67 protein-coding genes, 8 tRNA genes and 1 riboswitch (1 of these 76 running past the window's edge) are annotated in these 54,896 nt (G+C 53.0%); of the genes, 16 read left to right on the top strand and 59 right to left on the bottom strand.

Annotated features, from left to right (window positions below; all coding sequences use genetic code 11):
* Positions 1–1,103: the 3' portion of an aldehyde dehydrogenase family protein gene (locus KNP95_RS12550; RefSeq protein ID WP_029594491.1), read on the top strand. Its footprint begins 355 nt before the window's first position; the window shows 1,103 of its 1,458 coding nt (coding positions 356–1,458); its start codon lies off the left edge, out of view; its stop codon occupies positions 1,101–1,103.
* A 44-nt stretch (positions 1,104–1,147) separates the two neighbouring features.
* On the opposite strand, the gene KNP95_RS12545 is transcribed toward KNP95_RS12550, so the two are convergent.
* From KNP95_RS12545 to KNP95_RS12530, 4 genes are all read right to left on the bottom strand, one after another.
* Positions 1,148–1,486 (bottom strand): zinc ribbon domain-containing protein YjdM, encoded by a 339-nt coding sequence (locus tag KNP95_RS12545; protein ID WP_214837490.1) that lies wholly within the window; start codon positions 1,484–1,486, stop codon positions 1,148–1,150.
* Positions 1,487–1,552: 66 nt separating this feature from the next.
* Positions 1,553–2,065: a GNAT family N-acetyltransferase gene (locus tag KNP95_RS12540; protein WP_029594490.1), complete on the bottom strand. Its 513-nt coding sequence runs from the start codon at positions 2,063–2,065 to the stop codon at positions 1,553–1,555.
* 110 nt (positions 2,066–2,175) lie between these two features.
* Positions 2,176–2,502, bottom strand: coding sequence for a four-helix bundle copper-binding protein (locus KNP95_RS12535; protein WP_021065908.1), 327 nt, complete (start codon positions 2,500–2,502; stop codon positions 2,176–2,178).
* Between the two features lie 81 nt (positions 2,503–2,583).
* Positions 2,584–3,195, bottom strand: a complete 612-nt coding sequence (locus tag KNP95_RS12530; RefSeq protein ID WP_029594488.1) for a serine/threonine protein kinase — start codon at positions 3,193–3,195, stop codon at positions 2,584–2,586.
* A gap of 153 nt (positions 3,196–3,348) precedes the next feature.
* Here KNP95_RS12530 and KNP95_RS12525 point away from each other — a divergent pair, with 153 nt between their 5' ends.
* From KNP95_RS12525 to KNP95_RS12515, 3 genes are all read left to right on the top strand, one after another.
* Positions 3,349–4,245 carry an aldo/keto reductase gene (locus KNP95_RS12525; protein ID WP_021065906.1) on the top strand — a complete coding sequence of 299 codons (897 nt, stop codon included), beginning with the start codon at positions 3,349–3,351 and terminating at the stop codon, positions 4,243–4,245.
* A 286-nt stretch (positions 4,246–4,531) separates the two neighbouring features.
* Positions 4,532–5,806, top strand: coding sequence for a hypothetical protein (locus KNP95_RS12520; RefSeq protein ID WP_029594487.1), 1,275 nt, complete (start codon positions 4,532–4,534; stop codon positions 5,804–5,806).
* A 122-nt stretch (positions 5,807–5,928) separates the two neighbouring features.
* The gene (locus KNP95_RS12515; protein WP_021065904.1) at positions 5,929–6,786 is read left to right on the top strand and encodes a pirin family protein; all 858 of its coding nucleotides are present in this window, start codon (positions 5,929–5,931) and stop codon (positions 6,784–6,786) included.
* Between the two features lie 24 nt (positions 6,787–6,810).
* Here the strand turns inward: KNP95_RS12515 and KNP95_RS12510 are convergent, their stop codons facing one another.
* The 4 genes from KNP95_RS12510 to KNP95_RS12495 all read right to left on the bottom strand — a co-directional run bounded on the left by KNP95_RS12510 (position 6,811) and on the right by KNP95_RS12495 (position 8,544).
* A complete protein-coding gene (locus tag KNP95_RS12510; RefSeq protein WP_029594486.1) occupies positions 6,811–7,113 on the bottom strand; it encodes a hypothetical protein in 303 nt (100 codons plus the stop codon).
* 68 nt (positions 7,114–7,181) lie between these two features.
* Positions 7,182–7,643, bottom strand: a complete 462-nt coding sequence (locus KNP95_RS12505) for a GNAT family N-acetyltransferase (protein WP_165569441.1) — start codon at positions 7,641–7,643, stop codon at positions 7,182–7,184.
* Complete coding sequence (locus KNP95_RS12500; protein WP_029594483.1) at positions 7,643–7,963, bottom strand: hypothetical protein; 321 nt, start codon at positions 7,961–7,963, stop codon at positions 7,643–7,645. The genes KNP95_RS12505 and KNP95_RS12500 overlap by 1 nt, the downstream gene beginning before the upstream one ends.
* Before the next feature lie 56 nt (positions 7,964–8,019).
* Complete coding sequence (locus tag KNP95_RS12495; protein WP_021065900.1) at positions 8,020–8,544, bottom strand: GrpB family protein; 525 nt, start codon at positions 8,542–8,544, stop codon at positions 8,020–8,022.
* A gap of 154 nt (positions 8,545–8,698) precedes the next feature.
* On the opposite strand from KNP95_RS12495, the gene KNP95_RS12490 reads away from it, so the two are divergent.
* Positions 8,699–9,241 (top strand): TraR/DksA C4-type zinc finger protein, encoded by a 543-nt coding sequence (locus KNP95_RS12490; RefSeq protein WP_021065899.1) that lies wholly within the window; start codon positions 8,699–8,701, stop codon positions 9,239–9,241.
* A 140-nt stretch (positions 9,242–9,381) separates the two neighbouring features.
* Positions 9,382–9,861, top strand: a complete 480-nt coding sequence (locus KNP95_RS12485; protein ID WP_029594482.1) for a helix-turn-helix transcriptional regulator — start codon at positions 9,382–9,384, stop codon at positions 9,859–9,861.
* Positions 9,862–9,878: 17 nt separating this feature from the next.
* Here KNP95_RS12485 and KNP95_RS12480 read toward each other — a convergent pair whose 3' ends face one another.
* The 3 genes from KNP95_RS12480 to KNP95_RS12470 all read right to left on the bottom strand — a co-directional run bounded on the left by KNP95_RS12480 (position 9,879) and on the right by KNP95_RS12470 (position 12,016).
* Positions 9,879–10,871: a M23 family metallopeptidase gene (locus KNP95_RS12480; protein ID WP_214837485.1), complete on the bottom strand. Its 993-nt coding sequence runs from the start codon at positions 10,869–10,871 to the stop codon at positions 9,879–9,881.
* Between the two features lie 168 nt (positions 10,872–11,039).
* A complete protein-coding gene (locus KNP95_RS12475) occupies positions 11,040–11,219 on the bottom strand; it encodes a hypothetical protein (RefSeq protein WP_214837482.1) in 180 nt (59 codons plus the stop codon).
* The gene (locus KNP95_RS12470) at positions 11,219–12,016 is read right to left on the bottom strand and encodes a GNAT family N-acetyltransferase (RefSeq protein ID WP_214837479.1); all 798 of its coding nucleotides are present in this window, start codon (positions 12,014–12,016) and stop codon (positions 11,219–11,221) included. Before KNP95_RS12470 ends, KNP95_RS12475 begins: the two co-directional genes overlap by 1 nt.
* A 71-nt stretch (positions 12,017–12,087) precedes the next feature.
* On the opposite strand from KNP95_RS12470, the gene KNP95_RS12465 reads away from it, so the two are divergent.
* On the top strand, positions 12,088–12,552 hold the full coding sequence (locus KNP95_RS12465; RefSeq protein WP_214837475.1) for a GNAT family N-acetyltransferase: 465 nt from the start codon (positions 12,088–12,090) through the stop codon (positions 12,550–12,552).
* On the opposite strand, the gene KNP95_RS12460 is transcribed toward KNP95_RS12465, so the two are convergent.
* The 4 genes from KNP95_RS12460 to KNP95_RS12445 form a co-directional block, all read right to left on the bottom strand.
* Positions 12,533–13,120, bottom strand: a complete 588-nt coding sequence (locus KNP95_RS12460; RefSeq protein ID WP_214837472.1) for a GNAT family N-acetyltransferase — start codon at positions 13,118–13,120, stop codon at positions 12,533–12,535. The genes KNP95_RS12465 and KNP95_RS12460 overlap by 20 nt on opposite strands.
* 91 nt (positions 13,121–13,211) lie before the next feature.
* Complete coding sequence (locus tag KNP95_RS12455) at positions 13,212–13,805, bottom strand: NUDIX hydrolase (protein WP_214837469.1); 594 nt, start codon at positions 13,803–13,805, stop codon at positions 13,212–13,214.
* Positions 13,802–14,815 carry a S66 family peptidase gene (locus tag KNP95_RS12450; RefSeq protein ID WP_353048994.1) on the bottom strand — a complete coding sequence of 338 codons (1,014 nt, stop codon included), beginning with the start codon at positions 14,813–14,815 and terminating at the stop codon, positions 13,802–13,804. Before KNP95_RS12450 ends, KNP95_RS12455 begins: the two co-directional genes overlap by 4 nt.
* A gap of 66 nt (positions 14,816–14,881) precedes the next feature.
* Positions 14,882–15,187 (bottom strand): hypothetical protein, encoded by a 306-nt coding sequence (locus KNP95_RS12445; protein ID WP_214837463.1) that lies wholly within the window; start codon positions 15,185–15,187, stop codon positions 14,882–14,884.
* Positions 15,188–15,334: 147 nt separating this feature from the next.
* On the opposite strand from KNP95_RS12445, the gene KNP95_RS12440 reads away from it, so the two are divergent.
* Entirely contained in the window at positions 15,335–15,649 is a 315-nt protein-coding gene (locus KNP95_RS12440; RefSeq protein ID WP_214718927.1) for a hypothetical protein, read from the top strand.
* Between the two features lie 85 nt (positions 15,650–15,734).
* Positions 15,735–16,520: an SDR family oxidoreductase gene (locus tag KNP95_RS12435; RefSeq protein ID WP_021065888.1), complete on the top strand. Its 786-nt coding sequence runs from the start codon at positions 15,735–15,737 to the stop codon at positions 16,518–16,520.
* 32 nt (positions 16,521–16,552) lie between these two features.
* Here the strand turns inward: KNP95_RS12435 and KNP95_RS12430 are convergent, their stop codons facing one another.
* The 12 genes from KNP95_RS12430 to KNP95_RS12375 all read right to left on the bottom strand — a co-directional run bounded on the left by KNP95_RS12430 (position 16,553) and on the right by KNP95_RS12375 (position 26,027).
* Entirely contained in the window at positions 16,553–17,347 is a 795-nt protein-coding gene (locus tag KNP95_RS12430; protein WP_021065887.1) for a GNAT family N-acetyltransferase, read from the bottom strand.
* Between the two features lie 67 nt (positions 17,348–17,414).
* Positions 17,415–17,915, bottom strand: a complete 501-nt coding sequence (locus KNP95_RS12425) for an NUDIX hydrolase (RefSeq protein ID WP_035385626.1) — start codon at positions 17,913–17,915, stop codon at positions 17,415–17,417.
* Positions 17,912–18,979: a saccharopine dehydrogenase family protein gene (locus KNP95_RS12420; RefSeq protein WP_214837460.1), complete on the bottom strand. Its 1,068-nt coding sequence runs from the start codon at positions 18,977–18,979 to the stop codon at positions 17,912–17,914. The genes KNP95_RS12425 and KNP95_RS12420 overlap by 4 nt, the downstream gene beginning before the upstream one ends.
* Before the next feature lie 66 nt (positions 18,980–19,045).
* The gene (locus KNP95_RS12415; RefSeq protein ID WP_131472161.1) at positions 19,046–19,516 is read right to left on the bottom strand and encodes a hypothetical protein; all 471 of its coding nucleotides are present in this window, start codon (positions 19,514–19,516) and stop codon (positions 19,046–19,048) included.
* A gap of 88 nt (positions 19,517–19,604) precedes the next feature.
* A complete protein-coding gene (locus KNP95_RS12410; protein WP_214837457.1) occupies positions 19,605–20,234 on the bottom strand; it encodes an NADPH-dependent FMN reductase in 630 nt (209 codons plus the stop codon).
* Positions 20,231–21,223, bottom strand: coding sequence for a ring-cleaving dioxygenase (locus KNP95_RS12405; RefSeq protein WP_214837453.1), 993 nt, complete (start codon positions 21,221–21,223; stop codon positions 20,231–20,233). The genes KNP95_RS12410 and KNP95_RS12405 overlap by 4 nt, the downstream gene beginning before the upstream one ends.
* Before the next feature lie 35 nt (positions 21,224–21,258).
* Positions 21,259–21,693, bottom strand: a complete 435-nt coding sequence (locus tag KNP95_RS12400; protein ID WP_029594465.1) for a MarR family winged helix-turn-helix transcriptional regulator — start codon at positions 21,691–21,693, stop codon at positions 21,259–21,261.
* 131 nt (positions 21,694–21,824) lie between these two features.
* The gene (locus tag KNP95_RS12395; protein ID WP_131472155.1) at positions 21,825–22,259 is read right to left on the bottom strand and encodes a GNAT family N-acetyltransferase; all 435 of its coding nucleotides are present in this window, start codon (positions 22,257–22,259) and stop codon (positions 21,825–21,827) included.
* Positions 22,260–22,269: 10 nt separating this feature from the next.
* Entirely contained in the window at positions 22,270–23,397 is a 1,128-nt protein-coding gene (locus KNP95_RS12390) for a tetratricopeptide repeat protein (RefSeq protein ID WP_214837450.1), read from the bottom strand.
* A gap of 49 nt (positions 23,398–23,446) precedes the next feature.
* Complete coding sequence (locus tag KNP95_RS12385) at positions 23,447–23,986, bottom strand: ribonuclease FAU-1 family protein (protein ID WP_029594462.1); 540 nt, start codon at positions 23,984–23,986, stop codon at positions 23,447–23,449.
* A 64-nt stretch (positions 23,987–24,050) separates the two neighbouring features.
* Positions 24,051–25,103 (bottom strand): DUF58 domain-containing protein, encoded by a 1,053-nt coding sequence (locus tag KNP95_RS12380; RefSeq protein ID WP_214837447.1) that lies wholly within the window; start codon positions 25,101–25,103, stop codon positions 24,051–24,053.
* 3 nt (positions 25,104–25,106) lie between these two features.
* On the bottom strand, positions 25,107–26,027 hold the full coding sequence (locus KNP95_RS12375; protein ID WP_214837444.1) for an AAA family ATPase: 921 nt from the start codon (positions 26,025–26,027) through the stop codon (positions 25,107–25,109).
* Positions 26,028–26,125: 98 nt separating this feature from the next.
* Here KNP95_RS12375 and KNP95_RS12370 point away from each other — a divergent pair, with 98 nt between their 5' ends.
* Positions 26,126–26,818, top strand: a complete 693-nt coding sequence (locus tag KNP95_RS12370) for a hypothetical protein (RefSeq protein WP_214837441.1) — start codon at positions 26,126–26,128, stop codon at positions 26,816–26,818.
* 92 nt (positions 26,819–26,910) lie between these two features.
* Positions 26,911–27,657 (top strand): hypothetical protein, encoded by a 747-nt coding sequence (locus KNP95_RS12365; RefSeq protein ID WP_214837438.1) that lies wholly within the window; start codon positions 26,911–26,913, stop codon positions 27,655–27,657.
* A gap of 1 nt (position 27,658) precedes the next feature.
* Here KNP95_RS12365 and KNP95_RS12360 read toward each other — a convergent pair whose 3' ends face one another.
* A complete protein-coding gene (locus KNP95_RS12360; protein WP_214837435.1) occupies positions 27,659–28,627 on the bottom strand; it encodes an aminoglycoside phosphotransferase family protein in 969 nt (322 codons plus the stop codon).
* A 42-nt stretch (positions 28,628–28,669) separates the two neighbouring features.
* Here KNP95_RS12360 and KNP95_RS12355 point away from each other — a divergent pair, with 42 nt between their 5' ends.
* From KNP95_RS12355 to KNP95_RS12345, 3 genes are all read left to right on the top strand, one after another.
* Positions 28,670–28,990, top strand: coding sequence for a hypothetical protein (locus KNP95_RS12355; protein ID WP_214837432.1), 321 nt, complete (start codon positions 28,670–28,672; stop codon positions 28,988–28,990).
* A gap of 24 nt (positions 28,991–29,014) precedes the next feature.
* Positions 29,015–29,113, top strand: a riboswitch (TPP riboswitch).
* A gap of 65 nt (positions 29,114–29,178) precedes the next feature.
* Complete coding sequence (gene thiW / locus KNP95_RS12350) at positions 29,179–29,667, top strand: energy coupling factor transporter S component ThiW (protein ID WP_214718902.1); 489 nt, start codon at positions 29,179–29,181, stop codon at positions 29,665–29,667.
* A gap of 63 nt (positions 29,668–29,730) precedes the next feature.
* Positions 29,731–29,997 (top strand): hypothetical protein, encoded by a 267-nt coding sequence (locus KNP95_RS12345; protein ID WP_214718900.1) that lies wholly within the window; start codon positions 29,731–29,733, stop codon positions 29,995–29,997.
* Here the strand turns inward: KNP95_RS12345 and KNP95_RS12340 are convergent.
* Complete coding sequence (locus tag KNP95_RS12340; protein WP_214837430.1) at positions 29,992–30,471, bottom strand: GNAT family N-acetyltransferase; 480 nt, start codon at positions 30,469–30,471, stop codon at positions 29,992–29,994. The two genes, KNP95_RS12345 and KNP95_RS12340, sit on opposite strands and share 6 nt — an antisense overlap.
* Positions 30,453–30,953 carry a YcxB family protein gene (locus KNP95_RS12335; RefSeq protein ID WP_165569440.1) on the bottom strand — a complete coding sequence of 167 codons (501 nt, stop codon included), beginning with the start codon at positions 30,951–30,953 and terminating at the stop codon, positions 30,453–30,455. Before KNP95_RS12335 ends, KNP95_RS12340 begins: the two co-directional genes overlap by 19 nt.
* A 93-nt stretch (positions 30,954–31,046) precedes the next feature.
* Here KNP95_RS12335 and KNP95_RS12330 point away from each other — a divergent pair, with 93 nt between their 5' ends.
* Positions 31,047–31,445, top strand: coding sequence for a VOC family protein (locus KNP95_RS12330; RefSeq protein WP_214793647.1), 399 nt, complete (start codon positions 31,047–31,049; stop codon positions 31,443–31,445).
* 113 nt (positions 31,446–31,558) lie between these two features.
* Positions 31,559–33,388, top strand: a complete 1,830-nt coding sequence (locus tag KNP95_RS12325; RefSeq protein ID WP_214837428.1) for an LTA synthase family protein — start codon at positions 31,559–31,561, stop codon at positions 33,386–33,388.
* Positions 33,389–33,408: 20 nt separating this feature from the next.
* Here KNP95_RS12325 and KNP95_RS12320 read toward each other — a convergent pair whose 3' ends face one another.
* From KNP95_RS12320 to KNP95_RS12180, 29 genes are all read right to left on the bottom strand, one after another.
* Positions 33,409–34,293 carry a VOC family protein gene (locus KNP95_RS12320; protein ID WP_214837426.1) on the bottom strand — a complete coding sequence of 295 codons (885 nt, stop codon included), beginning with the start codon at positions 34,291–34,293 and terminating at the stop codon, positions 33,409–33,411.
* A gap of 14 nt (positions 34,294–34,307) precedes the next feature.
* A complete protein-coding gene (locus tag KNP95_RS12315) occupies positions 34,308–34,592 on the bottom strand; it encodes a putative quinol monooxygenase (RefSeq protein WP_029594448.1) in 285 nt (94 codons plus the stop codon).
* 102 nt (positions 34,593–34,694) lie between these two features.
* Positions 34,695–36,053 carry a methyl-accepting chemotaxis protein gene (locus tag KNP95_RS12310; protein ID WP_214837424.1) on the bottom strand — a complete coding sequence of 453 codons (1,359 nt, stop codon included), beginning with the start codon at positions 36,051–36,053 and terminating at the stop codon, positions 34,695–34,697.
* 246 nt (positions 36,054–36,299) lie between these two features.
* The gene (locus KNP95_RS12305) at positions 36,300–38,960 is read right to left on the bottom strand and encodes an MMPL family transporter (RefSeq protein WP_214837422.1); all 2,661 of its coding nucleotides are present in this window, start codon (positions 38,958–38,960) and stop codon (positions 36,300–36,302) included.
* A 3-nt stretch (positions 38,961–38,963) separates the two neighbouring features.
* Entirely contained in the window at positions 38,964–39,407 is a 444-nt protein-coding gene (locus tag KNP95_RS12300) for a MarR family winged helix-turn-helix transcriptional regulator (RefSeq protein WP_214837420.1), read from the bottom strand.
* 85 nt (positions 39,408–39,492) lie between these two features.
* The gene (locus KNP95_RS12295; RefSeq protein ID WP_214837418.1) at positions 39,493–39,996 is read right to left on the bottom strand and encodes a GNAT family N-acetyltransferase; all 504 of its coding nucleotides are present in this window, start codon (positions 39,994–39,996) and stop codon (positions 39,493–39,495) included.
* The gene (locus KNP95_RS12290; protein WP_214715837.1) at positions 39,984–40,457 is read right to left on the bottom strand and encodes a YfbM family protein; all 474 of its coding nucleotides are present in this window, start codon (positions 40,455–40,457) and stop codon (positions 39,984–39,986) included. The genes KNP95_RS12295 and KNP95_RS12290 overlap by 13 nt, the downstream gene beginning before the upstream one ends.
* 72 nt (positions 40,458–40,529) lie before the next feature.
* Positions 40,530–41,462 (bottom strand): NAD(P)/FAD-dependent oxidoreductase, encoded by a 933-nt coding sequence (locus KNP95_RS12285; RefSeq protein ID WP_251138553.1) that lies wholly within the window; start codon positions 41,460–41,462, stop codon positions 40,530–40,532.
* A 67-nt stretch (positions 41,463–41,529) separates the two neighbouring features.
* Entirely contained in the window at positions 41,530–42,216 is a 687-nt protein-coding gene (locus KNP95_RS12280) for a DUF975 family protein (protein ID WP_214803294.1), read from the bottom strand.
* 96 nt (positions 42,217–42,312) lie between these two features.
* Positions 42,313–42,519: a helix-turn-helix domain-containing protein gene (locus KNP95_RS12275; RefSeq protein WP_029594441.1), complete on the bottom strand. Its 207-nt coding sequence runs from the start codon at positions 42,517–42,519 to the stop codon at positions 42,313–42,315.
* Between the two features lie 10 nt (positions 42,520–42,529).
* Positions 42,530–43,009 (bottom strand): DUF2975 domain-containing protein, encoded by a 480-nt coding sequence (locus KNP95_RS12270; protein WP_029594440.1) that lies wholly within the window; start codon positions 43,007–43,009, stop codon positions 42,530–42,532.
* Between the two features lie 113 nt (positions 43,010–43,122).
* Positions 43,123–43,683: a YdhK family protein gene (locus KNP95_RS12265; protein WP_214837412.1), complete on the bottom strand. Its 561-nt coding sequence runs from the start codon at positions 43,681–43,683 to the stop codon at positions 43,123–43,125.
* A 131-nt stretch (positions 43,684–43,814) separates the two neighbouring features.
* Positions 43,815–44,375, bottom strand: coding sequence for a hypothetical protein (locus KNP95_RS12260; RefSeq protein ID WP_214837409.1), 561 nt, complete (start codon positions 44,373–44,375; stop codon positions 43,815–43,817).
* A 153-nt stretch (positions 44,376–44,528) separates the two neighbouring features.
* Positions 44,529–45,710 (bottom strand): MFS transporter, encoded by a 1,182-nt coding sequence (locus KNP95_RS12255; RefSeq protein ID WP_214837406.1) that lies wholly within the window; start codon positions 45,708–45,710, stop codon positions 44,529–44,531.
* Positions 45,711–45,927: 217 nt separating this feature from the next.
* Positions 45,928–47,724, bottom strand: a complete 1,797-nt coding sequence (gene glmS / locus KNP95_RS12250) for a glutamine--fructose-6-phosphate transaminase (isomerizing) (RefSeq protein WP_214803303.1) — start codon at positions 47,722–47,724, stop codon at positions 45,928–45,930.
* Between the two features lie 359 nt (positions 47,725–48,083).
* The gene (gene glmM / locus KNP95_RS12245) at positions 48,084–49,442 is read right to left on the bottom strand and encodes a phosphoglucosamine mutase (RefSeq protein WP_021065183.1); all 1,359 of its coding nucleotides are present in this window, start codon (positions 49,440–49,442) and stop codon (positions 48,084–48,086) included.
* 35 nt (positions 49,443–49,477) lie between these two features.
* Positions 49,478–50,758 (bottom strand): CdaR family protein, encoded by a 1,281-nt coding sequence (locus tag KNP95_RS12240; protein WP_058765073.1) that lies wholly within the window; start codon positions 50,756–50,758, stop codon positions 49,478–49,480.
* Positions 50,759–51,619: a diadenylate cyclase CdaA gene (gene cdaA, locus KNP95_RS12235; protein WP_021065185.1), complete on the bottom strand. Its 861-nt coding sequence runs from the start codon at positions 51,617–51,619 to the stop codon at positions 50,759–50,761.
* A gap of 135 nt (positions 51,620–51,754) precedes the next feature.
* The gene (locus KNP95_RS12230) at positions 51,755–52,390 is read right to left on the bottom strand and encodes a polymer-forming cytoskeletal protein (protein ID WP_029594435.1); all 636 of its coding nucleotides are present in this window, start codon (positions 52,388–52,390) and stop codon (positions 51,755–51,757) included.
* Positions 52,387–52,962 (bottom strand): RNA polymerase sigma factor SigW, encoded by a 576-nt coding sequence (sigW, locus tag KNP95_RS12225; protein ID WP_021065187.1) that lies wholly within the window; start codon positions 52,960–52,962, stop codon positions 52,387–52,389. Before sigW ends, KNP95_RS12230 begins: the two co-directional genes overlap by 4 nt.
* Positions 52,963–53,103: 141 nt before the next feature.
* Positions 53,104–54,006: an arginase gene (gene rocF / locus KNP95_RS12220; protein ID WP_214837403.1), complete on the bottom strand. Its 903-nt coding sequence runs from the start codon at positions 54,004–54,006 to the stop codon at positions 53,104–53,106.
* A gap of 199 nt (positions 54,007–54,205) precedes the next feature.
* Positions 54,206–54,281, bottom strand: a tRNA-Ala gene (locus KNP95_RS12215).
* Positions 54,282–54,296: 15 nt separating this feature from the next.
* Positions 54,297–54,371, bottom strand: a tRNA-Gly gene (locus tag KNP95_RS12210).
* A gap of 7 nt (positions 54,372–54,378) precedes the next feature.
* Positions 54,379–54,451: transfer RNA gene (locus tag KNP95_RS12205), tRNA-Lys, on the bottom strand.
* Positions 54,452–54,456: 5 nt separating this feature from the next.
* Positions 54,457–54,540, bottom strand: a tRNA-Tyr gene (locus tag KNP95_RS12200).
* A gap of 6 nt (positions 54,541–54,546) precedes the next feature.
* A tRNA-Thr gene (locus KNP95_RS12195) sits at positions 54,547–54,619 on the bottom strand.
* A 29-nt stretch (positions 54,620–54,648) separates the two neighbouring features.
* Positions 54,649–54,724, bottom strand: a tRNA-Val gene (locus KNP95_RS12190).
* A gap of 3 nt (positions 54,725–54,727) precedes the next feature.
* Positions 54,728–54,802 (bottom strand) — tRNA-Glu (locus KNP95_RS12185).
* A gap of 5 nt (positions 54,803–54,807) precedes the next feature.
* Positions 54,808–54,882: transfer RNA gene (locus tag KNP95_RS12180), tRNA-Asn, on the bottom strand.
* Between the last annotated feature and the right edge of the window lie 14 nt (positions 54,883–54,896).

Here is a 54,896-nt window from a genome sequence, read left to right as displayed (position 1 = left end):
TCCGCATGGACGGACTCATCAAGCCGTCAATCGTCCCGAACAAAGAGAATCGGGTTTACCGGAAACCGCTCGGTGTCATCGGCGTCATCAGCCCATGGAACTTCCCGTTCCACCTCGCGGTCCGCTCAATCGTCTCCGCGCTCGCGACGGGCAATACCGTCGTCGTCAAACCGGCGACAGCGACACCGGTCACAGGTGGTCTCCTGTTCGCCTCGTTATTTGAAGAGGCGGGTCTTCCGAAAGGCGTCTTGAACGTCGTCGTCGGTCGCGGTTCGGAGATCGGGGACGCCATCGTCGAGCATCCGGTGCCAAAACTCATTTCGTTCACTGGTTCGACCGAGGTCGGCAAAGGCATCGCCGAGAAGGCCGGACGCCTGTTGAAGAAAACAGCGCTCGAACTCGGCGGGAATAACGTCTTCGTCGTGTTAGACGACGCCGACATCGACCGTGCCGTCGAATCGGCCGTCTACTCGAAGTTCTATCATCAAGGGCAAATCTGTATGTCGACGAACCGGATTCTCGTCGCCGAGTCGATTCACGATGCGTTCCTTGAAAAATTTGTGGAGCGGGTTCGCGCCTTGAAGTTCGGCAACCCGAACGAATCGGATACACAAGTCGGGCCGCTCATCGATCACGATCAAGTCGACCGCATCCTCGATCAAATCAAGCAGACGGTCGACGCCGGTGCGACGCTCCAGGTCGGCGGCAACGCTGACGGGAACGTGCTCGAGCCGACCGTCGTGAGCGGTGTCACGAATGACATGCCACTCGCAAAAAATGAGATTTTCGGACCGGTCGCCGTCATTCTGTCGTTCAAAGATGACGCCGAGGCGCTGAAACTCTCGAACGAGTTGCCATACGGACTGAGCGGTGCCGTCCACGGTTCAATCTATCGCGCGACCGAATTCGCACGCCAAGTCGAGACGGGGATGATTCACGTCAACGACCAATCGGTGAACGATGAGCCGCACTTGCCGTTCGGTGGTGAGAAAGATTCTGGTCTTGGCCGTTTCAACGGCGAATGGGTGCTTGAGGAGTTCACGACGCTCCAATGGGTATCCGTCATGCACGAACGCCGCGAATACAAACCATTCTTTTCATAAACAGCAAAAAGCGTGTTGGTCCGCGAACGGATCAACACGCTTTTTTAGATTTTTTTCACGAACTCCGATTTGAGCTTCATCGCACCGAAGCCGTCAATCTTGCAGTCGATGTCATGGTCCCCGTCGACGAGACGGATGCCTTTCACTTTCGTGCCTTGTTTGACGACGAGCGACGTCCCTTTCACCTTTAAATCTTTGATGACCGTGACCGTGTCCCCGTCTTGGAGCACGTTTCCGTTCGCGTCTTTGATTTGCGCGTCCGCTTCTGCTTCAGCCGCCTCACTCGGTGACCACTCGTACGCACATTCTGGACAGACGAGCAAGCTCCCGTCCTCATACACATAAGACGATTGACACTTCGGACAATTCGGTAGTTCTGTCATGCTGATTCCTCCATTCGATTCACTGTCCCCAGTATACCGTATTTTCGGAACGTCGACAGCTAGCGGTCAGCCTTCTTGCGGAGCCTCGGGGCCTTTCAAATCGAGTTGATAAAACGATAAGTCGAGCCACTTCCCGAACTTGTAGCCGGCTTTTTTAATCGTACCGGAATGGACGAACCCTAACTTTTCATGTGCTTTGACGCTCGCGATATTGGCTGCATCGATGCCACCAATCATCGTCTTCACATCCCGCTCTTCACCGATCCGGATAATTTCTCGGAGCAACTTGTTGCCGATGCCTTTGCTGCGGTATCCAGGATGGACGTACACCGAGTGTTCGACCGTATAATGATAGGCCGGCCAAGGACGAAACGGTCCAAACGTGGCAAAGCCCATCACGACGTCCCCTTCCTCCCATACGATGATGGGAAGTCCGGCCGCTTTTTTCTCCTCGTACCAAGCGATTCGATTTTGAAGCGTCACCGGTTCGTAGTGATAGACGGCGGTACTGTTGACGATGGCATCGTTATAAATATGTAAAACAGCTTGAAGATCATCTCGACGACAATTGCGAATCATGAGAACACCACTTTCATACGTTTTCTTCATTATACTTATCTCGATTTCAAAATACACCTGGCGATTCGCTCCCACATAAAAAAGTCAGCCGTTTTGACTGACTTTTCACATTATGCTGCCAAACGATCGCACATCGAGGCGCACTCGACGCAGACGCGCGCACATTCTTGGCAATGGGCATGCTTATGTTTCTCGCATTCCTGGGCACACGCCTTACAGACGACCGCACAAGCCCGGGCGAGTTCGGGCACGAACGCCGAATCTCGCGTCATCGCCTCGGCGAGAAACGAACAGATGGCGGCGCACTCCCGGTCGAGCCGGATGCAGTCAACCATCATCTTGACGTCATGTTCTTCCAGGCACGACTCGAGACAGTAATTACACGTCTCCACACAGTCACGTAACGTCTCCAGTTCATTTGCATAAATCCGATGCATACAATCAGCCTCCTTTTCCAAAACGAAGTGACAGTCACATCCTCTTTGTTCCCTAATCTTCAAAAGAAAAACGACCGTCGACTAGTGTCTCGGATCGTTCACAAACGTGCGGTATAAATAGGCGACTCCGTTCAACAAACGCTCTGAATAGCGCTTCGGCATGAAACGGAGCCGATAAAACCGATACATCCGCTTCAAATCTTCCCATTGGTGATCGACGTGCTGTCCTTGGCGGAAGCGGGCCAAGTCGATTAAATAAATACGGCCTTCCGGCGTCAAAATCAAATTGCGCAAATGAACGTCCGACGGCGTCAGCCCGAGGTTTCGTGCCGCGATGAGCGCTGCATCGACTTGCTGAATGTACGACGCATCAATCCAAATCCCTTCCGTCAAACATTCGAATAGCGTCTTGCCCTCGATGTAGTCGATGACGATATAATTCACACCTGCTTCATACAAGCGTGGGAATTGAGGTAACCCTTCGAGCGTTCGATAAATCACAGCCTCTTCAGCTGCGATATGCGTATAATCCGGAAAGAACACTTTGATGACGAGTCGCGTGTCTTTTATGCGAAACACGGCGGCACTGCGCCCAATCCCGTGCAGTTCGAGATCGGCATGAGCGGCGGTCACGTATGTTTCCTGACCTTGTTGCTCAAACGTGACGTTCGCATATTGTTCGTAATGATTCATAAGTCACTCCTCTTTTTCTAATCATCTCTGTCTCATCATAACTGAAATCGCTTTAGTTTGACTCGGTTCATGTCCTTCCAATACGCCCCAAAAGTGACGCCCTCCTGTTTTATCCTTATAATGAAAGCGACAAACAATGAGGAGGAACTTACCATGCAACGCATCGAACTGACAGAAGACTTATCATTCTCACGAATCATTCACGGCATGTGGCGTTTGGCCGAATGGGACATGAGCCCGCAGGAACGCCTCACTTTCATCGAACAATGTATCGAACTCGGCATCACGACGTTCGATCACGCTGATATATACGGTGGCTATACGTGTGAAGGATTGTTCGGCGAAGCGCTTCGTCTCAAGCCATCACTCCGCGATCAAATCGAGATTGTGACGAAGACCGGCATCAAGCTGACAGGCTCTTTCAACCCTGGCCAATCCATCAACCATTATGATACGACGAAAGAACATATCATCCGTCAAGCCGAGCGCTCGCTACAGGAGCTCGCCATCGATCAGATTGACACGCTTTTGATTCACCGTCCCGACCCGCTCATGGACCCGGACGAAGTCGCCGAGGCGTTCATCACGTTGCAACGAAGCGGAAAAGTGCGTACGTTCGGCGTCTCGAACCATGTGCCGGCAACCCAACAGTTGTTACAGTCACGTTTACCGTTCCAACTCGTGACGAACCAGCTTGAGCTCTCACCGATGCAACTGAAGCATTTTGAAGATGGTACTGTCGACCTATGCCACGAGAAACGGATGCCACTCATGGCGTGGAGCCCTCTCGCCGGCGGACAACTGTTCACCGAGGCCGCTTACGCACCGCTTCGTGAAAAATTGGAGGAAATCAGCGATCGACATCAAGCGGGCGGCATCGACGCCGTCGTCTACGCGTGGCTCTTGAAGCACCCGGCCAAGATCATGCCGATCGTCGGATCTGGGAAAATTGAACGAGTTCGGACCGCCGTCGATGCGCTTCAGATTGACCTGACGCGAGAAGAATGGTTCGAAATTTTGAAGGCGGCCCGTGGTCGCGACGTGGATTGAAGGTAAAAATAAACAAATAACCCCTTTTTAATTCCATTTTGTTATTTTCGACGATTTTCGTCATTTTCAAGAACGTCTACATCACAACGTTCATTCGTCAAAAATCGACACGTGTCAAATGGAGAAATTCCATTTCATATCCATAAGTGTAAAACAAGCCCGTTCAGTTCAAGTGGAGCGGGTTTTTTGATTTTTTTAAAAAAAATCGCATTAATTTTCCTAAGACTATAGTCACAAAAAAATGGTGCTAAAATGATGAAAGTTAATCATTAAAGGAGTGCACCCTGTGAAAAAGTACCTGATTCTTTGTACGCTCGCCATGTTGTTCGTCCTGTTCGGATGCGAAGAAGAACATGCATTTCGTTTACATACGGCTCCAGAGTACTATCAAGGTCGCGCCTCTCTGCCTTCTGGTCAACAAATCGAGATGACCGAGTCCGACCGGACGAACGTCCTTGATGCCTGTTACCCAGAGGACGCCATCACCCGTGCGCCTGATGGAGAGCGTCTCTTGATTGGCACGGTCAAATTGAGCCAACCGCTTACGACCACGGCCTCGACCGAAGTCTTTCCGACCGCCACATTTTTTGAAGTGGAAAATCAAACCTACGTCCAATGCCAAGCCGACACCATCACCTATATGAAACAAATCGATGCGTTGCCGGATAGTCTCACTCCGTACCGCGACCAAGCCGTCTCATCATCCGCGACGTCGAAGCTTCGAGTTGCGCAACCGCACGAGCAAGTCCATTTCACCGAAGAGATGAAAAAACCGGTCGGCAATGAGCCTTATCCAAAACGTCACGGTTTCGAACAGACGCTCGTCCACGTGACGATGCCGTTCAACGGTTCGTTCGAATTCACGTTCGAGTCACCCGAATCGCGTGAGACCATCACGTTGCCCATCAACGAATCGTCACGTCAACCGTTCCTGTCCCTCGGCTTAGGGACCGAAGTGTCTCAAGACACGCAACAGTACGGGCTCCATCTGTCATCCGATCAGACGTTATATGAGGACGTCCTGCGACCGCAGGATGCCACCTACGATCGAATGCTCGGGGCACGGCAGGCGAGCACGCTCCCGACCAAACTCGTTCCGAACGAGCGCTATCCACTGTTCAGTTTCTCCTTCATCCGCGATGGCAAACCTTATAAACAAGTCGTTTCTATCACCTATAAAGAAGAGACGTTGTTGCACGGCGACCGCTTGAAAACAAAAATGCGGCAACAATTCGCCAATCGACGTCACGTCGTCGCCCATGAACTGGCTCTAATCGGCACAGAATCAAAAGATGCACCGTTCTTGCATCATGCCAACGCCGAGACCGTCCAGTTCGTGTTTCAAGCCATCGATCGCTCAAAAGCCGTGGCCACGGCCGGAACCCCAGCGCCGACCCCTTATTTGACGGTGTTCGAGGGCATTTGTGCTCAAACGTTCGATCTCAGTTACACGGAAGACGATGTAATTTTGACAAACACGAAGACAGGCTCACATTTCAAATTGCTCCGCGCCGATGCCGAACGGTGGCGCGACCTTTCCATCGGACAAGCAAACAACTGACGACACTTTTCAAGCCAGACTGGCTCACCGGTCTGGCTTTACACGTTATATAGGCAAAATCGGAAAGCCTCCTTGGCTCGCTATGCGACAATGACAACAAACAGTGCAAAGGAGAGAGTGTGATGACGAAACGATTCGAGCGCGACGTCGCCAGCCATTGGCCGGTCGCCTATAAACAAAACGGATATCCGCACGTGCAGCAGGGTTGGGTCTTGCCTCCGGAACGAAAAGACGAGTTCGACCCGTTCATCTTGATGGCCGAGGACTGGTTCAAGCGGGGAACGTTCTCTGACCATCCTCACCGCGGCTTCCAGACCATTACCTACGTGATTGACGGACGACTTGAACATATCGACAACCATGGCGGACATTCGATTTTAGATGCGGGTGACGTTCAATATATGAATGCGGGCTGGGCGGCACGTCATGCCGAGGAGGCCGTCGACGACGACTTGATTCATACGCTTCAACTATGGCTCAACTTGCCGAAAACACTTAAAACGACGACGACATCTTACCAAAACGTATATGTCGAAGAGGCACCGCTCGTGCCGATTGACGGAGGACACGTGCGTGTCTATTCGGGTGACATCGCCGGAGTGACCGGACCGATGGACAGTCTCGTCCCCATCACGATGAGCGAAGTGAGCTTACAGAGTGGGGCCGCCTATGAGCACATCATCCCGACGAATCATAACGCTTTCGTCTACGTTCTCGCGGGTTCCCTCGAACTCGGAACATCAGCGACACCGCTTGCGAAGACGCACGCGGCGACGCTCACGTACGATGAGACGAGTGACGGTGAGAGCGTGGTCCGCCTCAAAGCGACGTCACGTGCGAAACTGCTCATCTACTCAGGTAAGCCGATTCGGGAAGACTATATCGCCCACGGTCCGTTCGTCATGAACACCGAAGAGGAGATTCGTCAGGCGTTCCGCGACTACCATGCCGGTGGTTTCGGTCCCCCGGCCGTCAAATAAAATAAGCCGCGCCTAGGGCGTGGCTTATTTTTTATCTGGCATGAGCACGGTCTGCTGCGTCGGGACGCGACCGATCGGGACGGTCCGTTCGACGAGGACATAGCGCTTACCGTCTACTTCAAACTTCCGGTCGCCGAGATAATGGGCCGACTTCCCGTCTTCATACAGCTTCGTCAAAATCGCCGGCACATATTCATTCAAGTTCGTGTAATGCTCATCGAGCGTCATGACGATATTGCCTTTGCCATAGCCCAACCATTGGTTCGACATGAATAACATGAGCGAAATGGTGCCGATGACACCGATGACTAAAATGACTGTCTCCATCAAATCCTCCCCGATCTCGTATGTGTTTAAATGGCGTGATTATCGTACGCCAAGACTAATCTTCTACTTTAGAGATGCTTCACGACGAACTGTCGCTTCGGTTGAAAGCCAATTTCGCTATAGAACGCGGCCGCCGCTTCGTTCACCGACCAATAATCCAGTTCGATTGACGGAAATCCGTGTGCGATGGCATAGCGTTCCACTTCTTCCATGACCAAGCGTCCATACCCTCGCCGCTTCGCCTCCGGGTTAATGCTGATTTGATGCACGTAGAGTGTCCGGACAGCTTTCCGAAACGCGTTCGCCTCACTCACTCGCTCTTGAAAACAGACGTAGCCGACTGTGTCTCCGTCGACCTCTGCCGTGAAGAAATGATAATCGTCTCGCGCCATCATCTCCGAAAACGCCGCTTCCATCGAGGCGTGATTGTAAGGCGCAAAGAACGCCGGCGCCAACTGAAGATGATGTTCATGGATTGGACAGTTCAACGTCGCAATCAACGCCGCATCGTCGGTTCGTATCAACTGCATCATAACGGCCACGAACCTTCATTTTTATAGTCCCGCGTCTCCGTGACCCCGTGCGGCTTTTCATCCCCACGCAACGTATGGTTTGTCGTTTCCTGCTCTTTGCCGTGCAAACGGTGTTGAATCGGACGGGCCAGGAAGTAGCCGCCGAACAAGGAGACCGGGAAAATGATAAAGGCGGTTCCTAGAAACAGGTAGGCGTATGCACGCATCTCGTCTGTTCCGACGAAGTGATTGACGCCATAGCGCAATCCAAAAAATAAGCCGACAAATAACAGTGCGACAAACGCGTACTCGATACATTTCCCGAGAAATCGTTTCATCTCATGACCCCCCTCAACTGATTAGTTTTCTGTACGAGATGAAACGGTAAAATGTTTCAAATTTGTTGGCGAGACATATACCACAACGTCGCCTCCTGCTCGGTCGCGGATACCCAGTCTTGTTTTCCTTGGATATAGCTCTCGATATCTTCCGGATGCTGGCTCGCCAATTGTTGTTTAAGCGCCGCATACTCGTCCCGTACGTCTGGGAACGTCATCAAATAATCGCGGAACGCGAGATGGCGGGTCACGCCTTCATCCCCTTCCTCGAACATATGGACGTGAATCGTCCGGACGTCTTCTCCTTTAGCGAAGAAGCGCCGTCTCGGAATCCCATGCTCGCCGAAACTTCGATACCCGAGTGCCTCCATGTGCCCGACCCATTCATCAATCCGCTCGATTTCTCGTACGACCGGCATGATGTCGATAATCGGTTTCGCATCGAGTCCCGGCACCGACGTGCTTCCGATGTGATGAATGGCGACGATTTCCCCTTCAAACAAGCGTTCGAGTTTGGACGCCTCTTCCTTGAATTTCGTCTCCCATATCGGATCATACGGGACGACCTCTACTTTTCTCATGGTCCATTCCCTCCTTCACAATAATCGTTCCGTCTCTTTAATCATACCCGTTTTTCAAATCGTTTAGAAATCACCTTCGCCAATCGAAAGGTTTGTACCGTCGCAAAATGGGAAATGCTAATATTAATGAAATCAGAACTGGAGAGTGGACCGCATGTTGACACAACAGCAGATTGATACGTTCAAAGAACGTCTATTAAAAGAGAAAGCGAAGACCGAAGGATATATGGAAAATCGGGAAGAAGTATATGACGAAGGGGAACTGTCCCACTACGATAACCATCCGGCAGACTCAGGAGAAGAATTATTCTTGCGCGAACGCGACCAAGCGCTAACTGAGCTCGATGAAGAGTTCTTGAGTGACGTCGACAAGGCGTTGCTCGCCATCGAGAATGGGACGTATGGAAAATGTGAGGTGTGCGGCGAAGACATCGAGTTGGACCGTCTTGAAATCATCCCTGAGGCGACGCTCTGCATCCAGCACGCGCGCGAGCAAGAAGAGAACGAGCACTTGACCGACCGCGAACGTCCGGTCGAAGAGGACGTGCTCAATCCATCTGAGACGGCTGCCCGGAAACAACTCGATGGGACCGACGAACCAGGCCAAAGCACGGATGCGTTCAGCCAAGTCGAAGATTTCGGGAGTTCGGACACGATTGCCGATAGCGAGGGCAATCATGACCCGACACGTGAATAACATCAGTCAGTGACCGAGCGAAAGGAGTCCCTCTCCTTTCGCTTTTTTGATGGCTCGAGGAAACGCCCTTCTTCATCCGATATCTTCCATCTTTCTATACCGCGTGATACACTGTGTAAAAATACACTTTAGGAGCAGGTATGCATACAAAAGAAACGTTTTCCGAACTGATTTCAAGCAAGCTCAAACTGATTCGTACCGAGCAAGGATTATCGCAAGAAGAACTATGTACGCTCGTCGGCATCTCGAAAAAAACGTTGATTCAAATCGAGAAGCGACGTCTGAACGCGAACTGGACGACGACGGTCGCCATCTGCGCTCTATTCAATCAAAGCCCATATCTCCATTCGTTGATTGGGGATCAACCAATCGAGTTCATTCGTCTCGTCGCCCATACCGACCCGAGCCTGGCGACGAAAACGTTGGGCGGACACGTCTGGTGGACGACGATTGAGCATCAAGGGAAATACCGGATTCAACAGAATATGGTCAGTCAACATTACCGGATTCTCGACCACGACGACTTCCGCTGGTTCAGTACGTTCGACCGTGACGAGGCGTTCCGGAAATTAATCGAACTGCGCGCGACCCATGATGAGAAGGGAGACACAAAAAAATGACGCAACGAATCGTTGCGTCAATACGTCGCTTTGATGGGCGACGCGCCACCGAGCACTTCGGCGACATCCATCGGGTTGACCGTGTTGCCGGCCGAACTTGATGAATAAGCATATTCTCCTTGATGCACTTCGAAATGGAGGTGCGGACCTGACGAGTTGCCCGTGTTGCCGATTTGGCCAATGCCTTCGCCTTGGAGCAACGTCTGGCCTGTCTTCACTTCGATTTTATGCATATGGGCGTAGACCGTCGTCCACTTTTGACCATCGATTTCATGCTCGATGAAGACGTGTTTCCCATACAGGCCGCCTGATTTGACGTCCGTGACCGTCCCAGCCGCCGCCGCATAAATCGGTGTGCCGACGTTCGCCGCGATATCGAGCCCGTTATGGAACGTATATCCGAACTGGCCGCTTGCCGGTCCGTAACCTTGTGACAGACGTCCGGTCGCTGGCATCATAAACTTGTCAGGCGCAAGCGCCGCCGTTTGTTGCTTCAAGTCTTTCAATTGGGCCGCTTGCCCTTTCAACTGCTTATAGGCAGCCACGTGAGCCGAGCGGGCTTGTTGTCGCTCTGCTTTCACGTCCGCCCGTTTGCTCTCAAGCGCTTTTAATGATTGTTTCGTCTCAGCTTGTTTGGCTTGCAAATCACGCTTCGTCTCTTCAGACTCCGCCGCCTCTGCCTTGGCGCTCGGGAGCACGGTTGACAACACTTGTTTGAATAGAGACTTGTCAGCTGTCTCCGGATTCAATGCCGTCTCGAATGACGCGAGTTTCGATTTGGTCTGCTCAATCTTCTGATCGATTGCTTTCGCGCTCTGATCGATCGTTTCGACGTGACGTTTGGCTTTGGCGACCGATTGTTTCGACGTTTGAATCCGTTGTTCGGTCTGTTGAAGCGATTTCGTCGTCTTGACGAGGTCTTGCGGGGTAATTTGATCCGCGGATACGGCTGAAGTCCCTGATAGAATCAGGACGCCTGTACCGAAGGTGACGAGTAGTTGTTTCCACATATATTGATAAAACCTCCAGATTGGATGATTCGCTAGCTTGATTAAAAAGCTACAAGTGCGAATATAGCATCCACGTCTGAAAAGTTCAATATATGAAGCATTTCATTTGTATGTCGAACATATCAAAACAGTGAACTCGCCATCCATAAACTTCATTGAAATTTCACATCATCGCCTTCGTTGTAGGACGATGACGATGATACTGACGGCAGCGAGGATGGTCAGCGCCGGTCCGCCGAACAAAAAGAGTCGATTCAGGCCCGATGGTAGATTCGTTGTCAGGCCGAGAATCGTGAACAAGTTCCCGACAATCAGACCGAGCATGAGGACAGGCAACAGGACGCGCATTACGTCTCTATCCCGGGCTTGATCATCTCGAATTGAGCAATCTCGTCCTGGACGAACCCGAGCTGTCGCGCTGCCGAGAGCAACGCCGGGCGATCCGACGTCAACGTGAGTCGAATCGGCCCTTCGGCCGCGGCCGCACGCAATAACCACGCGGCGTCCTCGTCGCGACCGAACACATCCAGCAACAGACTGCCCCGGAAGAGCAGTGCTCCGCTCGTCTCCCCTTCCCTCACTCGCACGAGCTCGGTCTGTTGTTGCGTTGTGCGGACATCGACTTGCCAAATCGGTGTGTGCCCCGCTGCCGGATAATACGTATCGAACAGTTCAAGGATCGGTGCCGGTTCCCGTGTCGCGTTCGTCTCGGTCGGTACGGATTGAAAGTACATAATCTCTCGGACGACACGGTACCCGAGTCGGTCATAGAGGGCGAGCGCGGGATCGTTCCCTTGAATGACCTCGAGCAGACGCTTCCCAGTCGCCTGTTCATCGAACTGTCGCATCAATTCGTGTGCGATGCCGAGATGTCGATAATCAGGGGCGACGGCCAAGCCGCCGCAACGAGTGACCCATCCCGTATCGAGGTGCGCCACGCCGCTCAACATGACGGCAACAGGCCGACCGTCCGCATAGGCGACGACGGAACGCGTCGGCTGGTTTTGATCGCGGACGAGGAAAACGGCCTCGAACTGGGCCTCATTCATGTCAAAGCGAATCATGTAATCGGAAAAGCCGTCCATGAAGGCTCGATACAAATCTTGGAGCGGTGGATGTTGGACATAAGAAATCACTGGATGCATCACGTGTTCGTTCCCTTCACTTATATTTCGGTATACTGGTGGAGACAGCTAATCATGGAGGAGGATTCATCATGACGACGAGACTCGAACCACTTCGAGAGGCCCATTGGCCCATCTTGAACACATTCACGTTACCGCTCGATCAAGAAAAATATACGACACTCCCGATCGACCTCGATTCCCCCCTCTTAGACGGGATTCATCCTATCGTCATCGTGGCCGAGGAGCCCGTCGGCTTCTTTTTGCTCCATGATACGGAACGGGTCGCCTCGTATACAGAGGCAGACGACGCATTGTTGCTCTCGATGTTCTCGATTAACCGTTCGGCGCAAGGGAACGGCCATGCCAAAGCGGCACTCCACCAGTTGCCGAACTATGTACGAGCCCACTTCCCTCATAAACACGAGGTCGTGCTATCGGTCAATCTGAAAAACGAAGCCGCCTTTTCCCTTTATCAGACGGTCGGCTTCATCGACACGAAGCGCCGAATCGACGGCCCCATCGGCCCGCAGCGCATCATGTCGCTAGCGGTCTAAGTTCGCCTGGCAACAGGCCATACACGGCCGTGTCCGTCAGTCGTATCCCATCAGCGGACAAGTCTTCGTTCCGGAGCATGCCTTCTAGCTGAAAGCCGAGCCGTTCCGGAATCAAGCGACTGCCTTCGTTTGTCGACTCGCAGCGAATCTCGATCCGTTTGAAATCGAACTGGGCGCAACCGAAACGGACGACCGCCTCGACCGCTTCCGTCATATAGCCACGACCGGTATGCGTCGAATCGAGCCAATACCCGATTTCCGCTTTCGGGACGTCCCAATCAATCCCGAACAGGCTGACCGTCCCCACGAACGTCCCCGTCTCCCGTAAAAAGATGAGATACCGGAAACTTTCGCCTGTTCCGTACAATTCTTGCGCCCGTTGTAAATTCGCTTCCGTCTCAGACAACGTCGGTACGTCTTGCGCGAACGGGAGCCATCGCTTCAACTCTTCATGCGATCTCCGAATCGACTCGTTAACGACACGCGCATCCGTATCGGCGAGCGGTGCCCGTAAATACAGACGCGCCGTCTCCAAGCCGAGCGGGATTGTGTCTGGTCCTGTTTTCATCTTTCTTCCCCCTCTTTACTTACGAAAACACCAAATGAGCAAGCCGCCCATCCCGACCACCAGCACGACGTGAAGCAGTTGCCATAGGACTTCAATCATGGCGTTCCTCTTGAGCGGTTTTTACACCCGCCAGCACTTGCTCCCAGTAGTTGGTCGGGTGTGGTACGAGATCGCGTTTCGTCACGACCCGTGTCTCTCCCGAGATGACCGATGTTGTCTCCACCTCGGATTGCGTCCCGTCAATAAGTGCGTGCAGCGCCGTGATCTCGACCGAGACGACATCGGCCACTTCCGCTTCGTCCAACGTGAACGCTTCGCCATCATACGCATAGACATACGTATGGGCGAACTCGCGGTCTAAAAACGTATCCGTCTCGATGACGTCTTCGAAGACGCCGAGCGGGGTCAGTTGATCGAACGTCAATTCGAGTCCTAACTCTTCTTGAATCTCGCGCACCCCGTCACGAACGGTCTCCCCGGCGGTCAAGTGCCCGGCGGCCGTGATATCGAACAACGCGGGGAAGTCCGCCTTCGTATCGCTGCGAAGCTGTAACAAGAGGCGGTCGTGATCCATCATCCAGCAGTGGAACGTCTCATGCCAATCCCCGTCCCGATGAACGTCTGCCCGTGATTTCAATCCGATTTTCTTCCGACGGTGGTCGACGATTGTAATGAACTCGATCATGACGTCACCCCGTTCTCTAAAAATGTGATCGTTCCCGCCGTCGCGTCAAGTTCAACCTCGATGCCAATCGGAAACACATGGGACGGGAACGTATGCCCGATATCGACGTTCGTCAAAATCGGGAAGTCGACGTCTCCGAGCACTTCGAGCAACAAGTCCTCAAATGAAAACGGCGCGCCGGCCGCATCGAAATGTTCATGCTTTCCGATGACGAGACCGCTGATGACGTCGAACACCCCGGCGAGCTTGAGCATGCTGAGGGAACGCTCCTCGTCCGCCATCGTCTTGAACGAGTCTTCTAAAAAGAGAATCGCACCGGTCACATCAGGGAAATAATCAGACTTCAAAAAGCCGGTCATCGTGTTCATGTTCCCACCAATCAGCTTGCCGCGGGCCTGTCCGTCTCGAAGGGTTAGCCATCCGTCATTTGGACGGAACGTCTTCTCCCGGTCCTGGGTCGACCAATCGATCATCTCCTCGGTCCACTCTCGGGGCACATCGAGCGTATACGGTGCCGTCCGTTCTAAACCGAGCACCTCTCGCACATACCGTTCTCCGTCGGCAAACATCGTCTCGTATTCTCCGAACGACGGCACGATGGCCGGACCGTAAAACGTCGTCACTCCCGTCTGCGTATAACAAGCGAGGAGAAGTGCTGTCACATCGCTATAGCCCATAATGATTTTCGGCTGACGTCGCAACGCCTCATAGTCGATATACGGCAATAGCGAGTTCGAATTCGTGCCGCCAATCGTGCTGATGATCGCTTTGACGTCCGGGTCACGCAATAGCACGTTGACCTCTTCGGCCCGCTCTTGAATCGAGGCCGAGCGATATCCTTCCGAACGATGCGTGCATGAGCCTTCACGAACGATGAACCCCATCCGTTTCAGTTGTTCGATTCCGCGCGTGTATCGTTCCGGGAACCGTGCCGGTGCCGGGAACGACGGTGTGATGATTCCAATCGTGTCTCCCGGTCGTAGCGCCGGGGGGTGCTTCTTCGTTAACACAGTCATCCCTCCATCAAGTGCGATGCCTTCACTGTACGAGTTTCAAGAGTCGGATGACAACCTAGTTCAAAACAAATCAGGGTCTTCCGAAAGGGTCCGTGCTTTTCGGATTTTCTGCGGCCGTCCGGTCCAACCAAGTGTGAGAAAGAAGAAACCGCCTCCGATGACACAGGACAACCCGACCAATCCGGCGACTATGCCATCAAATCCGAAGCGTTCCCCGCTCACGACGAGCAACAGTGGCGAAAAGACAAAGGCAATGCCGAGCAATAACGCGCCACCCCACATCCGTCGCCGTGGAAACCCGATTGTCCACCAGCCGAATGCCACCAATCCTAAAACGATTAATCCAATCATTCCGATTAGAACCATCCTCAGCGCCTCCACTCTTCAAATTGTCTTGTTTTATTCCGCGTCAACAATTGAAAATCCTGTCAAAAAGACACTATAGAATTCCTGCAAACCGGGTAAATAACTATTGAAAACCATCGTACCGGAATCGCACAGAGGAGGAACACCATGAGAACCCGACTCATCTTTGCTCTGGCATTTATCGGTCTTTTTTTAGTTGCTGTTTATTGGATCAGCACACGGGACGACCATCAAATCGAAGGACGAATCGAACAGATTGACATCCCACAGCTGATGATTGGACCACATGACTTGTCAGACGACGAGTTAACGCTGCAGACGATATTAATCAACGAACGAACGAAAGTGACAGGAGAAGCGAACGATGTGCAACAACTCCGGGTCGGACAAGTCGTCACGGTCGAACTCGATCGCGACGCCAAGTTGAAAATCGCGGTATCGATTCACGTTCAACCCGATTGAGTCGTTTCACCTTTTTTCAGAAAACGGGCTTAGGTTTTATAGAACGGTGGAATATGAGAACAGGAAGCTGAAAGGAGCGAATTGAATGATTTCAAATACATTGTTATCGGGGAAGGTCGCCTTCATCACAGGCGCGGCATCTGGAATCGGACGTGCCACTGTCATCCGGTTCGTCCAAGCCGGGGCGAAAGTCGCCATCGTCGATTTGAACTTAGAAGACGCGGAACAACTTGCGACTCTGATTGGAGAAGAACGTGCCATCGGCATCAGTGCCGATGTGGGGAACGAAGACGAGATGAAACGAGCGTACGAGCAGACGGTTGAACGTTTCGGCCGCGTCGACATCGTCTTCGCGAACGCAGGACGAAACGGCACGATCACACCAATCGAGCACTTGTCGCTCGAAGATTGGAACGGTGTCGTCGAGACGAACTTGACGGGCACGTTCTTGACGGTGAAACATGCCATCCCTCATTTAAAAGAACGAGGCGGCAGTGTCATCATCACGTCGTCCATCAACGGAAACCGTTACTTCAAAAACTTTGGGTTCAGCGGCTATGCGACGACGAAAGCCGGCCAGACCGGATTCGCCAAAATGGCAGCGGCCGAGCTCGCCCAATTCGGCATTCGCGTCAACTCGATTTGCCCGGGGGCCATCGACACGAACATCGATGACTCGACGAATCGCGATGACGCCTTGCTCGAAGAAATCGTCATCCCGATCGAGTATCCGGAAGGAAATCAACCGTTGGCCGGGAAATCCGGCACGGCCAAACAAGTCGCGGACGTCGTATTGTTCTTCGCGAGCAACATGTCGAGTCACGTCACCGGCTCTGAGGTGTACGTCGACGGTGCCGAATCATTACTTTAACAGACAACAGGTCGCCCTGCGGGGCGACCTGTTTATTTGAGAATTGGGCTTTTCATGACGGCTTTCTGGTAAAACGGAATGAATCCTAAGCGCTCCATGTTCCGTCCCGAGGCCGTATCGACTTTCGTCGTCACGGTCACGTACTGGCAACCGGCTGCTTTTGCGGCCGCAATCCGTTCCAAGATGAGCTGTGTCTGATAGCCTCTGCCCCGATAAGCGGGAATCGTGCTCGTCAAAAACAGTTCGCCCATTCCGTCCTGGACGGCAAGAATCCCGCCGGCGACGGCCGTCTCGCCTTCGCGGACGAGAAACGCCTGGTTTTCGGGTAACGCGTAGAAGCCTTTCGCGGTATCGATCGTCTCTTGCATGACCGTCCCAGTCTCGGCAAAGCCGGCCGCGATGGCTCGAGCCCACTCGTTCACGTTATCGGCGTGCACGCGTTCGACCGCATGCTCCATATCCGGGAATACGAACGTATTCACGTCGAGCAACCACACGTCCAGGAAGTGATCGAGCGTATAGTTTCGCTCTTGGAGCAACCGAATGAGTGACATGTCCGCGAGCGGACAAACCTCGATATGTAGGCGGGACACGTTCTTGCCGCGTACCCATTTCTCCATCTGGTGCAAATCGTAAAAACTGGTCGGTCGATTCAAACCGAAGCCGACCGCAAAACTCGTATTGCCCATCCGAAAGACGTGGCCTTTGTTTTCGACAATCAATTCCGAACCTTCATAGGGAGGGGACTGTTTCCGATGCCGAATATAGGCAGACGTCCCTTCCGCTTTGATGCGTTCGATCCGCCTGGCTAGTTCTAAGCGTCTCATCTCGTTCCCTCCCCACTAATCTCCCCTGAGTTTACCACACTTCGATTGCGAACAGATTGTGATTCCGTTACAAGGCGAGACGCAAGTCTGACTCAAATCGAAGTAACCGTTCCCGGACAGATGGGACGAGATCATCCAGGGCCATCAATTCTGACCAATCGACGAGACGAACCGCTACGACTTCGTCTTCCTGAAGCACCAAGTCATCAAGTTGCAACGGAGTATCGGTTTGATAGCGATACAGGTCTAGAAAATATGTCTCGCGGCGTAACGTCGCCACCCACTCCAACTGGTCAGGTTCGATCCAGAGACCAATCTCTTCACCAAGTTCACGAATGGCACCGTCACGGCTCGTTTCACCGGCAAGAACGGAACCACCCGTCCCTTCCCAAAGAAGTGGGTGCGTCTTGCCTGGATGGCGTTGCGAGAGCAACACGTTTCCGTTCACATCAAACGTGAACACCTCGATGACGGTATGATACGTGTCCACTGCTAACTGTTCGCCGCGCACGTGCGTTTTGCCGAGCGGACGCCGCTCTCCGTCGACTAAATCCCATTGCTCACTCAAAGCCGGACCTCGTCAACGACAAACGAGGATGACCCTTCAATCTCTTCGATGAAGTGTGATCCGAACAGCATCGCCGGTGTGAAGCTGCCAGGGATGACACGGCCTGAACTGACAAGTCGTGACACGACCTCAAGCGCCCCGTACACGGTAAAGGCATATGTGCTCGCCGTCTTGATGCGGACGATCACTTTACGTCCTGAGGCGTTCGTCGCTTCGCCCCAGACATACGTCGAGGAGCGTTCCCGTTCTGACTCGTCCGGTCCGCTCACATGTTCATCAACATAACGGAGCAGTTTCCCTTGCACCGCGTCGCTGCCGAGAATCGGACCGAACCAAGACAAAAGACGCGCCCCGTAAGCGTAAGCCGTAGGGACCGGGACCCACGTCGTGATGTTCGGAATGCCCGTCGTATAATAGGCGGTCGAGACGTCTCCCCATGGAATGGCGATGGCCGTTTTCTTGCCGCGTCCGAAATCGATGTGACGACGTTTCTCGCCCAGCGGAAACGGTGTCAATTCGCCATCTTTTCGTTCGGCACTGCTCGACCCTAGCCCACGGATGGCTGTTTTCAGCGTCCCGCGTGAGATACCGGCGGCGGCCGAGAAACCGAGTGCGAGATTCGTCGCGTCCGGCATCAGCTCTTTCAGCTTCCGGGCCACACAGTCGGTCGGAATCACGTCGAAGCCGACACCCGAACAGAGCAACACGCCCGCTTCTTGCGCGAGCTTAGCCCGTTTCTTCGAGTGGATGTATTCGAACACCTCGATTTCCCCGGTAATATCCAAGTAATGTGTCTTCGTGGCGAGACACGCCTCGACCATCGGCCGACTCGTATCGGCGAACGGTCCGGCACAGTGTAACACGAGGTCGATGTCTTCCAATTGGCGTGTCGCCTTATCAAGCGACAAGTTGAAGACGCGCGTCTCGCACCCGAGCTCCTCCCCGAACTTGGCGATCGCGTCCGCACGCCGACCCGCGAGCACCGGTGTCATCCCTTGTTTCACCGCTTGACGGGCAATCAGTTCGCCTGTATATCCGTTCGCCCCATAAATCATCCATTTCATCACGATTCCTCCTTCAACTCTGCAAATATGTCTTTTCTTTGTTCCCTATCCTGCCAACTTTCACCCTTATAAACGATGCATCACGTCTTGCATCACACCGCCCAAATAGACAATGCCAAAAGCCGCCACTACGACACCGACTGGGATGATGAGACTCGACCAAGCCTGTCTCGTTTCGAATCGACAGTCTTTATGCGACAAGTAGCGGTCAATCATCCAATATAAAACTGCCGCTCCTGCACCAAGCCAGAGCAAAACAAGTCCGAACCCGATATGTAAGCCAAACGAGACGAGCGGCTCGAACCGCATCGACATTCGGCGTGCCACCCAGTCGCTGAACACTGATGTCAACACCCCGTACGTGACGATGACCGGGAAACTGACTGACAAATAGGTGGCCGTCAACATGAGAAGCCCGTTCACCGTGTCCGCTATCCCTCCGCTATCCGGATATTGCGGGATGACGACCCAACATGCCAACAAGAACGAATAAACCGGGGTCGTAAGTGACGCCGCGATGATTTTTCTAGTCCACATGTCCATCCTCCTCTTCTCCTCTCACTCTACACGACCCGACTAAAAAGCGCACAAAAAAACCAGCCTCGTGAAAAGGCTGGTCGAGTCATCAGTTATTCGCAGCTTCTGCAGCTTTCGTACGGACTGTCTGCATCGCTTCTGTCCAAGGGACGAGCTGATCGAGCATGTCGTTGACCGATTGGACTTGAACGTCTTTCGGTGCGAAATGTGTCCCGTTCTCGAAGTCTGTGAAGAGCGAGAGCGCTGGGTGGACACGGACGTGAGCGACCAAGAGTTCGCTCAAGACACCACGCAAGTGTTCTGTCGCACGTGCGCCCCCGACCGAACCATATGAGACGATTCCGGCTGCTTTGTTATGCCATTCGTTGCGTAAGTAGTCGAGAGCGTTTTTGAGCGCACCTGTAATCGAGTGGTTGTATTCTTGGACGATGAAGACGAAGCCGTCCATCTCCGCGATTTTCTCAGACCATGCCGCGGCACCTGTTGCGTCGCCGCCTGGCTCGCCGAGAAGCGGGAGGCTGTAGTCTGCGATATCGATGATTTCATAGTTAGCGTCACCGCGTTTGTTCGCGATTTCTTTCACCCATTCTCCGACTTGCGGGCTGACGCGTCCTTCACGAGTAGATCCGAGTACGATTCCAATTTTCAACATGTTAGTTCCTCCTTGTGAGTTGGTTGGTTCTTCTTGTTTACCGAACAAACGATTTAAAAAGCTCATTTCATGCCCTCATATTCTTTCTCAAACGTTTTTGTACTTCTGACCGTATCAATCGGTCGAACCATCGCTTCAATCTGTTCCCGCTTCGGTTCTAAGAACGGCGGGAGTGACAATTTCTCACCGACCGTCTCATACGGTTCATCGCCCATGAACCCTGGTCCGTCCGTTGCCCATTCGAACAGGATTTGCGGCGCGACCCGTGCGTAAGACGATTCGAAGAAGAAGCGGTCGACATAGCCTGATGTCGGTAACCCGAACTGTTGCAATCGTGCCGTCCATTCATCGAGGACACTGCGGTCATCGACACGGAAAGCGACGTGATGCACGGTTCCGAACCCTTGGCGCGCGACTGGTGACGTCTCGTCATGAATGACGACGACTTGCGCCCCGTTTCCACCCTCACCTCCTTCAAAGAGATGCGCATCGCCTTCTTGTCCGATTTCTTCGAACAACATGACTTGCTCCATCACTTGTTTGAAATACGTAAAATCCGTGATGCGGATAAAGATTGGACCGAGACCCGTGATGGCGTACTCGAGCGGCACCGGGCCGTTTTGCCACGGTTCGCCTGACGCGATACCGACGTTGAACTCATCTGAGATGAGCTGGTACGCCTGCTCGTCGAAGTCGACGAACGCGAGCGTCTTCTTGCCGAACTGCTCCTGAATCCCTTCATGCTTTACGCCGAGGCGGTCGAAGCGACGTTCCCAATACGTGAGTGCCTCGTCGGTCGGGACGCGGAACGACGTCTTGGCGATTTCATTCGTCCCATGCACGCCTTTTGGGATGCCAGGGAAATCGAAGAACGTCATATCTGTTCCAGCGCTGCCTTTGTCATCGGCGAAAAATAAGTGGTACGTCTGAATGTCGTCTTGGTTGACCGTCTTTTTGACGAGGCGCATTCCGAGGACGTTCGTAAAGAAGTCATAGTTCTTCTCGGCGCTGCTCGTAATCGCCGTCACGTGGTGAATTCCTTTTACATGGTTCATTCGAATCGCTCCTTAAAATCTTGATTTCGAGATAATCAGTTAAAAATTTTTGACGCTTCGGCGCGTTTGCCGACCGTCTTCAATTGAGTAATTGTATTTGCTAAATCGAGACCGTCGAACAGCTCGTCCATTCGTTGTTCATGGGCCGGAAAGATGCGAGACATGAGTGTGCGCCCTTTTTCCGTCAGCGCCGCATACGTGACGCGCCGGTCGCTCGGACAGGCTTTGCGAATCAAGTAGCCTTTCGCTTCGAGCCGGTCGACGATGTACGTCATGCTCCCGCTCGTCAATAATACCTTTTTGCCGATCGTTTGAATCGGTTGATCGCCTTTATGATACAGCAGTTCGAGCACCGAGAACTCGGTCGGGTTCAGCCCGTACTCGGCAACCTCTTGCTTGACCACGTCTTGAATCGACTGTGAGGCCCGAAGCAACACCGTAATCGCTTTTAACGTTTGTCGTTCTTCCATGTGTTCCCCTCCTCTGCTGAGAGAAAACAATACTTTAAATTTAATTATCTTTAATTCGAGATAAATATAACACGAGAAAATAGACTGGTCAATCAATTTGTCTCAAAAAAAAGACGAGTTGCCTCGTCTTGTCACGCACGGCGAATGACCGCCATCTCCCGCCCGAAGCGATTGCCTTCATCGACAAAGCCCAAGCTTTCGTATAATCGATGCGCGCCCGTATTGTCAGGATGGTAACCGACGACGATCGGTTCGGTGCCGAGCTGTTCTACTTCTTCCAGCATAAGTTCGGTCGCTTTGCGTCCAATCCCTTTTCGTTGGTGCGCATGGTCGACCATAATGCGATACACCCAGCGCGCGTCCAACTCTTCGAGTACCGTATTGTACATGAGAAACCCGACCATCGTCTCGTCCTCGTAAATCGCATACGCCCGCAGCGTCGGTTCATACATCGCTTGCAGCAGCGAAATCGCATTCGGTTCCATATACGCTTGTTGCTCGTCACTCAGAGTGAGCTGACAGCACGTGTACCAGTTTTGTTCTGTAATCGGTTGAAGTGTGATCATCCGGTTCTCCTTAATCGTATGTCTCGTCCAAGTTACGCGCATAAAACGCGATGGCGCGACGATACCGTTTAATGCTGTCATCCGGCTCCGGGCTTGCGAGCAGTTCGAGCAACGTACCGGTCGCCTCACTGTGGCGTCCGAGATTATAATGGGTCATCGCTTGAAATACTTTGAGCGCCCCGATGTCTGGGAACTGTTCGATCGCCTTGGCGAACAACGCCTCAGCGTCCTCATAGCGGCCGAGCGCCCGATACGTGCTGCCGAGTCCGATATACGTCTCACGGAGCTCGTCTCCAGTGAGCCCGAGCCGAATCGCCCGTTCATAATGCGGGACGGCTTGACGCTCTTCGCCGAGCGAGTCATAACACGAGGCGCAATGGGCATGGAGGCGCGGATTCTTCTCGTCTTGCCGGAGCAACATCAGGAACAGCTGCTTCGCCCGTTCGAGCTCTCCGTTCTCGCGGAGACGAATCGCTTCATCGAGCCCCTTCTCTTCTGGGGTTTGGACTTCCAAGTCACTCAAGTCATCAAGCCACGCTTGCAACAATTCGTAATAGCGCCCAACATGGACGCCATCGACGAGGGCATGGTGGGCTTGGACCGAGAGCGGCATCGTCATCCGATCACCGGTCTCCGTGAATTTGCCCCAGGCGATGCGCGGCACCGTATCATGCTGTTGGTCGTGTGTCGGGTGGCTGATGCTCGTGAACGTGACCCAAGGCACGCTCGTGATGTAAAGCAGACTGTCCGGCTCATCGTCGCCGACAACGACTTCCCGTTTCGCCCCGCTCATCCGGGCCGTCACTTCTTCCATGAAGTCCGGGAACGCGTCTTTATAGGTCGCCGTGCAAAAGTTGAAGACGTCATCGTCCATCATGACGGTGAACGAGGGATGCACGACGTCGTGCTCGATGACCTCGTCGCCGCGAATGCGGTAGCGAAGCTCCGGGATGGCGTTCGCCGTCTTGACAGCACCGTACAAGAACAGTTTAAAGAACGACTGGCCGGTCCGTTTGGCGTGCGTATGTAACTTCGTCACATCAACGCTCGCCGTCACATTGAAATGTGGAGCGTCAAACGCCTTGAAGAATTCGTAGTACTTCTTGCGCGACCACGTCTCGGTATTGATGATTTTCATGATTCGTCCCCCTGTTTTTTCTTTCACTGTACCAAAGGGAACAGGTCGTTCAAAGTTTTTGCTTCAACTCGGTGTAATGCTCGTTCGCCAAGTCGAAATAGACGAAGTCCCGACGTTCAATCCGGTCGAGCGTCGCATGGAAGTCACGCCAGCCCTGCTCGACGAGCTCCGGCGTCAGTTCTCCGGCCTCCGTCGCTTCCTCGAACTCGTCCTCGTCTTTGCGGACGACGTCCCCGTTCGGGAAGATGAGGATGTCGAGCAACAAGTCGTCCATATACGGGATGCCGTCCTCGTATCCGATTGCTTCGACGATATCGATGTACCATTGAACGATGTGCCCTTCATCATTAAACATGACGGTCACACCGAACGGCTCGTCGTCCGGGAAATATTGGAGCCAGCTGTAACCGGCATCGGCGACGATGAACTCTTCTCCCTTGTGCATCTTATATTGAGGTGCGCGGACCGCATCGATTTGAAACAAGGCGACGGTCCCGGAGAAACGGTCATCATGTACCTCCATTTGCGCGTAGCGATGTTGCAAAATCCGTTCCCAGTCTCGACGATTGGCAAATTTCCGTTTTGGCATATGTCTCTCTCCTTTTGACCCAATTCATACGTAAAGAGTTCGCCAAAATCCGACATTTCCCTGTTCAATCGTACAGATTGTGTTGATTGAACGAGACGAGGTGGCTTTGCTTCAATCGTTTTCGCTCGACCATCCGCGTAAAGGCGTCTGTCGAGATGAAGCGATTCCCTGGGTGAATCGTCGCCAACTGCAGCAAGATGAAGCGTATGCCGCGCTCGCCTTCCTGAAGCGGGACATGGAGCATCGTCCCATCCTCATTGAATCGATTCAAGAACAACTCGATTTTGCAGTCCTCTTTTAACAGGCGCGATGTGACGAAGGCGGTTTGGCTGATGAGCGATTCAAAGTCGTGATGGAGCGTATAACCGGACGGACCGGTCAAATCCAAGGCGAACGTGAACGTATCGAGCGTCGTCTGTTGAAACACTTTCGACTGCAGTCGTCCGAGTTTTGCGGTCGCATACCAATCGATCTCCTTCACCGGTTCCCCTTCATACGGTTTCGACCCGATCAGTTGCAACGGATTTCGAAGCGGTGACGCCAAGTGCGGCCGGTCCCCGAGCGCTAGCCGCTTCGTCCCGACCGGTGGATGCAACAGGAGCGATGGAAGCACGGTCCACTCTGTATCGATCGGTCGTTCATACAAATACGTCCCAAGGCGAAACGGGAGCGTGACGGCGATGACGCACTCCTCGAACATGGCTGGACCGCGATACTCGGCGCGCACGATCAATTCGTGCCGGGCTCGACCGACATCGACCTCATAGTCGAGCACGTTCGGAAGGCGCTCATGCGCCGGAAAGCTGATTCCTGAGCTCGCCTTCAAGCGAACCCGTAGCGGTAGTCCGAGCCGATTCAACTCGTCCACCCCATCAACCACCAACACGAGCCGACTCTCATCTCCGACAAACAGCAATTCTTCGTATTGTGTGAACCGGAGATCGATGTGCCGCTCAAGTTGTTGCCGCGTCCGCTCGAGCATCCAAATCGCACTCGCTATAATGAAACATAGATAGCCCAACCCATAGACGTACGGGAAGAACACGAGTATGGCTCCGCTCACGAGATATACAGGGAGGAGCCGGCGCTGCAACCAGGCGTGCGTGGACAGGATCATCCGTCAGCCCTCGACCGGCACGGGCACCGTGTCCAGAATGTGCGCGACGACGTTCGCTTTCGTCGACTTGATGCCGCCTTCGAGCGTCAAGCTGATGCGATGGGCGAGCACGTACGGCGCCACGGCTTTGACGTCTTCCGGGATGACATATAGCCGGCCGGCCAAATAGGCATAGCTTTGACACGCGCGGAGCAACGCGATCGCGCCGCGCGGGCTGACCCCGACCTCGACAGACGCGTGCGCCCGGGTCGCATGGACGAGATCGAGCATATAATCGAGGACATCGTCTTGAATCGCGACTTGTCTCGTCTCGGCTTGTGCTTCTTGCAGCGAGGCGAGTGACGTCACGGCTTCGATGTGTTTGCGGGTCTCGGTCAACACTTGCAACAACAGTTCCCGCTCTTCGGCGGCGTCCGGATAGCCGACCGGAATCGAGATGAGGAACCGGTCAAGTTGCGCGTCTGGGAGCGGGAACGTCCCGGTCGATTCAATCGGGTTCTGCGTGGCGATGACAAAGAACGGTTTCGGCATCGGATACGTCTTCCCACCAATTGAGACTTGTCGTTCCTCCATCGCTTCGAGCAGCGCCGACTGGGTGCGCGGGACGGCCCGGTTGATTTCATCAATCAGGACGACGTTCGCGAAAATCGGACCTTGCCGATGGTCAAAGCCTTGCGTCTTCATATTGAAGTAGTCGGTCCCGATGACGTCGGACGGGAGCAAATCGGCCGTAAATTGGATGCGCGAGAATGACCCGTCCAAACTGCCGGCGATCGCTTTGGCGAGCAACGTCTTCCCCGTTCCAGGTACGTCCTCGAGCAAGATGTGCCCTTCGGCGAGAAGCGCCGTGCAGCAGAGCCGGACGACTTCACCTTTCCCCAAATACACTTCATTCAACTGTTTGATGACCGCTTCGATTCCCATTTCGTTCCCCTCCATTGGTAGATGTCTTATTCGAAGTTTACCTGTTTATGGTAATATAGACAATAAATAGTCTGAACATTCCGGTAAGGAGGGAAAGGATGAAGTGGTCATCTCGATTTACAGGGTTCCTTGTTATGACAGCTTGTCTCGTTGTGACATTCGTCTTCATTAGCAAGGAGACGTTCAGTTGGCTTCAAACAATCCATACACCTGCTCCAATCAGTGTGATCGAAATGGGCAAGCCAGAAGAGGCCCCACCGCAAAAAGGTGGTATTGATTTGGGTTCTACCGATGAGAAGGGAAAAGGTGGAGAACGGCAAGTGAAGGAAGACATGCTCAAATTCAAATTTGGTAGCGGGAATGGTGATGCCCCCGGCGGACTCGGCACATTGTTCGCCTTCCTCGCCGCCATCGGGTTGACCGTCTATGGCGTGCATCGATGGCTGCGTCGTCGACGGTGGGAAAGATTCACGTTCTCGTCTAGGCCGGATGCTCCGGTGCCACTGTCCCTCAACGCGGACACATCGATTGAGGCACGGACGTTCCCGATGCTCACGAATATCGAACTGAGGGATTGGCTGATCACGTTCAACGCGTCGCTCGCCCCTGAGTTAAAACTTCGGACGAATGAGACGGTCGTCGACTGGTTCGAGCGCATCGACCTGACAGATATCGATGCCTCGCTCTATCATCTGATTCGCTATGGTCCCACATCCGATCATGACATCCCGTTCGAGCAACAACAAAGGTTTCACGAGGCACTCGACCGCTACTTACAGCGACACCCCTGAACGAGAAAGTACCCAGGTTCTCACAAAGACGTAAACGTGCTACGCTCATTGATAATAGGGAAAAAATGTAACTTTCTTAGGAGGTTTGATTAATGAAACGCCTAGGCTTGCTCGGATTCAGTGTGTTCTTGCTTACCGGATGCACGGATCCAGTCGAGAAACCAATCGTCCCGGCTGATACAAACGAGCCATCGTCCGAAGAAATCACCACATGGACGCGCGAAGACTTCAAGGACGTGTTCGACCAATATGAAAAAGTCCCGCCGCTCTTGAAGGCCCTCGAGAACGATGGAATCACCCCGTTCCGCGAGACGTTCGAGCACGTCGTCATCGCCGGCGACGGCATCCATCATACATACGCCGATATCCATCCGTTCAAACTCGACGACGGCACGTACGCCACCGTCTATGAGAGTGAAAATGGAGACATCGCCAACGGTCCCGAGTCGGTCGCGCCGCTATTTTGGCAAGAAGCGTCGTTCCTTCAATTCGTCGAAGAGATTGAGAAACGAAAATACGGAACGAGTGCCCCGCCGACGGACGTCGTCTTGACACAAGACGAGTTCCAGGCGCTCTATAACCGCCACGCCTATACGTCCGCGCTCATCGTCGAGCTCGACGAATGGGGCGTACAAGTGGCGCGCGACCCGCTCGAAGATGTCATCATCGCTGGGAACGGGGTCAAGGAAGTGAAGGCCGATTTAATCGTCTTTGAAGTCGAGGGCGGTTACGCCATCGTCTACGACCAAGACGGTGAGATCTTCAAAGGGCCGGAGTCGATTGCCCCGCTGTTTTGGAACGAGACGGATTACGAAACCTTACTTCAGAAGCATGAATGACTTATCGGACGCGTCGTTTCAAGTCCCGGTACTCGAGTAACAAGTTGAGCCATTGCGCCGGCTTATCGCTCGACGCTGCCGCATTGTGCCGATATTTTGTCACGTACAGGTACCACGACAAGGCCCGGTAGACGCAACCGAGCTCTTCGGCAATCAACAGGTGACGCCAAAGCACGTCTTCGGGTGCAACGCCACTCCACGCCTTCAAGTAAACCGCGCGCATCGTTTGAATCTGTTCATACCAGACGACCTCGTCCTCTTCCGGCAATAAATCGTACAATGCGTTCCAAAACACGCGCACGCCGAAAAACGGATGCGTGACCGTCGCGTCGCCCCAGTCGAGGATACACAAATCATTCGTCCGTTCCCGCCAGAAGATGTTGCCGCCGTGCAAATCACCGTGCTCGAGGCTCATCGGCATCCCGATTGCCAGCTCGTCACACATGGCAATCAATTCGTCTTGAAGCGCAAGTATGGCCTCGGCTTTGTATGGCTCAAGCCCAGCACAGAGCTCAGGCAAATACGTTTGGATTTCATCCTTCAACTTGGCCGGTCGCCGTTCCGGGAGGCCGTAAGACAAATAGGTCTCGATTTGGTCGATTTCCTGGCGCTGCAGTTGTGCGTATTGGCGCAACGCGGTTTCATATCGACTCACGTCCGGCCGTTCACGTAACGCCGCTCCGCCGATATCTCGCATGAGCAACCAGTTTCGGGCTGAATCGATGGCGATGACGTCAGGGACGACACCCGGATGCCGCTCGGCTAGAAACGCCGACAGATTGGCTTCACCGCGGCTGATGTCGGTCACCGCTTTGGCGAAGTAACGTTCCGCGTCGACCTGGCCAACAACCAAATACGTCAAATCGGTGTCTTTGACGACGTGCCATGTCGCACTCGGCACGTTTGCGTCAATCCATCGTTCGAACCGTTCACGAAACGCTCGGTCACGCCATGGAATTGCCTGACTCATCCTGTTCACCCTTTCTTTCATCATCTCCTAGGAGGAAACGATATGGACGTTGTGTATTACTCATACCCGGTCGATGCCATCTTGTATATGTATTTAGGGGCGACGGCCGTCGTCAGTGTCCTCATCGGGCTACTCGTCTGGCGTCTGTTCAAGCGCCGGGACATCGGCTTTTGGACAACGCTTGTCATCAGCTTCATCGGGCTGTCGTTCGCGCTCGTCTGGTTTCAAAACGCTTCCGTCGACGTGTTCATGGGGACACTCCCATGGTTAATCAATCTCGTCTTCTCCCTTTTGTTATACGGCCTGTTCGTCGGCACGATCTATGTCACGTTCCGACCAAGAAAGCTCGACCGCATCAAATGACGGTATGCTATACTTAACGTAATAAACGACCACTAGGGGAGCCTTCGGGCTGAGACGGCATGCGCCGGACCCTTCGAACCTGATCTGGCTCATACCAGCGTAGGGAAGTGGTGTGGGATTCGTCTGTCTTTCCACGCCACTTTTCCACTTGGAGAAGTGGCGTTTTCATTTCGAAAGGAGACTTATTCATGCGAATTCAACAACTCACTTGGATGGCGATGCTCGTCGCCATCGCCGTCATCGGTTCCCTGTTCATCTCGATTCCGACCGGTGTCGCCCGTGCTTATCCGATTCAACATATGGTGAACGTTATCGCCGCCGTCACCGTCGGACCGATCGGGGCCGTGCTCGTCGCGTTCGTGACCGGACTCGTCCGTGTCATGACCGGTACTGGATCGCTCCTCGCGTTCCCTGGTGGTATGATTGGCGCACTGCTCGCCGGTATCTTTTATATGAGGACGAACCGCGTAGCCTTCGCCGCATGTGGTGAAGTCATCGGGACTGGCCTCATCGCTTCGCTCGTCGCCGTCCCATACGCCAAGTTATTGATGGGGAGCGAGTTCGGGGCGCTGTTCTTCTTCCCAGCTTTCCTTGCCTCGAGTGTGACTGGGGCCGTGCTCGGCTGGATCGTCTTGGCTCGGGTCAAGCAATTGCGACCGCTCACGGCGAAGCGATAAATACTTCCCTCCCACCGATAGTAAATGGTAAAATCAGGATATCAGATATTAGGAGGTCATTTCTTGAATCGATTGACGCTATTATTGGCGGCCACCGCTTGCCTGTTCATGTCCGGTCTCTTGTACACGCTCGAACGCATCGCCACGTTCACCCGCTGGAATGCTCAGATTGCGACGGGCACGTTTTCCAGCGAGCCGATGTTCGTCGATGTGTTGCTTCAAAACGTGTTCATCTCGATTTTCGGAGTGGCCGCGATCGTTCTCTTTTTCAAAGCGGGCAGTGCTGTCCAAAATACATCGTCCACAAAAGCAGGGACGGCCGACTTATGACGGCTGTCCCTGTTTGACGTGATACACCCAAATCTCTTCCCCGTTTGCCTCATCAATCAAGCCGCTGTCGACAAATCCACCCTTCGCATAAAATCGTTTCGCCGGTTCGTTCGTCGGATGGAGACTGAGGATGAGGTCATCCACATCGAATCGCTCTTGAATCCACACGAGTGCCAACTGTAAAAAGCGTGACCCGATTCCTTTCCCTTGCTCTGTCACATCGATCATAAATCGATCGAGCCAGATGTAACGCTCCATCTTGTTCTCGGCCCCAATCATCATGAAGCCGACGGGATGCTCATCGCGACAAAGCGCATAGCACTGCCACGCATATTTGACATCGGTTTCCATCTCGCGAAGCGATTCGGTGTTTGTTTCGATAAAGCGAGCTTGGTCAGAAGCGACGGTCAAGGCGACAACAGCCTCCCGGTTCGTGTCATCGACAAGTTGAATCGTCAGCGTATCGGCAGCCATCGGCGCACCTCTTCCATGTCCAGTCCGCGCTTCGGCAAAATATAGGCGCTGACCGAGGAGTTGTATAGATACACATAATCGTCCTCCTCGACGACTTCCTTGATTCCTGCCCATGACACACGCGTCTCGCCGAACTCATTTAAATCGCGCAGACCAGTCTCCTCCAAATCCATCGTGTGGGGGCCAATCATGCCTTCGTTGCTGCGCTCGTCGATGAGACGCCGCGTCTGCTTCCGGACATGCCGTTCAAAGTATTTCGGATAATACAGGAACCAAAGAATACTCGCGACCCCGTATATGCCATATAGCCACCAGTCCGTCTCTTGGAGCCACGTCGCCAGCACGAAAGCAGCGCCTAAAAAGATAAGTGGTCCGATGATTCGCTGTAAGAGGATCATCCGCTTTCCTGTTTTCGAACGTTTAATATGGCTCAAGTTGAACCGGATATAGTCGTCTTCTGTCAATTCGTATTGGATTTTCATCATCATTCCCTCCTCGGTGTCCTATACGTCTCGTATGAAGAAAAGTTCCGTTCAGGACGTTGATTGGATAAACTAAAAGAAAGGAGTGACATCATGAAACAAATCCATCACATCTGTATTCAAACACCCGACTATGAGGCGTCCAAACAATTTTATGAGGCGCTCGGCTTCGAACTCGTTCAGGAGTCACCTGACTTTCATACGCGCGCGTACAACAGCTGGCTCAAACTTGGCGATTTCTATATCGAGCTTCAAACGGCAAAAGTCGACGAGACGTTGTCGCCTTATTCAAAGCACGTGGCCGGCCCGGTCCACTTCGCGCTTTATGTCGATGACCTCGAAACAGAAGTGCGGCGCCTCGAGGACCTCGGTGTAACGTTCCTACCAAAGCACGGTGGGAACATCTACTTCGTCGTTGATGGTCATTTGAGTAAATTAAAAGCCCCGGAAGGCACGATTATCGAGCTCCGGGACACGTTTGTCATCAAGTGAGGCGCTGCCTCGCTTTTTTTATTGCTAAAATCGCACACCCTCATGTTTTTCGCCGTCTTCGAACAGGTACATGACAGAGAACACACTTTGTCCGTAACGTTTGGAGGCCTTTCATGAAATATCTCGATTATTGGAGTTACTTATCGCTCTCCCTCGCCAAGCTGTTCCTATTCAGTCTGTTGACGGCGAGCGCGTTCGACCTGCGCTTTTTGTTCATCAATCTAGCGACCATCTTGATGATGACGAGTTGGGCGCTACTCATAAAACAACAGACGCGCCGCTGGATTTTGTTCGCGTCGCTGTTTCTGCACAGCACACTCCTCATCTCGGACGTCTGGTACTACCGCTATTTCGGTAACTTGCTGTCGGCCGCCCTACTGTCTGATATCGGCCAGATGGGAGACGTCGGGGGCGGCTTTCTGACACTGATTCAAGCGCCCGACTTCATCTTGTTCACGGACTTGCTCGTCTACGCGGCTGTCCTCCTCTATATGAAGCGACACCCCATCACGGAACCGAAACGTCTCGGTCGCCGTTTGGCGGTCGCCGGTTTTCTTATCGGCTTCATCGTCTTTACCGTCCCGACCGTCGTTCATTACGCCGAAACAGATCACCGGAAAAGCCCGATTTCAAATATGCGCGAGTATTATCAGCTCGGCTTTTGGGGCTATCACGGCCTCGATGCATTCCGCGGCATTCAGGACGCCCTTCATCTCGGTGGCGACCTGACAGAACGGGAGCGCAGCCAAATCGAAGCGTTAGCGACCGAACCAGTTGAGACCACAGCCGATACGAACGTCATCGTCGTCCAGCTCGAGTCGTTCCAAGCGTCCGTGATCGGTCAGACGGTCAACGGGCAGGAACTGACGCCGAATTTGAACGCGCTTCGTGATGAGATGCTGTATTTCCCGAATTTTTATCATCAGACGCACGAGGGCCGGACGTCCGATGCGGAATTTACCGTCAACGCCTCGCTCTATCCTGTCAAATCAGGTTCGGTGTATACGCAGTATGCGACGAACACGTTTGACGCCTTGCCTGAGCAGTTACGACGAGCCGGCTATGATACGGCCGCGATGCATGCGTTCGACAAGGAGTTTTGGAATCGTGCCAACTTCTATGAGCAGATTGGCTACAACCACTTCTTCCACCAAGACGATTATCCGGCCGATCCGGTCATCGGTATGGCCGTCGGCGACAAGGAGTTCCTGACGACATCGGTCGACCACTTGGACACGTTGGAAGAGCCGTTCTATTCCTTCATGGTCGCGTTGACGAGCCATACGCCGTATGAGATTCCGGACGAGGAGAAACGGTTGGATCTATCGGAATACGAGGACCCGCTCCTGCAAGACTATTACCATACCGTCCACTACACCGATGCCGCCGTCGGTCTCATGATTGAACGACTGAAAGCCAACGGAACGTGGGACGACGCCTTGGTCGTCTTTTATGGCGACCACGACAGCGGATTGACCGCTGCCGGTGACGAGATGGCTATAAAAGCAGATGCCGACTCCACGGTCGATTTGTTCCAGCTTGACCGCTCCGTCCCGTTATTCATCAAACCGGCCGGACTTGAACGAGGTCAGACGGTGAAGGTGAGCGGCGGTCAAGTCGATTTGGCCCCGACCATCCTCGATTTGCTCGGGATGACACCGACGTACATGCTTGGAAATTCGCTCCTCGACGACGAGCCCAATTTGACCGTGTTCCGGAACGGCTCGTTCCGCTACGACGACCTCTATTTCGTACCGGATTTGACGGAGCCGGTCGGCAGCGGTATGTGTTATTCGGTCGAGACCGGCGATGACTTGCCGCTTCAAGCATGCGAACCGTATATTGACGAGGCCGTCGAACAGCTCCGTTTATCCGATACGATCATCGAGAAGGACGCACTGTCCAACTTCCAACAAAACGACAAACAAGCCGCTCCGAAGTAATCGGGACGGCTTGTTTTTTGTCAGTAGACGTTTCGTAACGCGGCGATATCGATCTTTTTCATCGGCAAGAATGCCTCGGTCACTCGCGCCAACTGCTCCTTTGTACCGGTCGTCAACATCTCTTCCATCTCCCACGGCACGATTTGCCAGGAGACGCCATAACGGTCCTGGAGCCACCCGCACTGTTCCGCTTCCGGAACGGCCGACAGCTTGGCCCAATACTCATCAATTTCATCTTGCGACTCACAAAATGCAATGAGCGATTGCATCTCATTGAAGGCGAATTGATGATTCTCCGCGCTGTCCATGGCGACGAACTCGCGTCCGGACAAGACGAAGCGGGCGTAATTGAGCTTCCCTTCCAACTCTGGACCGTCTGTCGCTTCGTAACGAATCATATGGTCTTCGAGCACATAAGAATCCGGGAAGATGGAGATCCAGTCGTTCATCGCCGCCTCGGCGCGGCCGAAGACGTCCCCAACGAATAAAAAGCATGGGGTCACCGTCTGGATGTCCATCCCGCCGCTATGCATGATTTGCCAGGAGACACCGTACTTGTCTGTCAACCAGCCGTAGCGCTCACTGAAATCATACGTGTCGAGCGGCATGAGCACCTCTGCCCCCTCCACAAGCTCGTTCCACAGCGTCTCCACTTCTTCCGACGTCGGGAACGCAACCATGTATGAGATGGACGGGTTGCGCTCCTTCAGCGGACCAGCACCGAGCAGTTGAAAGAACTGTCCCGCCAGCGAGACGGTCACAATCGTCGTCTCACCTGATGGCGTATCCGTCAGTTTTGTCGTATAGTCGACGAATGAATCAGGAAATCTCGACACGTACCACTCCGCAATCGCCTCGACGTCGCCTTCGAACCAAATGCACGGGATAATCGGTTGAGTAATCATAATCCTTTCTCCTTTCAGACTTCACGCAGACGGTACACGTCACGGACGGCGAGTAGCGTCTCAGCTGCCTTTCGGTATGCTTGGTAATGTGGTGAGTTGATGTGATGGTCAAGCGCCATCTCGTCTTCGTACTTTTCATAGAACACGAACGTGCCCGGGGCATCGATTGACTCATGGAGCACATACGTCAGGCACCCCTTCTCTTGTCGCGACGGAGGAATGACCTCATCGAGCGCTTGCCGTAACTCGTCCTCTTTCCCCGGATGTGCCTTCAAAATAGCGGTGATTGTAATTGCCATATGCGATTCCTCCTCATTTTAGGACTGACGCAAAACTGTTCCCGTTTTGGAAGAGATGTATACGCAAATGGACACGCCTATTTGTAAAGGCGTGTCCATCGTTTAGACGAGTTCGTTCGCAATCTCGTTCAGTTCTTCAATTTGATCTTTCAACGAAGCTAACGCTTCTTGCTGTGACATCGTCAGCACATGAACGTCTTGACTGTTCACTTCGAGCGCTGTCATTAGTGCCGACATTTGGGAAGTCACTTGGTGAACTTTGTTCAGTTCTGATGCGACGACTTGGAGCTGTGTCGACGTCTCATCCACGGTGCTTGCGACCGTTCCTGTCGTTTGGATCATGGAGAGAATCGATGTCCCGCTCTTACGGACTTGTTCTTCCTGCGTCGATAAACGTTCTGTACTACCGTCGATTGCACGTTCCGTCACTTGCACCTCCTGCATGACGAGTTGGATAATATCATTGATTTGAGATGAGGCTTGGGCCGTTTGAGCCGATAGATTCCGAATTTCGGACGCGACGACGGCAAATCCTTTTCCGTGTTCCCCCGCTCGCGCTGCTTCAATTGAAGCGTTGAGCGACAGCAGGTTTGTCTGAGACGAAATCTGCTGGATCGTACCCGTGATGGTCCGCACTTCTTGGAAACGCTCCGCCAATCCTTTAAACGCATGATTGACTTCACTGATACTTAAGTTCAGTTCAGCGAGCGACCGTTCTGTCGAGTCCATATTTTCATGCGATACATGAGCGTCCTGCAAGACCCCACTCACTTGAAACGTCGTCTCCTGGAGCTGTTGTTGCATCCGCTCAAACGCCTGTACAGTTGAACGAATTTGCGAAGCGACGTTTTGAATCAGACCTGCTTGTTCCGACGTCCGTTTCGTCATCAAACCGATTTGTTCTGTCACTTGCTCCGAAGCATTTGTGACAGAGTCGACTGAATCATTCATCGTGAAGACGGCCCCATGAAGTGTGGTCGCACTCGCTGTCGTCTTCGCCATCGTTAGCTCGATTTCGCTAGCGTGTTGTTCTGACTTTTCTTGTTGCGTGAACGTCTCATGTAACAACTTCGCACCAAAGAATGACACAAAGTATGCGCCAGACAAAGCCATTGTGAGCACAGTGAACCAAATGACGAGATCGAGCGGCGTTTCAAATGAAAAACGCCCAATCAATACAGCTCCGACCGATACGATAAGCGCGAGAATGCTGCCGTACAGCACAAGATGCCGATTCAAGTACATCAACATCAATACGATATACAGAAAGACGATATTTTGAATCGCAGTACCTGGCAGCGTCAAGATAATTGCTGAAGCTGCAATGTACATCAACGTGACGAGCCCATACTTCAACCAAGTATGTTCCACATAGAAGCGATGGCCCAGCCATGATGCGGCTTGAATGACACCGCCTATCAGAATAAAATTGACTGCGCCTTGCCCCGCGAGCTCCCCCATCCAATACAAAACACCCATGATCGGATAAGAGAGGAAAAATAAAATAATCACCATGCGCGATACAAACAACGAACTCATTTTTTCAAAATGATTCACCATAATTATTGCCTACTTTCAATAGAATAAAGATCTATATTATATTTCGGCGTATTTTTATTAATCTCAAGTCCGTCTTTCTCCATTTCGCTGACATTGACTCAACAAATAAAAACAGCACAACAATTGTTGTGCTGTCCATCGCAAAATTTAGTCTCTATCTTTACTTTTTTGTTTGAACGGCCACCATACCCCGTCCCCGAACGATACCGTGATTGCTGGGATGAGCAGTGGCAACACAATCAATCCGTATAACAACAGTCCGGTGATGACGATCGTCGCAATCTGGACGAGACTGAGTACGCCAGACGGGATCATCGCCCCGAACGTACCGGCAAGAATGACGGCCGCTGTCATGATGACCGTCCCCATCTTCGTCATCGAATGGACGAGCGCGTCGCGCACCGTCATCCCGTTGATCGACTCCTCGCGGAACCGGTCGAGCAGGAAAATCGAATAGTCGATGCCAAGCGCGATCAACATGACGAATCCGAAGAAAGGAACGGCCCAACTGATGCCGTCATAGCCGAGTCCTTCGACGAAGATGAGCTCCGTGATGGCTGCTGACGTGTAATACGTCAATAAGAGCGAGCCGATCATATAGAGCGGCATGATCATCGACCGGAACAACACCGTCAAAACGATGAACAGCGTCACGAGCATGATGGCGACGGTCCGATTGAAGTCGTTCGTCGACGTCTCATTCAAGTCGCTGTTAATGCTCGAGATACCGGCATACCCAATCGTTGCCTCCGCGAACGGCGTATCGGTGACGACCCGGTCCATCGTCGCTTTCACGGTCTCGACCGTGTCAATCGCTTCCGGCGAATATGGGTCCATCTCGAGGATGACTTCGAGCTGTGTCGCCGTCCCGTCGTCAAACACGTAGCGCTCGACAGCTGGAGCGAACTCCTCTGACGTGAGCGTCCCTTCCGGTAGATAGACGCCCGTATCGCGCAGGCTGTCCGAGCTACTCAGGTCTGATAGGAATGCTGCCGCTTCATTGATGCCTGTCTCGATTTGAACGAGCCCTGCGTTCGCTTCACCGACACCAGCAGCGAGTTGTCCGAGACCCGTTCCGAGTTCCCCGGCTTGGGCGCCTTGTGCCGTCAATGCCGTAGCTGCCTCGTTAATGCCTGCCTCGATTTGACCGAGACCGGCCGACACTTGCCCGAGCTGCGTTACGGTCGCAGGAATATTTTGCGTCGCCGTGAGTCCTTGGCCAATCAGACCGAGCTGAGCGTTCAATTGACCGAGTCCCGCTGCCGCTTCCGCGAGCGGGGCACCGGCGTTCGTTGAACCGCCCGGCAATTGATTGACGACGGCGTCAAGACCAGCTTCCACTTGCGTGAGTCCATCCTGGACGTCACCGAGGCCAGTCTCGGCTTCCGTCAATCCTGCACTCACTTGTTCGAGCTGGGTGTCCACGTAAAAGTCATCGATGACGTCACCGGTCGGACGCGTCACCGAACGGACGCCGCTCACCCCATCGATTTTTTCAAGTTCACTCGAGAACTTCTCGATATACGGAATCTCCGCTTCGGAGAGGTCGCCGTCTTGTTTCAAAATGACTTGGACTGGCAGCGACTCCCCTTGCCCGAATCCTTCTGAAATCAAGTTGAGGCCGCGCACGGAATCATAATCGTCACCGATCTCATCGACCGTATTGAATGACCGGGCATCGTCATACGTGAACAACACCGGTACGGTAATCAACGCGACGACGAGAATCGAGACGAACGGCCGATTGACCGAGATGCGGCTGAATCCGGCCCAGAGGCGGCTGTCGTGATGTTCGCCCGCCTTTTTCGAGGGCCAGAACAAACGATGCTTGAGCGTCGCCATAAAGAACGGCACGACCGTGAACAAGATTAACAGTAAGACAGCAATCCCGACCGCGACGGCGACGGCTGATTTGAAGATTGGGAAATCGGCGAAACCGATAGCCGCAAAGCCAACGAACACGGCGAGACCGCTGATGAGGACTGTCCGCCCTGCCGTTTTGTACGTGTTGACGATGGCATCTTCAATCGCGTGACCCGCGCCGAGCTCTTCTTTATACCGGCTGAGCAGCAAAATACAATAGTCGGTTCCAATCCCGAACAAGATGGCCACGAGGAAAATCTGCGTATAGTTCGAGACCGGGAAACCAAACCAATCAACAAAGAATGCGACGAACGATTGGCTCAATAAATACGTGAATCCGACCGCAATGAGCGGGATGAACGGTGTCACGATTGAGCGGAACACGAGTAGGAGCAGTCCGAAAATGAGGACGACCGTGATGATTTCCGTCTTCTTCAAGCCTTCCTGCGCACTCAAGTTCACATCGTTGTTGATGATTTCTTCACCTGTGATGTAGACCGTCTCGTCTTCCGGGAGAATGTTCGCCCGCACGTCGTCTGCGAAGGCGTTGATGTCTTCCATCGACCCTTCGACCGTGATTGGGACGAGCACGATGCGGCCGTCCTCCGAGACGAGCTGTGCTTCCGTCTCTTCACTTTCAAACGGGTCGAGTACGTCTTTGACGACCGTGTCGTTTTGTTCCATCTCGTCGATGACCCGGGAAATATCGGCCCGTTCGGCATCACCGAGCGTTTCGAACTCATAGACGAGTGAAATTGTCTTGTCGCTCTTCCCGGCGGCGTTCAAGATGTCCTGCGCCCGCTGCGAGTCCATATCCTCTGATAATTGGAAGCTGCCGGCTTGTTCGGCCTGCTTCGTCAAGTTCGGGGCCGCCACAAACAAGGCGGCTGTCAAGACGATGAGACCGATTAAGATGCCCCAGCGCCATTGGATGATTTTATGCACGTGTTATTCCTCCCCAATTCGAAGCAGCTGTTTAATTTTCCGGAACGTCCGGACGAACTGTTCGATTTCTGTCTCTTCGATATTTCCGTCGAGCAACGATTCGACATAACGGTAGACGGCCGCATCCGCTTCTTCGACGATGCGATGTCCGGCTTCCGTCAACTCAATCAACCGCTCGCGCTGGTCATGCCCGCGTCGACTGACGACGAGCTCTTTGTCGACGAGCTTTTTTAACCGGTTGGAGACGGCGCTCTTATGAACTCCTTGTTTTTGGGCCAATTGCCCGGCTTGAATCGGACCGAACTGTTCGAGCAGCTTGAGTAGCTGCAGTTGTTCCCGCGAATAATCATGCCAGACGTCACCGTCCATCACCTCGATGACATGCTCCGCACCTTGGAACATGACCTCTTCGAACAACTGGACGGCTTCCCGCATCAATTCTTTCATTTTGGTTTACCCCCTAAACTAGATAAAGATAGTTTATGCCCTAAACTATCAACCGTCAACTAAAACGCCCGATGAAGTCGTTCCTTCACCGGGCGAGTGGATACACATATGTATAAAACGTCAGCGTTCTTCCTGCCCATTCCAGCTGTCGTGCCTCGCCGTCACGGATAAAGCCGGCACGCACTAATACGCGCTGGGACGCCACGTTGTCGCTTGTCGTCTCGGCTCTCAATCGTTTGAATCCAGGCAACTCGAACGTCAGCAATTGGCGCAGGGCCGCCGTGGCATACCCGCGGCCCCCATGCTCCGCCCCGACCCGGTAACCGACCTCACCAGTGTCGGCATCGGTGTGATGGACGTTCAGACGCCCGACGATTGTATCGTCGTACCACATCAAGTAATAGCATCCGTCCCCGTCCGCCTGCTCGCTCAATAGTTGCTGCAATGCCTGATGGAATGATTCCGGCTCATAGTAGGCGTCGCCTCGGCTCGGGACCGAGCGTTCGAAGTGTGTGCGATTCGTGCACTCGAACGCATACAGCAACGCCTCATCTTGAAGGCGCAACGCCTTTACGTTTACCCGATCCATGTGACGAGCGCCTCCCGCTGTCTTGACGCCTGGGCGAAGACACGTTTCAACTCATCGAACTGGTCCAATAAATACTGTTTTTCCTCGAGTCCCCACTCACGTTCAAACGGATACAGTTCCTGCTCATTCATCGTCGTGACATCGTAACGCGCTTCTAGCGCCCCCAGCTCGATGTATTGAAGCCGGGTCGACAAGTCCTCCACTTCCCCCGGCGTCAAATAAGCGATGCCCGTCTCCCCGTCGATAACGTCGCCGCCGAAGACTGCCTTGCCGAGCGAATGACGGTCAATCTCGTCCAAATCGGTCTCCCCGGTCAATAAAAAGTACAGGCCGTGCCACGCCTTATCGATATCGGTCTGCCGTTCCTCGTCTTCCAACAGTTCTTCGAAGCGGTCCGGCTCTTGAAGCAGTTCGGTCAACTCTTCGCTCGATACCCGCATGTATGCGCCAACCATCCCCATGTCTGATTCCCCTCTCCAACTCGTATGTCTGACTATTCGGCACGGTCATGAAAAAAACCTTCCGAAGAAGGTTTAGCGCATCGCTTCCGCGACACGGATTCCTGAGACGTATGCACTCTCAAATCGCGTTCGACCTGAGGCGTCGTCCGGTTCGAGGAAGACGTCACCGGCCAAGAAAATCGGCTCGTCACGCAATCGATGGTAAGGCCCGTTCCAGACGTCGGTCGCCTGCGCGTAGCGCCACCGTTTCAACTGTCTCGATTGAATCACGGCTGAACCTGTCACCGTTTGCAACAGACGTTCAATCTCACGAAGCGTGTCTTCGTTCGCTCGTTCATACCACTCCTCGCTCCACGACTCGTCCATGTAGACGCTGACGAGTTCGGTCGCCGAGATGCCTTTTTGGCGGTTGTTGATGACTTTTAGCAGACCTGGCGCCAAGTCCGTATCGAGGATCCCGTCCGGACCGATGGCAATCTCGCTTCTGAACTCGAACAAGCCGACAAACGTCGGGGCGTACGTCAATTCACGCAACGCCGCATCGACTGAAAAGTCTGTGAGCAAGTCGAGTGTCTGTGGGAGCGGCGACGTGATGAGGAGACGATCATACTGTCGCGTCGTCACATCCGTCTGGACGCTGACCTGACCATTTCGTGTCGTGACCGTCTCGGCCCGTTCGTTCAAATGGACGGTCAATCCGTCAGACAACCGTTTGGCCAAGGCGTTCATCCCGTCGACGGCGACGTAGCGCGGATACGGGTCGGCGTACCACACGTTGACCCACCCTTTCGTCTGCCAGTCGGCGACATCTTGTTTGAGTTCTTCCCCTCGTACGGTGAAATAGACAGCCCCGTGATCGGCTTTGCCGTCTCCGATCCGTCTCGTCGCCAAGCGTCCCCCGACGCTCCGACTTTTTTCAATCAATTCAACTGTATGACCGTGACGGGCGAGGTCGCGTGCTGCGACAATCCCGCTCAGTCCGGCACCAATAATACCAATGTTCATGTCCATTCCCCCTTCTGTCAGGAAGATTGTATCATGACCGAGGACCCGTCGCCGGAACCGATGCGCTTCACGCCGATCGATTCCATTGCTCATCATACTCACGGCGCGTGTCTTCATACATGACGGCGAAACGGCTGACGATGAACGGGCGGATTAGTGCAATCGCAACGAGGTAAATCAACGATCCGAGAATGACGGATTCGATGCTGATAAAGAACGTTAATCCGACCAAGAATAGCGGGATGAATGGCAAAATCAACTTGAATGCTTCCCACTTTCGTCCGCGCATCAACGTCCGTGATTTCGTGATCGCCTCTGTGATGGACAAATCGGGCTCGTCGCGCAAGATAAAGAAGGTGAAGGCGTACGAGAAGTACTTCACGATGCCCGGTACAAGTAGTAACAATGACCATAGCACTTGGAACAACATGACGAGCAATCCGGCAAGCAAATGTTTACCGTAGCGATGTCGGAACGGCGTAAAGACATCGCGTAACGACGACGACTTCCCGCGGACCGTTTCTAACATCAACCAGTTGTAACCGATGATGACCGGGAGCAGTCCCGCGTACAAGATGAGACCCGCTAGACTGATCAGAGTGAGTGCCAATGAATCATATTCGAACCCGAAATAATACGGATCCATCATCAATCCAATCTCTAATACAATCGAGCACACAAATGACCAGATAATCAATGTACCCGTCTTCCCTTTTACTGCGGCGCGCGCCCGTTCATTCCATGTCTGAATCATCTTGTTTCCCCTTTTCGTTCTTCTTTCCTGTCTTATACGCAACGTGATGGAAAATGTTTCAAACTCCACAAAAAAACAGGGCAATCGCCCTGTCCATCAATCTTCCCGATATTCTAAAATGTCGCCCGGCTGACAGTCGAGCGCCTGACAGATTGCTTCGAGCGTCGAGAAACGAATCGCTTTCGCTTTGCCGGTCTTTAAAATCGACAAGTTCGCCATCGTGATGCCCACTTTTTCAGACAGCTCGGTCACACTCATCTTTCGTTTCGCCAACATTACGTCAAGATTTACGATAATCGCCATATGTCTCACCTCAGACCGTCAAATCATTTTCTTGCTTCATGTCGATGGCACGCTTCAATAGTTTCTGTAACAGTTCCGCGAATACGGCGACGACGAACGCGGCAAACACAAAGACGAGCCCGATGAGAAGGAACCCAGGCGCATCATCTCGCTCGGCGAACCAGTAGAAGAACGGGAGCGTTCCGATATAGACGGCCGTGATTGCCAACGCACAATACTTGATTGTGCGGAGTGATTGGACAGCCCGATACGAGAACCCTTCGTCGCGGTCGATCAACCGGAGCAGCATGAACGCTTGGAACAACGCAATGAAGAACGGGATGGCCGATACATACATACCAATCACAATCGGACGAATCGAGTCCTCAATCCAACTCCCACTCTCGACCGCCTCGCGCCAAATGTACGGAAGCAAAAACAAGCAGGCCGCCACAATCGGGACAGCCAGAACGAATACGGCCAACCGTAAAAAAACCGTCTCTCGTTTCATGATTCAGACACCTCACCTCGTTTGATACCTTCATCATAATCTTATTTTTATCGTTTATCAATAAATAATCGTCGTTAATAAATAAAAACCTCAGGATATCCTGAGGTTGATCTTTATTTTACGGCTTCGAGTTCATCCTCTGTGACCCATTTGTGGTTCGTGACGTCTTCCCCGTCGTTTGTCGTGAAGTCGACCATATACACCGTCGTCTGTTCGGCCGAATCAATCGTCGCCTCGGCGCCGTCCATCCCGTCCATATGGTCCGTGGCCAGTGTGGCTTCGGTTCCTTCTTCTAACGGTGCCTCGCCTGGATTGTCGAGTTCTTCGTGAATGACCCACTTGTGATCTTCGACCGGATTGCCCCCATCCGTCGGGGTATAAGAGACCGAATAGACGGTCGTGTCATATGCACCGACAATTGTCGCCTCGGTGCCATCCATGCCCGGCATATGGTCGGCCGTCATCATCGCGGTCGACCCGACCGGGAACGTCGGATCTGTCGCTTCACTTAATCCGCTCGGCACCTCTCCTGATCCCGAATGGTCCATCATCGAATGGTCCGAATGTTCTTCTGTCGAGTCGCTCGTCTGCTCCTCCTCGGCATCCCCACAAGCTGCCAAAGTCGTCGCGAGCAACATCGCGCTCAAACCGGTCATCCATTTTTTCTGTCTCATCGAATCTCTCCCTTACGTCTTTATCTTTATACGTTACCCTGCTATCGAGGTGGTGAGACGTTTTTGAGACCGATGCGATGATTTGTTATCGCTTTGATACATTAAAAGACCGCCTCGCGGCGATCTTCTAATTAATGCGCGTGCTTCACATCCTCGAACAAGCCGAGCGCGAACCCGGCCACCGCTCCGATTGTCGTCACGATGAGCACGTAATTCAAATCAACCCCTTGCCAGAACTGGCCTTGCATCACGTTCGTGACTTCAATCAAGACGGTCAACACGAGTGCCGTGACGAAGCTGGCCAATAGGAAGAAGCCGAGTGCTTTCTTCCCGTACACGATGACGCCGAGCATCGTACCGAAGACCGTCGTCACCATAATCAGGAATGCCGTGTTTCCGTACGTGTCACCGAGCGTCGGGAAGATGGCTGCGAACGTTTCACCGACCGCAAACCCGAGCAAGATGGAGGCGACCATGCCAATCGTGCTCAAGCCGACATTTCGAATCAAGTGTTCTCGGTGACCGAGCAATAAGAACAACAGGATGCTGCCGACGACACCGGTGAGGAACGTGACGAGCACACCGGCTTCAATGAAGAGACTGAAGAGGAAACTGCTGAGTAGGAACGACACTAAACCGATCAACAACCCGATTGCCCAATGCGTCCGGTGACTTCCATGGACAATGTTCATGATGCTCATCCCCTTTTATGCGTCCTACTATCCTATTGACCACTTTTTCAACTATGAAACGAGTTCTCTCTTTCTAGTTGGCGGTTTCCAATCGAATTCTCCACATCGTCACAAAAAGACCGTCCCCGAACGAATCACGGGACGGTCTGTGCCTCAATGGTGCTTGATTTTTCTCAAGAAAACCAACATCGGGAGGAGCAAGAGCGCCGCTGCCCCAAGCCCTCCTTGAATCGACGTGTAAAGGGCGAGCAATCCAATCAGCGGACCCCCGGCGACTTGACCGAACGCGTCGACCTGACCGAACATCGACAAAATCGTCGCCCGGCCTATCGATGGGAGCCGCTCGTTCGTCATGACGCTCATGAGCGGATAGTGCACGTTACGCAGTGCCGCAATCGTCCAATACAGCAACACGGCCAACCAAAACTGTCCGACCGAGGCGAAAGCAAGCATCGCGATGATGAGCAGCACGTTGAACCAAAACAAGGTCGTCGCATAGCGTCCTTTGACGTATAGCTCGACACCTTTCAACACCAACATGTTGAGTAGAAACGCGACGGCATAGAACAAGCCGAACCAATACACGGCCGCCTGTTCCGACAACTGGAACGTCTCAATCAAATGCACGCCCCATAACCGGTCGAATCCTTCACTAGCGAGACCCCAGACGAGCGTGATGGCAGCCAAGCCGACGAGAATCGAATTGCCACGGATATGGGTGTATCCGTCTCGAACCGTCCGTTTCGCTTGCACGAGATTCGATGTATCGGCTCGCGTGATCGGTTCGAACCGCGTCTCTGGCAAGACGCGCCATGCGATGATCGCGAGCGCCACCAACATCCCCCCGGCAAGCACGATTGTCATTTGGACAGACGTGACTCCAGCGAGGAGGACGGCGAACCCAATTCCGACGAAGCGGCCGAGTGAGCTATACTGTGCACCTCGCAAAAACACTTGTTCTAAGCCATCATTCCCCATCTCATTGGCAATCCATGCCTGTTCGGCCCCGCTGATGAACGTCCAGCCGATACCCCATAACGCTGACGCGACCGCGATGGCCCAAAATTCAGGGATGCCCCCTTCTAGCAAATGGGCCAGTCCAATCAAACCGATACCGATGACCATCGACCGCTTCCGCCCATATAAATCGGCGACGAGACCGGTCGGTAGCTCAAATAGTAAAATCGATACTTCAAATATCGTTCCGATCAAGACGAGTTGTAACGCATTCAACTCGGCGGTCGTCACATAATAGATGGCGTTCAACGTGAACACCATCTGTATGATGAGCGAACGCGAACTCGATACTGCATAATACAGCTGTTGAATCTTCAATTGTATATTCCTCCGATAGGATTGTTCCAATACAGTGAATCATCGGAGGAGGTGGCCAACTTATGAACGCACGTCCTCCGGCAGGATGAATGTGTCAAATAGTTGGATTTGCATGGCGTTCTCTCCTTAGTCGTTATACCTTCAGTATACAAGCCGGTTCGCATGACGTAAATCACAACAAAAAAAGCCAAGATCCCGAAAGATCTTGGCCTATCATTTATTCGACTGTGACTGATTTCGCCAAGTTACGTGGCTTGTCGACGTCGCAGTCACGCGCAAGTGCCGCGTAATAAGAAATGAGTTGAAGCGGTAATACCGTCACGAGCGGCGTGAGCAGTGGCTCGACACGCGGCAAGACGAATGAATCACTCTCGTGTTCCATGCCTTCCATCGAAATCGTGCAAGCAACGGCGCCACGAGCGACAACTTCCTTGATGTTTCCGCGGATGTTGAGGTGCGTGTTCGGTTGCGAGACGAGTGTGATGACCGGTGTGCCATCTTCAATCAAGGCGATCGGTCCGTGCTTGAGCTCACCACCTGGGTAGCCTTCTGCTTGGATATACGAGATCTCTTTGAGCTTGAGGGCACCTTCGAGACCGACGTATGAATCCATACCGCGACCGAGGAAGAACGCGTTGCGTGACTCTTTCAAGAACTTGTCTGCCAATTGCTCAAAGATTTCTTTTTGAGCCATGACCGAGTCCATGATCGTCGCGATACGCGCGAGCTCTGTCATGAGGTCAAACGGAAGCTTCTTGCCGTTCGCACGAGCGATGTCGTAGGCGAGGATGGCGAGCACGGCGATTTGGGCCGTGTACGCTTTCGTCGATGCGACCGCAATTTCCGGGCCGGCGTGGAGGAGCATCGTCTCGTTCGCTTCACGTGAGAGCGTCGAACCGGCAACGTTCGTGAGTGTAAGCGCCTTGTAGCCGCGCTTCTTCACTTCGACGAGGACGGCACGGCTGTCCGCTGTCTCACCTGATTGTGAGATAAAGAGGAACAACGGCTTCTCTGTGAGGAGTGGCATGTTGTAACCGAACTCAGAAGCGACGTGCACTTCTGTCGGCACACCTGCGACGCGCTCAATCAATTGCTTGCCGACAAGACCAGCGTGGTAACTCGTACCGCAAGCGACGATATAGATGCGGTCCGCTTCCGATACGAGCGAGCGCACGCCTTCCGTCAGCTCGATGTCACCGTTCTCGTTCTGGTAGTGTTGGATGATGTTGCGGATGACGGCCGGTTGCTCGTCCATCTCCTTCAACATGTAGTGCGCGTACGTGCCCTTCTCGATGTCTGACGCATCGATCTCGGCCGTGTACGGGGCACGTTCGAGGACTTCGCCGTCGAGCGTCTTGATCGTCGCCGATTCGCGCGTCAAGATGACGATCTCGCCGTCGTGGAGCTCGAGGTACTGGTCTGTCACTTGGAGCATCGCCATCGCGTCAGACGCCACGACGTTGAACGTTCCGTCGCCGAGTCCGACGAGGAGTGGTGACTTGTTCTTACCGATGTAGAGGCGCTCTTTGTCCTCTGAGTCGATCATCGCGATTGCGTACGAACCGTGGAGCTCAGCCAACGTCTTGCGGAACGCCGCCTCGACGTCGCCAAGTTCGACGAAGTTCTTCTCCATCAACTGGACGATGACTTCCGTGTCCGTCTCCGAGAGGAACGGGACGTCGAGCGTCGCCTTGATCTGCTCGTCGTTCTCGATGACACCGTTGTGGACGAGCGTGAAGCGGCCCGTCGTGCTCTGGTGCGGGTGGGCGTTCGGGACGCTCGGCACACCGTGTGTCGCCCAACGTGTGTGACCGATTCCGATCGTGCCATCTACTTCTGCTGGGACGACTTCGCGTAGCGCAGCGATTCGGCCGACTTCTTTATGCACGTTCACGTTATCATGCATCAAAGCAAGACCTGCCGAGTCATAACCACGGTACTCAAGTTTTTCAAGACCTTTGAGAAGGATTTCCTTCGCTCCGGTGTTCCCAATCATTCCTACAATTCCACACATACAAAAATCTCCCTTTATTTTCGATTTCTCGAAAAAGGAAACGGGCTTTTTCTAAGAGCTGTCAACGCGCTCCCCTTTGGCCGTCCGGTCGCCCGGGCGTTTTGAGGGTTTGCTTGTAGTCGTGACAGGCGACTAGGAGGCATCCGCCGAAAACTCGATAACCTCCAACCTCGTCAACTCCGTAGAGTTCTGGCGCTTGTTTCGTACTGGGTGTCCTTCCGTTTCTAAGGGCACGCTCTTAATAGTACAAATCACACCTCCATTCGTCAAGAAAATCACATAATTTCACAGTGACAAAACGGAAACAAAAAGGGAACCCGCAGACGGATTCCCTTGTTTTATTCCCTATTTCGACAAAATTATCCTTCTACACCGTAATCTTCGCGGACAACTTGTGCAATTCGTTCGACATAACGGTCACACTCTTCTGATGTCGGTGCTTCCGCCATGACGCGCACGAGCGGTTCCGTACCAGAAGCGCGGACGAGGATGCGGCCGTTGCCGTTCATTTCTGCTTCCGCTTCTTGAATCGTCGCGAGAACGCGGTCGCCGTTCATCGCCTCGTTTTTGTCCGTGACACGGATGTTGACGAGTTTTTGTGGGTAGACCGGCATCTCAGCCGCGAGTTCTGATAGCTTGCGGCCTGTCGTCTTCACGATTTGGGCGAGTTGAACGCCAGAGAGCATGCCGTCTCCCGTCGTCGAGTGGTCGAGGAAGATGAGGTGACCCGACTGCTCGCCACCGAGTGTGTAGTTGTGTTTCTTCATCTCTTCGACGACATAACGGTCACCGACCGCCGTCTGAAGCGCCGTCATACCAGCATCTTCAACCGCTTTATGGAAGCCGAGGTTACTCATGACCGTCGCGACAATCGTGTTGTCTTTGAGACGGCCTTTCTCGCTCAAGTACTTCCCGCAGATGTACATGATTTTATCGCCGTCGACGATATCACCGTTCTCATCGATTGCAATCAAGCGGTCGCCGTCGCCGTCAAAGGCGAGACCCATGTCCGCTCCTTTTTCACGAACGAACTGTGCCAAATGCTCAGGGTGTGTCGAGCCGACACCTTCGTTGATGTTCAAGCCGTTCGGCGAGTTGCCAATCGTCGAGACGTTCGCTTCGAGGTCAGCAAACAGACGTGCTGCCAATCCGCTCGTCGCACCATGGGCGCAGTCAAGGGCAATATGGAGACCGTCGAAATCTTCGTCAACCGTCTGTTTCAACATTTGAAGGTACTTCTGTGCACCCTCGTAGTAGTCTGAGACAAAGCCGAGGTCTTTTCCGACCGGGCGTGGCAACGTGTCTTCCGCCGCATCCAAAATCGCTTCGATTTCCGCTTCTGTCGCGTCGTCGAGCTTGAAGCCGTCGCTACCGAAGAACTTGATGCCGTTATCGGCTACCGGGTTGTGCGATGCCGAGATCATGACACCAGCCGTCGCATCGAGCGACTTCGTCAAATAAGCGACACCTGGCGTCGAGATGACGCCGAGACGCATCACTTCGGCTCCGATTGATAGGAGACCCGCGATGAGCGCACCTTCAAGCATATGACCTGAAATGCGTGTGTCACGGCCAATCAATACTTTTGGCTGTTCGCCGGCTGGCAAGTGTTTCGATAACACGTAGCCGCCCGCACGACCTAAACGATATGCTAACTCTGCTGTCAATTCTGAGTTCGCGACACCGCGGACTCCATCAGTTCCAAAATATTTACCCATAAATTCAATTCCTCACTTTTGTATGATTGAACGCCTCATTGAATCGAGGACGTTTCGGTTTGTTCATCGACGCTCGTTAACTCGATGTCGATTGTCTTCGGTGAGACGACGGTCACACCTTTTGGTACTTCATAGTCGACGTCGACCCCGTGTAACCCGCTCGGGAGGCCCGTCAAATCCAAGGTCACACTCACACTGTTCGACGTAATGCTCTCTAAGAGGGACCGCTTCCCGGACAAGGTGACCCCGATGACTTCAGGGGCTTGGAGCGTAAAGTTCGTTCGGTCATATCCTCGTACGGTCACAGGTACTGTCAATCGGACTCGTTCCGTCAATTCACCCGTGTCGTCTCGCGATTCATCCGCCGCTCGAACGAGCAATTGGACTTCCACTTGCTTCGTCTCAAGCGATGAGGCACCCTCCGGCACGGCGAGCGTTGCGGTCACTTTTCCGGTCTTGTCGATGCCATCTAAATCGATCGGCTCCGTCTCGACGGTGTCGATTGCATCGAGCACGTCTGGTGGCGCAAAGACACGGACTTCCGTCTCTTCTAGCAACGTGTCGACGAGTCTGAAATCATCTGCCACGTCACCGGTCGTCACCGCCTCAATCGGGAAGACGGCACTTTGTTCGTAGACCGGGACCGACACACTGATGATGTTCGGTTCGACGGTAACATTGAGCGGATTGCCATTGGCATCTAAAATCGTTGGCGTCAATTCACGCGTGAACGTTTGACTTTGATTGGCGACATCGACGTTCAACGTGATTTCTTGAACGTTTTGAATCCGACTGGCACCGCCTGACACTTTCACTGTCGTCGGTTCGATGTCGGCGTCACCGACCACTTTCCCTTCTGGCAATTGGTCTTTATTCAATAGGTTGACCGATACCGGGACTTCGACCGTCTGTTTGCGGTCAATATAGATTTCGACCGTATCCCGCTCGAGTTCGACGTTGACGTCTCCGCCAAAGCCGCGTGCCTCGACCGGAACGCGATGGAAGCCTGTCCCAAGGTTCGTTAAATCGACGAAGACTTGATAATCTTTCACCAACTTGGTCATCGTCAAACTGCTGGACGGACCTTGCAGTTCGACGCTCATTTCTTCTGGGACGTTATATGCCACGTACTGCACCTCATCGAAGAACACTTCGACGGGAACGTCGAGCGTCATCGAACTTTGTCCGACAATCGGGAGGGCGTTTGTGGAGTTGGTCGACGAACTCGTCTCGGCGACCATGAAATAAAGTAGGATGGCTAAAGCAAGTGCGATGACGCGGAGAAACCATTTATGTTGTAACCACTGATCAATCACTTACTTGTCCCCCCCTTTTTTATTGAAGAACGAGAGTGTCGTCTCTTTTTCTTCAATAACGAGTTCTTGGATCAATTTATTGCGAAGTCCCTCCTCATCCAACTCTCGATACAGACGTCCCGCAATCGCGAGCGACACGGCGCCTGTTTCTTCAGAGACGGTGAGCGTCACGCTATCCGTCACTTCACTGACCCCGATGGCGGCCCGGTGTCGGGTACCTAGCGCTTTATCGATATGTGGACTTTCCGACAATGGTAAATAACAGGCTGCTGCCGCAATTTTCCCATCTTGGATAATCATTGCCCCATCATGGAGCGGGGTGTTCGGAATGAACAGGTTGATAATCAGTTGTGACGTGATGTGTGAATCCATGCGGATCCCGGTCTCGACATACTCATTCAATCCCGTATCGCGTTCAATCGCAATCAGCGCACCGATGCGACGTTTTGACATATATTGTGCCGAGCTGACAATCGCTTCAATCATTTGACGCTGTTTATCCTCGTCACTCGTGCTCGTGCGACCGAACAAGTTACTCGTTCGCCCTAGATGCTCGAGCCCACGTCGGAGTTCCGGTTGGAAGATGATGATAATCCCAAGTAATCCGTAGGTGATGACCTGGTTCAATAAGAACTGTAACGTCTTCAACCCAAAGAATCCGCTGAGGAACCAGCTGACAAGGATGATGGAAATCCCTTTAATCAATTGGACCGCTTTTGTCCCACGTACAATCATCATCAATTTATAGATGACATACGTGACGACGACAATATCTAAAACGTCATTCAAATAATCGTACCAATGTACGTTTTCTGAAAGACTAAAGAATGATAAGAATGAAACCTGTTCAAGTAGCGGCAAATGCTCCCCTCCTCAACTACCTAGCCAATTCGTGCAAATTACATTATATCACATTTCTGAAACCACGCATCGCCAGACGATAAAACGAAACCAGATTGAAACGAACAAAAAAGACGCCGTCTCCGGCGCCCTCTTTTAGAAGATTTGTTTGAACGAATACCACATCCACTCAAACATCCGATCGATTTGTTCGAGTTCTCCCGTGACTTCTCCAGCGCTAGCCAGATAAGCCCGACCATTTACGGCCGTCGCGTTCCCGTTGACCGTCCCTTCAATCCGGAGGTCACCGCCTTGCACCGTGATGTCCCGCTCGACGGTTACACCTTGTGGGACGACCACCTCGTTCGATGTCACAACGATGCCCGGCACTTTCGTGTATGTCATCGTCTCCGTCGATTCATTCCATAAGCCAAGTGTCGCGCTCGACATCAAACTAAAGAAGAGAGCGGCCGCCATCAGTCCTGGATGCTTACGGAACCACGTCATCCATTTAGATTGTGGTTTCTGTTTTGTCCGGACTTTTTCTTCAAATCGAGTCACTGGTGCGACCTCGACCCGTGCTTTCGCTTCCGGTAAGGACGCCATGACACGGGCTGTAAAATCATCGGATAGTTTGGGCCGTGGTAAGGCCTTCAGTTCGGCATCTATTCGTTCGTAGTGGAGGTACGCTTCATATAAATCGTCGTCCTCCAACAATTGACGTAGTTCGTCAGATTCTTCGGGCAGGATGCCATCTTCCAAATATTGTTGTACTTTTTCTTCAGGAGTCAATTGAACCCCTCCCTGTTTTGAAAGATTGTTTTTAACATTTCTCTTCCCCGGAAGATCCTTGTTTTAACCGTAGCAACCGGCATATCGATCATGACGCTAATTTCCTTAAGCGATAAGTCATCCACGTATTTCAACAGCAATGGAATCCGATACTTGTCGGGCAGCTGTTTAATCGCTTCATGCATCTCGCCTCGAATTTCGCGATGAACGACTTGGGCGTCGGGTTGGGGTGCTTCATCAGCCAAGTGGTCCTGGTAGGTCAAGCCATCGGTGCCCGCAATCTCGGCATCCATTGAATATTCCGGCTTTCGCTTTCTCAGACGGTCGATTGCCACGTTTGTCGCAATCCGGTAAATCCACGTCTTGAACTTGTACTGGGGATCATACGTATCGATTCGGGTATACGCCCGAATAAACGTCTCCTGGGCAGCATCTTCCGCTTCGCCTCGATCATATAATATCTTATAAGCGACAGCAAAGACACCATCCTTGTACAGTTCTACCAGCTCAGCAAACGAATCATGATTCCCCGACCTTAATTCGTCGACTAAACGGGTGGTCAGCCGTTCCATCAGTCCACTTCCCCTCTCCGCAACCTATGCGGTCATCCTTCTATACGGATTTGTCTCTATGTAGGTTTCATTAAAATCGCATGACAATAAAAAAAGTTTCCAAGTCCATTGTAGCAAACAGACTTGGAAACTGTAAGGTCGTCAGACAGTTTCACTTTCCAATAACAGGTTTTCTTTGGATTTCAAAATCGTCTTACATAACTCGAACGCCAACTGGGCCGTTGTGTCATCATGATCGAGCGATGGATTTAATTCTACGAGTTCGACCGCAATCAAATCGTCAGCCTTCATTACTTCGGCCAAGATGGCTTTGCCTTCTTCGGCGGTCAGTCCTTGATCGACTGGCGTGCCGGTACCTGGAACAAGTTTCGCATCCAAGCTATCCATATCGAAGCTAAGATAGAACCGGTCCACACGTGCGCGCAAATAAGCGAGTGCCTCGTCCATCATGACGTCGACGCCCCGTGTCCGAATCTCTTCGACCGTGATTACTTTAATACCGAGTCGATTGATTTCTCGAATTTCACCTTCGTCGATATCCCGAAGCGCCATATACACCAAATGTTCGGGCGCGAGTTTCGGTTCACGTCCACCGACCTCGGTCAGGCGGATATCTCCCATCCCCATCGCCGCAGCAAGTGGCATCCCATGAATATTGCCCGATGGTGAGGTCTCACCCGTGTTCAGGTCAGCGTGCGCATCGACCCAGATGACACCGTATGGCCCCGTTTTGGCAAGACCCGCCAGCGTTCCGATTGCCATGCTGTGATCGCCCCCAACGATCAACGGGAATCGCTTCGCTTGAATGTCTGCATCGACGACCTCCGCGAGTTTTTGGACCGTGTATAAGACTCCATCTACCCGCTTCAAATGCTCTTCACTGTTAATCATTTCAGATTCAGGTAAGACACGGATCGTCTGTTGCTTCGTTTCTGCTGGCAATAGTGTTTCCAATCCGAGTGTCCGTAATTTTGATGGACCTTGTTCTACGCCATGTTTCCCCTGTCCATAACGTAGCGGCACTTCAATATATGACCAATTCATCCCCATTCCCCCTTGAACGTTTATAGCTTCATTGTAAACGCTACCAAACGCGTGGTTCAACTTCACACAATGATGAATAAACATACAAAAAGGCAGCCTGAATGGTGGCAGGCTGCCTTTCTCTGTACTCTCAAGTGAATGGTTCATGGATTTAGGCAAAAAAAAACTTAAGTCATAAGTAACTTAAGAAAAAAACAAATGGTGGAGCCTAGCGGGATCGAACCGCTGACCTCCTGCGTGCAAGGCAGGCGCTCTCCCAGCTGAGCTAAGGCCCCGTCAAGGGAATAATATGGAGCGGAAGACGGGATTCGAACCCGCGACCCCGACCTTGGCAAGGTCGTATTCTACCACTGAACTACTTCCGCATAAAAATGAGCCATGCAGGGCTCGAACCTGCGACCCTCTGATTAAAAGTCAGATGCTCTACCAACTGAGCTAATGGCTCAAACCTGGTGGGGGGGGGCGGATTCGAACCGCCGAACCCGAGGGAGCGGATTTACAGTCCGCCGCGTTTAGCCACTTCGCTACCCCCCCAAGGAGTGCCGGCGAAAGGATTCGAACCCTCGACCCTCTGATTACAAGTCAGATGCTCTACCAACTGAGCTACACCGGCATATATGGTTTGATTGTTTATTAAAAAGATGGTGGAGGATGACGGGATCGAACCGCCGACCCCCTGCTTGTAAGGCAGGTGCTCTCCCAGCTGAGCTAATCCTCCAAATGGTGACCCGTACGGGATTCGAACCCGTGTTACCGCCGTGAAAGGGCGGTGTCTTAACCGCTTGACCAACGGGCCTTAATTGGCTCCGCAAGTAGGATTTGAACCTACGACCTACCGGTTAACAGCCGGTTGCTCTACCACTGAGCTATTGCGGAACGATCTTGCCTGG

The sequence above is a fragment of the Exiguobacterium sp. s36 genome (assembly GCF_018618345.1).
Taxonomy (GTDB): Bacteria; Bacillota; Bacilli; order Exiguobacteriales; family Exiguobacteriaceae; genus Exiguobacterium; species Exiguobacterium chiriqhucha.
The sequence above is the reverse complement of the archived record's forward strand: the minus strand, read 5'-3'. Positions and strand labels throughout refer to the sequence as shown.

Coding starts and splice junctions, on each gene's coding strand:
- KNP95_RS12545 (WP_214837490.1), bottom strand. CDS start 1,486: ATGACAGAACTACCGAATTGTCCGAAGTGTCAATCGTCTTATGTGTAT.
- KNP95_RS12540 (WP_029594490.1), bottom strand. CDS start 2,065: ATGATTCGCAATTGTCGTCGAGATGATCTTCAAGCTGTTTTACATATT.
- KNP95_RS12535 (WP_021065908.1), bottom strand. CDS start 2,502: ATGCATCGGATTTATGCAAATGAACTGGAGACGTTACGTGACTGTGTG.
- KNP95_RS12530 (WP_029594488.1), bottom strand. CDS start 3,195: ATGAATCATTACGAACAATATGCGAACGTCACGTTTGAGCAACAAGGT.
- KNP95_RS12525 (WP_021065906.1), top strand. CDS start 3,349: ATGCAACGCATCGAACTGACAGAAGACTTATCATTCTCACGAATCATT.
- KNP95_RS12515 (WP_021065904.1), top strand. CDS start 5,929: ATGACGAAACGATTCGAGCGCGACGTCGCCAGCCATTGGCCGGTCGCC.
- KNP95_RS12510 (WP_029594486.1), bottom strand. CDS start 7,113: ATGGAGACAGTCATTTTAGTCATCGGTGTCATCGGCACCATTTCGCTC.
- KNP95_RS12505 (WP_165569441.1), bottom strand. CDS start 7,643: ATGCAGTTGATACGAACCGACGATGCGGCGTTGATTGCGACGTTGAAC.
- KNP95_RS12500 (WP_029594483.1), bottom strand. CDS start 7,963: ATGAAACGATTTCTCGGGAAATGTATCGAGTACGCGTTTGTCGCACTG.
- KNP95_RS12495 (WP_021065900.1), bottom strand. CDS start 8,544: ATGAGAAAAGTAGAGGTCGTCCCGTATGATCCGATATGGGAGACGAAA.
- KNP95_RS12490 (WP_021065899.1), top strand. CDS start 8,699: ATGTTGACACAACAGCAGATTGATACGTTCAAAGAACGTCTATTAAAA.
- KNP95_RS12485 (WP_029594482.1), top strand. CDS start 9,382: ATGCATACAAAAGAAACGTTTTCCGAACTGATTTCAAGCAAGCTCAAA.
- KNP95_RS12480 (WP_214837485.1), bottom strand. CDS start 10,871: ATGTGGAAACAACTACTCGTCACCTTCGGTACAGGCGTCCTGATTCTA.
- KNP95_RS12475 (WP_214837482.1), bottom strand. CDS start 11,219: ATGCGCGTCCTGTTGCCTGTCCTCATGCTCGGTCTGATTGTCGGGAAC.
- KNP95_RS12470 (WP_214837479.1), bottom strand. CDS start 12,016: ATGCATCCAGTGATTTCTTATGTCCAACATCCACCGCTCCAAGATTTG.
- KNP95_RS12465 (WP_214837475.1), top strand. CDS start 12,088: ATGACGACGAGACTCGAACCACTTCGAGAGGCCCATTGGCCCATCTTG.
- KNP95_RS12460 (WP_214837472.1), bottom strand. CDS start 13,120: ATGAAAACAGGACCAGACACAATCCCGCTCGGCTTGGAGACGGCGCGT.
- KNP95_RS12455 (WP_214837469.1), bottom strand. CDS start 13,805: ATGATCGAGTTCATTACAATCGTCGACCACCGTCGGAAGAAAATCGGA.
- KNP95_RS12445 (WP_214837463.1), bottom strand. CDS start 15,187: ATGGTTCTAATCGGAATGATTGGATTAATCGTTTTAGGATTGGTGGCA.
- KNP95_RS12440 (WP_214718927.1), top strand. CDS start 15,335: ATGAGAACCCGACTCATCTTTGCTCTGGCATTTATCGGTCTTTTTTTA.
- KNP95_RS12435 (WP_021065888.1), top strand. CDS start 15,735: ATGATTTCAAATACATTGTTATCGGGGAAGGTCGCCTTCATCACAGGC.
- KNP95_RS12430 (WP_021065887.1), bottom strand. CDS start 17,347: ATGAGACGCTTAGAACTAGCCAGGCGGATCGAACGCATCAAAGCGGAA.
- KNP95_RS12420 (WP_214837460.1), bottom strand. CDS start 18,979: ATGAAATGGATGATTTATGGGGCGAACGGATATACAGGCGAACTGATT.
- KNP95_RS12415 (WP_131472161.1), bottom strand. CDS start 19,516: ATGTGGACTAGAAAAATCATCGCGGCGTCACTTACGACCCCGGTTTAT.
- KNP95_RS12410 (WP_214837457.1), bottom strand. CDS start 20,234: ATGAGCTTTTTAAATCGTTTGTTCGGTAAACAAGAAGAACCAACCAAC.
- KNP95_RS12405 (WP_214837453.1), bottom strand. CDS start 21,223: ATGAACCATGTAAAAGGAATTCACCACGTGACGGCGATTACGAGCAGC.
- KNP95_RS12400 (WP_029594465.1), bottom strand. CDS start 21,693: ATGGAAGAACGACAAACGTTAAAAGCGATTACGGTGTTGCTTCGGGCC.
- KNP95_RS12395 (WP_131472155.1), bottom strand. CDS start 22,259: ATGATCACACTTCAACCGATTACAGAACAAAACTGGTACACGTGCTGT.
- KNP95_RS12390 (WP_214837450.1), bottom strand. CDS start 23,397: ATGAAAATCATCAATACCGAGACGTGGTCGCGCAAGAAGTACTACGAA.
- KNP95_RS12385 (WP_029594462.1), bottom strand. CDS start 23,986: ATGCCAAAACGGAAATTTGCCAATCGTCGAGACTGGGAACGGATTTTG.
- KNP95_RS12380 (WP_214837447.1), bottom strand. CDS start 25,103: ATGATCCTGTCCACGCACGCCTGGTTGCAGCGCCGGCTCCTCCCTGTA.
- KNP95_RS12375 (WP_214837444.1), bottom strand. CDS start 26,027: ATGGGAATCGAAGCGGTCATCAAACAGTTGAATGAAGTGTATTTGGGG.
- KNP95_RS12370 (WP_214837441.1), top strand. CDS start 26,126: ATGAAGTGGTCATCTCGATTTACAGGGTTCCTTGTTATGACAGCTTGT.
- KNP95_RS12365 (WP_214837438.1), top strand. CDS start 26,911: ATGAAACGCCTAGGCTTGCTCGGATTCAGTGTGTTCTTGCTTACCGGA.
- KNP95_RS12360 (WP_214837435.1), bottom strand. CDS start 28,627: ATGAGTCAGGCAATTCCATGGCGTGACCGAGCGTTTCGTGAACGGTTC.
- KNP95_RS12355 (WP_214837432.1), top strand. CDS start 28,670: ATGGACGTTGTGTATTACTCATACCCGGTCGATGCCATCTTGTATATG.
- thiW (WP_214718902.1), top strand. CDS start 29,179: ATGCGAATTCAACAACTCACTTGGATGGCGATGCTCGTCGCCATCGCC.
- KNP95_RS12340 (WP_214837430.1), bottom strand. CDS start 30,471: ATGGCTGCCGATACGCTGACGATTCAACTTGTCGATGACACGAACCGG.
- KNP95_RS12335 (WP_165569440.1), bottom strand. CDS start 30,953: ATGAAAATCCAATACGAATTGACAGAAGACGACTATATCCGGTTCAAC.
- KNP95_RS12330 (WP_214793647.1), top strand. CDS start 31,047: ATGAAACAAATCCATCACATCTGTATTCAAACACCCGACTATGAGGCG.
- KNP95_RS12325 (WP_214837428.1), top strand. CDS start 31,559: ATGAAATATCTCGATTATTGGAGTTACTTATCGCTCTCCCTCGCCAAG.
- KNP95_RS12320 (WP_214837426.1), bottom strand. CDS start 34,293: ATGATTACTCAACCGATTATCCCGTGCATTTGGTTCGAAGGCGACGTC.
- KNP95_RS12315 (WP_029594448.1), bottom strand. CDS start 34,592: ATGGCAATTACAATCACCGCTATTTTGAAGGCACATCCGGGGAAAGAG.
- KNP95_RS12310 (WP_214837424.1), bottom strand. CDS start 36,053: ATGGGGGAGCTCGCGGGGCAAGGCGCAGTCAATTTTATTCTGATAGGC.
- KNP95_RS12300 (WP_214837420.1), bottom strand. CDS start 39,407: ATGAAAGAATTGATGCGGGAAGCCGTCCAGTTGTTCGAAGAGGTCATG.
- KNP95_RS12295 (WP_214837418.1), bottom strand. CDS start 39,996: ATGGATCGGGTAAACGTAAAGGCGTTGCGCCTTCAAGATGAGGCGTTG.
- KNP95_RS12290 (WP_214715837.1), bottom strand. CDS start 40,457: ATGGGGATGGTTGGCGCATACATGCGGGTATCGAGCGAAGAGTTGACC.
- KNP95_RS12285 (WP_251138553.1), bottom strand. CDS start 41,462: ATGAACATTGGTATTATTGGTGCCGGACTGAGCGGGATTGTCGCAGCA.
- KNP95_RS12280 (WP_214803294.1), bottom strand. CDS start 42,216: ATGATTCAGACATGGAATGAACGGGCGCGCGCCGCAGTAAAAGGGAAG.
- KNP95_RS12275 (WP_029594441.1), bottom strand. CDS start 42,519: ATGGCGATTATCGTAAATCTTGACGTAATGTTGGCGAAACGAAAGATG.
- KNP95_RS12270 (WP_029594440.1), bottom strand. CDS start 43,009: ATGAAACGAGAGACGGTTTTTTTACGGTTGGCCGTATTCGTTCTGGCT.
- KNP95_RS12265 (WP_214837412.1), bottom strand. CDS start 43,683: ATGAGACAGAAAAAATGGATGACCGGTTTGAGCGCGATGTTGCTCGCG.
- KNP95_RS12260 (WP_214837409.1), bottom strand. CDS start 44,375: ATGAACATTGTCCATGGAAGTCACCGGACGCATTGGGCAATCGGGTTG.
- glmS (WP_214803303.1), bottom strand. CDS start 47,724: ATGTGTGGAATTGTAGGAATGATTGGGAACACCGGAGCGAAGGAAATC.
- glmM (WP_021065183.1), bottom strand. CDS start 49,442: ATGGGTAAATATTTTGGAACTGATGGAGTCCGCGGTGTCGCGAACTCA.
- sigW (WP_021065187.1), bottom strand. CDS start 52,962: ATGGAACGGCTGACCACCCGTTTAGTCGACGAATTAAGGTCGGGGAAT.
- rocF (WP_214837403.1), bottom strand. CDS start 54,006: ATGAATTGGTCATATATTGAAGTGCCGCTACGTTATGGACAGGGGAAA.